We start from the raw sequence: 56,296 nt of genomic DNA on the forward strand, positions 1-56,296 counted from the left end.
CATCCTAAACGTTGTGGAAGCAGAACAAATTGATTTTGTCATTGTCCAATTTGGCGGACAGACTGCGATCAACGTCGCAGAAGGCTTAGAAAAAGCCGGTGTCACATTGTTAGGTACGTCCTTTGATACGCTGGATGCACTTGAAGACCGCGATTTATTCTATCAGCTTCTTGATGAACTGAATCTTCCTCACGCAAAAGGAGATACGGCTCATTCAAAAGAAGAAGCACTCGTACATGCGAAAAGCATCGGTTACCCTGTATTAATTCGCCCATCGTATGTCATTGGCGGAATGGGAATGATCGTTGTTCAGTCAGAAGCACATTTGGCATCACTGCTTGATCAGCCAGATCATTTGCCATACCCAATCTTAATTGATGAGTACGTCACGGGAAAAGAAATTGAAGTGGATCTTATTTCTGACGGAAAAAAGGCGTTCATTCCAACCATCGTAGAACATATTGAGAAAGCGGGCGTGCACTCAGGTGACAGCTTTGCCATTTTACCAAGTATCTCAATCAGTGAAGACATCAAACAGCAGGTGCATACCGCGTCTGAACAAATAGCGAAGAAATTATCATTCAAGGGCATTATGAATATCCAATTTGTCATCAAAGGGGATCAGGCGCTTGTATTAGAGGTGAATCCGCGGGCAAGCCGGACTGTACCAGTCGTCAGTAAGGTAATGGGCATCGATATGATCCCAATGGCCACTCAATTATTAGCTGGTGCGTCGCTTGAAGAACTAAACCCTGCAACGAAAAACAAAGGGGGGACAGCGGTCAAATTCCCAGTGTTCTCATCACATGCCATTCAAGATATCGACCTCAAGCTGACACCTGAAATGAAAGCGACAGGAGAAGGAATGTGTGTAGGCAAGAACGCCGAAAGCGCATTGAAAAAAGTATTTGCGCCGATCTGGAAGAAAAAAGGAAGCCTTTTTATACAAGGCAGCGAGCAATTGATAGATGAAGCGAAGCATGCAGGCTTTGACGTCTGGACTGGCAGCTTTGAATCTTGGCTGCAGAATGAAGATAAATCCCTTCATATTCATTTAGGAGAAGATGAAGAGGCAAAAGAGCAGCGTGTAAAAGCACTCACACACGGCGTTCAAGTCCTAACCGAATATGAAACAGTTCAAGCATTCCTGCAAGGAAAAAATGGAGATGTATCACCAGTATCGCTCCATGAATTATATAAAAAGGAAGTGACGGCATGAGTCAAGTCGACGTGCAACCGGCATTATACGGAAAAGACTTTTTATCATTAAAAGATTTCTCAATCCATGAGATTGCATATTTAATTGAAAAAGCGGAAGAAATGAAACAAAACCCATATCAAGATTTATTCAAAGGAAAAACGTTAGCGATGATCTTTGAAAAATCTTCAACTAGAACCCGTGTCTCGTTTGAAGCGGGGATGACGCAGCTAGGAGGACATGCGCTCTTCCTCAGCTCAAATGATTTGCAAATTGGCAGAGGAGAAACCATCAGTGATACAGCGCAGGTGCTGTCTGGTTATGTCGACGGTATTATGATTCGAACCTTTGAACATGAGAAGGTTGAAGAGCTTGCACAATACGCGTCTATTCCAGTCATTAATGGATTAACCGACTACTCACATCCATGTCAGGCGCTTGCTGATTTATTAACCATTAAAGAAACAAAAGGTACTTTAAAAGGAATCAAAGTGGCCTATATCGGTGACGGAAATAACGTGGCGCACTCCTTGATGGTCGGCTGTGCGCAGCTAGGCTGTGACATTGCGGTTGCATCACCAAAAGGCTATGAACCACTTCAAGAAGTCACAGACACTGCCCGTGAGTTTGCAAAACAATCAGGGGCAGAAGTGACCGTGACAACAGATCCTGTTGCAGCTGTAAAAGATGCAGATGTTATTTATTCAGATGTGTTTACAAGCATGGGGCAGGAAGCAGAAACAGAGAAACGTCTTGCTGAATTTAAAGAATATCAAGTCAATAACGAACTGATGAGTCATGCAGCAAAGGATTATATTTTCCTTCATTGTCTCCCGGCACATCGCGGGGAAGAAGTGGCGGCAGATATTATTGACGGGCCGCACTCAAAAGTATTTCAACAGGCAGAAAACCGCCTGCATGTGCAAAAAGCGTTAATGAAAGAACTTATGTATCAAACATCCAAATAAATCCAAGTGTCCCTGACTCGTATGAGCAGGGACTTTTTGCATAAAGGATTGGAGAGGCAAGGGACGGGACATAATAACATCAATCGAGAAAGGAGGATGAAAATGGGTCAGCAGCATCAGTTTAAATCAGGGAATAAAGCACCGAATAATGGTGTGTATATCGAGATCGGTGAAACTGGCAGTATGGTGAAAGATCCTTTAAAGATTAAGCTTAAAGCAGGCGATGTCTTTCCTGATAACTCGAACCATAATCGTGTTTGGACCTACCAAAGAAAGCCGTAAGCAATTGACTAAGAGTCAGCAGGAATAAGACTTTAGAGGCATGTGTCATGCCTCTTTTTTCTTTATAATAAAAAACAATTAAGTTCAAATTTTCAAATAAATAGTATGAAAAAAAGAGAACTTAAGGTAAAATATGTAATATATTGTTGAAAGGATTTGTGTGATGGAAAAGATGAATCTCAGTGAAAGTGTTTGGAATAAACGCTTCACCTCATTATTCATATCAAGACTCATTAAAAACACAGGGGAAAGTTTTGCTTTTACATCCGTCCTTTGGCTATTGATTTTAAGAGGGGATGGAGCGCTCGGTACAGGACTTCTTCTAGCAGTAACGGTTCTCCCTTCATCTTTGTTAGCCCCAATTTTAGGACCTCTTATGAAAAAGCACCATTTGTCTAAATGGATGTTCGCTTCAGATGTTGTTCGAGCAACAATTGTACTCATTATTCCACTTCTGCACTTTTCGCATCTATTGCCTCTATGGTTATTGATTTCATTAATGGTTATTCAATCGGCAACAGGTGCAGCATATAATCCAGCTTCGGTGGCGATCTTACCGCAGATTGTTCCAAAGCATCTCATTCAAAAAGCAAATGCAATCCTGCAATCTTCTTTTGAGATTGTTGCACTTGCAGCAGTCATGGTAGCTGGTCTTTTGGTTAAATTAATTGGACCTGCAGATACTCTGCTGATCACCACTGCTTTATTTGTGATTTCTGGTCTGTTTATTATCGGGGTCAAACTAAAGAAAACCGATGAAGAAAAAGCAGCGGGCATTAAACAAGCGAAGAATACATATTTGTATAACTTAAAAAGAGGGTTTCTCGTTGTCAAAAACCATCACATTTTATTTGCGCTCACGCTGTATTGTATCTTAATGAATGTCGCAGCAGCTCCGTGGCAGGCACTGTCAGCGGTATACGTAGCAGAAGCGCTGCAAAGCGACTCCATGGTGTATTCCATTTTAAGAGGTGTTGCCGCAGTTGGCGCGTTTATGATGGGCTTTGCTCTGGCAAAGGTGAAAATTAAGAGATTTGGTTTGTTCTTTATTGTCGCTGGCATGATTGAAGGGGCTGCATTCTTTATGACAGGGATGAGTACATGGCTGCCGGTTGTTCTGCTTGCTTCCTTTATTTTCGGAGCTGCTGTCAGTGCGATCAATGTGCCGGAAATGGTCATTATTCAAACATCTGTTGACCAAGAGGATCAGCCGCAAGTATATGCTGTGATCAATGCCTCATCAAATGTCTTTCTCCCGCTTGCAGCTGTCGTATCAGGCGTCCTGGCAGAAAGATTTGGAGCGGGACCTGTCATTGCTGGCGGAGGAATCCTTGAAATTTTATCAGGTATCGCGATCTTCCTGTTTACAGGGCTTGCGAAAAGCCATTTGACTCAAGACAAACAGAAGTCCGAAACCGTCGAGGTATAAACAATAAAAACCCCCTGTATGTTTAAGGCAGGGGGTTTTAGCGTGCCGCAATCACTCTGAAAAGAAAGAAAAAAGAGCTAAACATCAATTTAGCTCTTTTTCACAAGTCATATTAAGAATGTTTTGTTGAACTTTCCGTTTCTTTCATTGGACTTACTTCAGCAAAGATGAATAAAATAACCGTAAACACAACTGCAAGAATGGAAGTGAGCGTAAAATCATAAGCAGCTCCATTCATAGAGGCAACGATGTAACCAGCCATATGTGTCAGCAGAAAAGTCCAAATGAGGGTGATAATATAATGCATAATCCCACCGTCCTTTATGTAACAATCTATTGATTATCATACCATAGATGCAAGTGAAGGGAAAAGACTGTTTTCCGCCTTTATGTGACCATTTTAAGACCTTCTGCTATAAAAATAAAAAGAATTCTTCTGTCTTTAGGGGATTTCCTTATTCCTACAAGAGTTGTTGTTCATATCATAGAAAGCAGAATCACTGAAAGGAGGCTGGCCATATGGGTGTAAGCGAACGTTTTTTCCAGCTTGGTTCCCAGTGGAACATCATTCACCTTCCTCAAAAACCAAATGGCTTTGGCATTCTAATCCTCGGTGACCGAAATCACTTTGTGCAGGAAAATACATCATTCTGGCTTCAGCATTATGGAAGAAACCAGCTTTTAACTGCCTTAAAGGATGAAGGATATACATTGTTTAATAGTCATCTTCATGGGAATCACTGGGGATGCGAAGATGCTGTTTTTAGTGCCAAGCAGCTCGTGCATCACACACTAAAACAAGAAATATTAAACCGGGAAATTCATGTGCTCGCAGAGGGAATGGGTGCACTTGTTGCTATGAGCCTTGCTGAGGAGATGCCTGAAGTACTAAGGTCCATTGCGATGGTGAATCCATGTCTGAATCTGGATGCACAACGAGAAAGAGAAAAGGAACACAAATTCTTTTATAAGCAGCTGCTCAAAGAGTTAGCAGAGAGCTATGGCTGTTCTGAAAAGGAAGCTGAAACGTATCCACTGCCTTCTTGTCCTGTTCATTCTGCTCATGTACCGATTCATATATGGCAAAGGCTAAACGGCGCACCTTATGCATATGAACTTCACGCAAAGCCTTTTATTGATCAGCATATGAAAAATCCAGAACATTGTCAGGTCGATCTCACGCTGCATATGTTTGATCATCCGAGAAGAATCTTTCAATCCATTCACAAGTTTTATAAATCGCATGAAAGAGAATTGTGATGAATAGGATGATAACAGCCCTTCATAGAAAGGGCTCTTCTTTTTATTCGATATTAAAAAAGGGGACGTGAACATGGAAACAGGACTGATCATAGGTGCAGATGAGTTTTTTGGCCTGACACTTTGTGAATATATGATGAAAGAGGGCATTCAAGTGGATATCACGCGTCCTCATGATCTTAAAGAAGAACAAAAGGCACTGTTAGAAGAGCGGATGATGTGGCTGGGCAGAAATGATCTCGTTCGTGTCATTGACCTTCAGGATAGCAAAGACACGTATGACCTCATTTTTATTCAATCAGAGGAACCGCATAACAGGCAGAAAGACATCAAAGCAGAGCATGGCATGTACCAGATTCTTTATGAAAAACCTGAAAACGAATCAGCGAAACAGAATGTGCCGGCAGTTATTCTTCCTCGCATGTTCGGACCATGGACACTCAATGAAGATCAAACAAAGCGTGCAGATTCACTTTTTGTAGAAGATGTGGCAAAGGAATTGTTACAATGGGCTTCGGACACAGGTCAAAGACAGGACATGACGTATGAATTGAAGGTAGAAAGCCAAACAGATGACAAACAAGCAGAAGACATGATTGCAGAATGGAAAAGACAAAACTCAACATTTTTCGACAAAAAGCAAGAATGATCTTCCATCTTATCTTTTTTCAGTATAAAATAAACCTATATTTAACATACAGGTTCATCACTGCATGTTGTAAAAGGGAGTTGAACATGGCATGAAGTACCAGCGGCTTGTCATGATCTTTTCGTTCCTTCTTCTATTATCTGCCTGCTCGCAGGCGCCTTTAAAAGGAAAAATTGAGAAGGTGGGTTTACTCGTCCCCGATACGATCAATGATCAAGTTTGGGGAACGAAAGGTTATAAAGGCTTATTAAGTATCCAATCAACATTTGGTGTAGATGTTTATTATAAGGAAGGAATGGTCGACAAGGAGAAAATCGTTGATGCCATTGAAGAATTCCATAAAAAAGGAGTCAATTTAATTATTGGCCATGGCAATGAATACAGTGAAATTTTTAATTTGATCAGTGAAGATTATCCAAACATACAATTTATTACGGTCAATGGAAACAAGCCTCAGGCGGGCAATGTCACAAACGTGACGTTTAAAGGTGAAGCGATGGGCTTTTTCGGAGGCATGACAGCTGCACATATGTCAAAAACAAAAAAGATTGGTATTCTTGCTACATATGATTGGCAAAGTGAAGTAGACGGCTTTATCAAAGGAGCAAAATATCAAGATGAACATGTACAAGTATTAGCAGAATTTGTCGAAAACTGGGATGATGCTGACAAAGCGGTGGAGCTCTATCAAAAATTAAAAAAGCAGGGCGTTGATGTTGTGTATCCAGCAGGTGATGGTTATAATATCCCTGTCATTGAACAAATCAAAGCCGATAATTTATCAGCGATCGGGTACGTCACCGATCAATCCAACCTCGGCAGCCATACAGTTTTAACGAGCACTGTACAGCATGTTGATAAGGCGTACAGTATCATTGCAAAGAAGTTTAATGAAGGCAAGCTAAATGAACAAGATGAGTACTCCTTTGATTTTAAAGAAGGAGTGGTCGAGATGGGGAAATTTAGCTCCACCATTGACGACGCTTTTGTGAAAGACATTGAAAGTGATATTGCGTCTTACAAAAAAACAGGAAAACTGCCAAATGAAAAGTGAGGAGACGACGACATGCAGCACGAAAAATCGATGGAATTTTTACAAATTGCCATGAAGTATTTTCCGCAGGCGAAGGAAGAGTTAGATAAAGCAGGGATTCAGCTTGACCCTGAAGCACTTCAGCCGCTTCTAACATTATTTACATCTGTCATGCAGGAAGCATACGAGCTTGGAAAAGCAGATGCAGAATCAGAAAAAGCCACAGAATAGTGGCTTTTTTTATGATAATTTTTTCTTGAAGGCACTAATCATAGGACCAACATCTTTAAACACAGGCTTCAGCTCATCGATGGAGTTCATAATGTTCCCAATTTGATTCATGACATGCATGTAGTCAATTGAGTCCTCACTTGAAGATGTCTCCGCACGTTCCTCCTTTGCCTCTGTCTTGCTTTTCTCCTTCTCAATCGGCTGTCCAAACATCATTGCTGAGAAAATATCTTTTTGTGCCATATCACATGTTCCTTTCTACTATTGGTATATATCATTAATCTATGAAAAAAGTGAGAGGAAAGGTTAGACGTTTGTATTGCCAAGAAGAAAAAAATAAGGTAAAATTAGTACCAGATACTAATATAAGATCACAATATCACATGCTCGTATGAGTAAAAGGAGTCTTATTCAATGAATGCTGGAATTATTGGCCTTGGCCGCTATATACCTGAAAAAGTATTAACAAATCATGATTTAGAAAAAATGGTTGAAACTTCTGACGAGTGGATTCGTACTAGAACAGGTATAGAAGAAAGAAGAATTGCATCTGATGATGTCAATACATCTCATATGGCGCTTGCTGCTGCAAAAAAAGCATTAGCTGCCGCAGATGTGGCTGCAGAAGATATCGATATGATTCTTGTGGCGACAGTCACGCCAGATCAAGCATTTCCGACAGTTGCTTGCATGATTCAAGAGCAGCTCGGTGCACATAAAGCATGTGCAATGGATATTAGCGCTGCGTGTGCTGGCTTTATGTATGGGCTTGTAACTGGAAAACAATTTATCGAATCAGGAACTTACAAACACGTGCTTGTTGTCGGTGTAGAAAAGCTTTCTCGCATTACAGACTGGGATGACCGTAATACTGCTGTTTTGTTTGGAGATGGAGCTGGAGCTGCTGTGCTGGGAGAAGTCAGCGAAGGCAAAGGAATTCTATCATTTGAACTTGGAGCAGATGGAAGCGGCGGGAAGCACTTGTACTTAGATGAAAAAGATCATACAATCATGAATGGACGAGAAGTATTTAAATTTGCTGTAAGACAAATGGGAGAGTCAAGTGTAAATGTCATTGAAAAAGCTGGACTATCAAAAGAAGACGTTGATTTCTTGATCCCGCATCAAGCAAATATTCGCATTATGGAAGCAGCACGCGAACGCTTAGAGCTTCCAGTTGAAAAAATGTCGAAGACGGTTCATAAATACGGAAACACATCAGCAGCATCCATTCCAATTTCACTATGTGAAGAAATCGAAGCCGGAAAAATTCATGACGGCGATGTGATTGTAATGGTTGGTTTTGGTGGCGGATTAACTTGGGGCGCAATCGCTATGCGATGGGGCCGATAAAAGAGTGGGGTGCACAAATTAATGGATAAGAAACGAGTAGTTGTTACAGGATTAGGTGCTTTGACACCTCTTGGCAACGATGTAGAGTCAACATGGAAAAATGCTTTAGCGGGTGTATCAGGGGTTGGACCGATTACACGTGTCGATTCAAGTGAATATACCGCAAAAGTAGCGGCAGAACTAAAAGATTTTAACATTGAAGATTACATGGAGAAAAAAGAAGCGCGGAAAATGGCACGCTTCACACAATATGCAGTCGTTGCAGCTCAAAAAGCGCTGGAAGATTCACGTCTTGAAATCACAGATGAAATCGCACCGCGTGTTGGTGTATGGGTTGGGTCTGGTATTGGCGGGCTTGAAACATTTGAAGAGCAGTTCGAAGTGTATTCAAATAAAGGGGCAAGACGCGTCAGTCCATTCTTCGTCCCAATGATGATTCCTGATATGGCGACAGGCCAAATCTCTATTGCACTTGGCGCAAAAGGGGTTAACTCTTGTACGGTGACAGCATGTGCAACAGGAACAAACTCGATTGGTGATGCATTTAAAGTTATTCAGCGCGGAGATGCAGATGCAATGATCACAGGCGGAACAGAAGCGCCATTAACAAAAATGTCGTTTGCAGGTTTCTGTGCGAACAAAGCCCTTTCGACAAATCCTGATCCAAAGACAGCAAGCCGTCCGTTCGACAAAAACCGTGACGGATTTGTCATGGGTGAGGGTGCAGGGATTATTGTTCTTGAAGAACTTGAGCATGCCTTAAAACGTGGTGCGACCATTTATGCAGAAATCGTTGGTTATGGTTCAACTGGAGATGCCTACCATATTACAGCACCAGCTCCAAATGGAGAAGGCGGCGTCCGTGCAATGAAAGAAGCGATTCGAGATGCAGGGTTGTCTGTGGAAGATATTGATTATATCAATGCCCACGGTACAAGCACACCTTACAATGATAAATTTGAAACAATGGCGATTAAAGAAGTGTTCGGAGAGCATGCGAACCAGCTTGCGATCAGTTCGACAAAATCAATGACAGGTCACTTACTTGGCGCAGCAGGCGGAGTAGAAGCCATTTTCTCTGTTCTTGCGATTAAAGACAGCGTCCTTCCTCCAACCATTAACCTTGAAACACCGGATGAAGAATGTGATCTTGATTATGTAGCAAATGAAGCACGTTCAAAAGAAGTACAAGTGGCTTTAAGTAACTCACTTGGTTTTGGCGGGCATAATGCGACAATTATTTTCAAAAAATACGAAGCGTAATACTTTCTGAGAAAGCGGCGGTCGATAAACAGATCGCCGCTTTTTTGCATATGATGAAAATGGAGGTGTTCAGCGGTATGGGTCTGATCAATACACAATATCTCATTCATCAATCATCATCATTTCAGGAGCTTGCAGCGCGCTTTGTTCCTTATTTTAAAGGGGCCGAGGAAAAAGAATGGTCGTCTATCCTCGCTCACCTGCAGCATCACGGGATGGTTCGGTCTTGGAGCTCGTGCAAAAACATGATCGACAAGCTCAAGGAAAAAGGGTACTTCAAGCTTGTCATGAAAGAATATCAAACGCTTCAAAAGCAGTGGGAAGGTCCAGACATTCCTGTGTTTATTTTACCTGTCAACGAGAGCAGCAGAGAAATCAGAGAGCAATTTTATTATCAATCCGGCATGGCATTTGATGACAAGGTCTTTCTTTTTTTGTCTCCAAATACCCCGAAGGAGCGAATCGGTACATTGCTGACTCACGAATATCACCATGTATGCAGGCTGCATTTTCTCTCAAAAAAAGAAAAAGACTTTACATTCCTCGATACAATCATGATGGAGGGGCTCGCTGAATATGCTGTGTATCATAGATATGGAGAAAACTATACAGCGAAATGGACCACCTTCTATAGCGAAGAACAGCTTCAGCGTATGTACAAGAAATGGGTATCCAGTCATCTTGATCAAAGAGTCCAGGACGACGAAAGGCTGATACAGAATCTTCTTTATGGAAAAGGGAACTACCCTAAAATGCTTGGTTACGCTACCGGGTTTTATATGGTGAAAAAATATTTCAATGAGCACCGAATCAGCGAGGAGTCGATGATTGCAGAGCCAGCAGAAACCTTTTTAAAGGCGATAGAACCACAAAGTGAATAATTCACATAAGAAGAGACATATTACAAATTTACTAAATACTTCTTGATTTCGTCATAGCGATGTAATAATATACAAATAATTCTTTTTATTTTTAAAATACAGAATATTCAGGTTCGATTCTATTGATCTAAGGAGAAAGGGGCGAATGAATGAGCACGCTGCTTGAAGTGCAAAACTTAAAGACATATTTTTTTCGAAAAAAGGAACCGATACCTGCTGTGGATGGCGTTGATTTCAGCATCAACAGAGGAGAAACTGTCGCATTAGTCGGTGAGTCTGGGTCTGGCAAAAGCATTACGTCCTTATCCATTATGGGTCTGATTCATGGCACGGGTGGGAAAATTATGGACGGTTCCATCAAACTTGATGGAAAGGACCTTGTTACATATAGTGAAAAGGAATTATGCAGCATCCGTGGTAATGATGTATCTATGATCTTTCAGGAACCCATGACCTCACTTAATCCCGTCTTAACCATCGGAGAACAAATAACAGAAATCCTCATCTATCACAAAAAACTTTCAAAAAAAGAAGCGGTCAAAAAAGCGGTTGATCTGCTGAAGCTTGTTGGTTTTTCCCGCCCGGAGCAAATCATGAAAGATTATCCGCATCGTTTATCAGGCGGCATGCGGCAAAGAGTGATGATTGCCATAGCGTTAAGCTGTGACCCGAAGCTTCTCATTGCAGATGAACCGACAACTGCCCTGGATGTGACCATTCAAGCACAGGTACTCACATTAATGAAAGATTTATGCTCTACCTTTGGTACATCTATTCTTCTTATCACACATGATTTAGGTGTCGTGTCTGAAGTTGCAGATCGAGTGATTGTCATGTACTGCGGACAGGTTGTTGAAAATGGGACTGTTGAAGAGTTGTTTGAACAGCCGCTTCATCCTTACACAGAAGGGCTGCTTGAATCGATTCCTGTCATTGACGGAGACATACAGCCGTTAACGGCCATCAAAGGGAATGTTCCTGCGCCAGATCAGCTTCCAGCCGGCTGCCGCTTTGCTCCTAGATGTCCGCAAGTGAAGGAACGCTGCCTGGGAGAACTGCCTAAGCTGAGAACATTTGAAAATGGCAGAAGCGTCAGATGTTTCTTATATGAGGAGGCAGACCACACATGACCCTTGCTCAAAATCAAAAACAAATAACGGAATTACCAGAGAAAGAAACGATCCTTGAACTGAAACAGATTCGAAAGCATTTTCCGATTAAAGCGGGCGTCTTTCAAAAGAAAATCGGTGCAGTGAAAGCTGTTGACGGCATAGACTTGAAGATTTATAAAGGTGAAACGTTAGGTATTGTCGGGGAGTCAGGATGCGGTAAATCCACATTAGGACGGACAATGATCCGCCTATACGAACCAACAGACGGTCAAATTTTTTTTAAAGGGCAAGACATCACGCGCGTATCAGAATCAAAGCTAAGACAATCTACACGAAAAAACATCCAAATGGTTTTTCAAGATCCCTTTGCATCACTCAACCCTAGAAAAACACTTCGAAGCATCATCAAAGAACCCTACAAAACACATCACTTATATTCCTTAAAAGAAAGAAATGAAAAAGTAGAACAGCTTTTATCAAAGGTAGGTCTTCATCCAAGCTTTGCGAACCGCTATCCCCATGAATTTTCAGGCGGGCAGAGGCAGCGGATCGGCATCGCTCGTGCGCTTGCCATGAATCCCGACATGATCATCGCAGATGAGCCTGTATCAGCACTTGATGTATCTATTCAGGCGCAGGTTATTAATCTGATGGAGGAGCTTCAGGAGGAATTTGACCTTACCTATCTATTTATCTCTCACGATTTAAGTGTGGTCAGGCATATTAGCGATAGAGTCGGCGTCATGTATCTCGGCAAAATGATGGAGCTTGCCGATAAGCATAGTCTGTACGATGACCCGCTCCATCCGTATACACAGGCTCTGCTTTCTTCCGTTCCTGTCACCCGTAAAAAAGGGCAGACGAAAAGAGAACGCATTATGCTCCAAGGCGATCTGCCGAGTCCTGCAAATCCGCCAAAAGGCTGCGTATTTCACACAAGATGCCCGCACGCGAAAGAAATCTGTAAAGAAAAAGTACCAGCATTTCAGGAATTAAAAACGAATCACTTTGTTGCCTGCCACCTCTACAACGCTTGATCAAGCTTGTATGATCTCATTTTTGAGAGGGGGGATGAAACAGGATTCGGTCATTATTTTTAAAAAAGAATAGGGGGAATTGTCTATGAAAGGTAGAAATAGAAAGTTCATTTTGGTCAGTTTACTGCTGATTTTTACATTAATCCTTGCTGCTTGTTCTGGTGGAAATAAAACGTCTGGAGACAGTGGAAAGAAATCCACAGGTAAACCGGTACAAGGCGGCGATCTTGTCATCGGTTCAATTGCAGAGCCAACATTATTTAACTCGCTGTATTCTACAGATGTGGCAAGCTCTGATATTGAGGAAAGAATCTACAGCTTCTTACTTCAAACAGACGGAAAGCTCAACCCTCAGCTATCGCTGGCAGAGGATATTAAAGAATCTGATGACGGCAAGCAGTTTGATGTCACCATTAAAAAAGGTGTGAAGTTTCATGATGGTGAAGAACTGACTGCTGACGATGTTGTGTTTACATACAGCATTCCAATCAATAAGGACTACAACGGGGAGCGCGGATCAGGCTTTGAAGTTTTAGAGTCTGTTAAAAAGACAGGGGACTACTCGATCGAATTCAAGCTCAATAAAAAAGATCCGTATTTTTATAATGTCACACTAGGAAGCTACGGTATTTTACCTAAGCATATTTTAGGTGATGTGCCTATAAAAGATCTCGGTGAAAACGAATTTAACCGAAAAAAACCAATCGGTTCTGGTCCATTTAAATTTGCAGAATGGAAAGAAGGAGACTACGTCAAACTAGAAGCCTTTGACGATTATTGGGATGGACGTCCTTACCTTGATACTGTCACAATTAAAACAATTCCTGATCAGAATGCAGCGATTGCCCAGCTGTCAGCAGGAGATATTGATTTCTTTGCTGTCCCAGGCTCCGAGCTGCAAACAGCTGAAAAAGTGAGCAACATTAAAATCGAATCTGATCTAGGACTCAATTATTCATACATTGGCTGGAACCAGAAAAATGAACTCTTTAAAAGTAAAAAGGTCCGCCAAGCGCTGACACATGCTATTGATCGTCAAACGATTGTTGACCAAGTGCTAGATGGAGACGGCAAAGTAGCCAACATTCCAGAAAGTCCGCTGTCTTGGAACTATCCAAAGGATGAAAGTGTGCCAGTGTTTGAATTTGATCAAGAAAAATCGAAAAAGATGCTGAAAGAAGAGGGCTGGGAGGATACAGATGGAGACGGCTATCTTGATAAGGATGGCAAGAAATTCTCCTTTGTCATAAAGACCAACCAAGGAAATAAAGTTCGTGAAGATATCGCTGTCGTTGTCCAGCAGCAGCTCAAAGAAATCGGTGTGGAAGCGAAGCCGCAAATTGTGGAATTCAGTGCACTCATTGAGCAGACGACACCGCCTAAGTGGGATTATGATGCGCTGCTGCTCGGCTGGAGCCTTGCGACATTCCCTGATCAATTCAGCATATTCCACTCAAGCCAGTCTGAAAAAGGCTTAAATAACATCTGGTATAAAAATAAAGAGGTCGATAAGCTGTTAGTCGATGCTAAAAACTTAAGCGATCGAAAAGATTATTCAAAGGCATATGAAAAAATTTATAAACTGATCGCAGAGGATCAGCCGTATACGTTCCTTTACTATGCCAATTCACATCGCGCTATGCCATCTAATCTCCAAGGCTACTCTTACCACCCGAAAGATGAGTATTACAAAATCGAAAAATGGTGGCTTGAACAGTAGGCTGATAGTGAAGAAGGGGGATTCTCCCCTTTCACCGTGAGAACAATCCCTTGCATTCGGTGTCAGTTCTCTGCGCGGGTGCTAAAAAGATCACTTCGGCACAGGATTCAAGGGTTTTCAGATCACGCTGAAAAGCAGACAAAAGGCTAAAATAACATCATTTTGGCCTTTTTTTCACAGAATGGCGATCCGATGAAAAAGGAGTTGTGCATATGGTTACATATATCATTAGAAGGACATTGCTCTCGATTCCCATCTTATTGGGGATTACCATTTTGTCCTTTGCCATTATGAAAGCAGCACCAGGCGATCCGATGTCACTCATGATGGATCCTACTATTAGTGCGGCAGACCGGGAAGCCTTTATTGATAAGTACGGCTTGAACGATCCTGAATATGTGCAATATATGAAATGGCTTGGCAATATGCTACAAGGTGACTTTGGCACATCCATTGTCAAAAAGGGAACACCCGTGGCTGATTTGATTTTTGCCCGGCTGCCAAATACCCTCATCCTCATGATCTTTTCTACAATAGTTGCCCTGCTGATCGCCATCCCATTTGGTGTTCTTTCAGCAAAACGTCCGTATACAAAGCTTGACTATGGCATTACGGTTACATCTTTTATCGGACTGGCTATTCCAAACTTTTGGTTTGGTCTCATCCTCATTATGGTTTTATCCGTGAACTTAGGGTGGTTTCCAACTGGCGGAGTCTCTACCTTGAATGCTGATTTTAATGTGTTTGACCGGCTCCATCACATCATTTTACCAGCCTTTGTTTTAGCAACGGCTGATATGGCAGGGCTGACCCGGTACACAAGGTCGAGCATGCTTGATGTGATGAGGCAGGATTACATTCGCACAGCAAGAGCGAAAGGCTTTAGAGAAAACAAAGTCATTTTTAAGCATGGTTTAAGAAACGGTCTTATGCCTGTCATAACGATTTTCGGATTAATGATACCATCTTTTATTGGCGGCGCAGTCGTGGTGGAACAAATCTTCACCTGGCCTGGACTTGGAAAGCTGTTCATTGATTCTGCCTTTTCGAGAGATTATCCGGTCATTATGGCAATGACCGTTATTTCCGCAGTGCTTGTGGTGGTTGGAAATTTAATAGCGGATATTTTATATGCGATCGTTGATCCGCGTATTGAATATTAGAAGGGAGCTGAAGCACAATTGGCACAGCCTAATATGGGAACACCTCCTGTTGATATCAAATTAAAGGAGGGCCTTCCGCCAAAGCCAGAGACGATGCTGCGTTTGTTTTGCGAGAAATTTTTCAAAAATAAATTGGCGGTTGCCGGCTCTGTGATCTTATTGATCATTATCTTTTCAGCCATGTTCGCTCCAGTGATCGCTCCATATACACCAGAACAGCAAGATTTATTGAAGCGGCTCCAGCCGCCAAGTGCCGAGCATTTTATGGGCACTGACAAGTTTGGCCGCGATATTTTCTCAAGGGTGCTATATGGCGCGCGGGTCTCTTTATTGGTCGGTTTTGTCTCAGTGCTCGGTGCAATCACCATTGGTACTGTCGTTGGTGCGGTTGCGGGGTATTTCAAAGGGTTTGTTGATTCTTTGTTAATGAGGTTTGTAGATGTCGTGTTGTCGATTCCAGACATTTTTCTATTGATTACGCTCGTCACCATTTTCAAACCGGGCATTGATAAATTGATTTTAATCTTTGCTTTGACAGGCTGGACAACAACGGCCAGACTCATCCGCAGTGAATTCTTATCACTTCGAACAAGAGAATTCGTCCTCGCGGCGAGAACCATTGGAACGAAAAATCATGTCATCATCTTTTCGCATATTTTACCGAACTGTATCGGTCCTATTATTGTGTCAGCTACATTAAAAGTAGGCTCCGTCATTTTAGCTGAATCAACGCTCAGCTACCTTGGCTTTGGTATTCAGCCGCCAACGGCAAGCTGGGGCAACATGCTGCAAGACGCACAAAATTTCTCCATTATGGTGCAAGCTTGGTGGTACCCGCTTTTCCCAGGTTTATTCATTTTGCTGACTGTTTTATGCTTTAATTTTTTAGGAGATGGGCTGAGAGATGCGCTTGATCCTAAAAAGCTGAAGTAAAGTTTAAAGGGGCTCTGCGTTTCCTGAACGAAAGAAAGACATGAAGCTCATCATTCTCAGCTTGAAGTTTTGATAAAGTTGGAATAATTTCTCTATCCCTTGCCCATACTGTGGACAACAGTTTTTATAAAGTGAGGGATTGGTTATGTTATTTCTTCATGACGTATGGGTGAATTGGTTTGAAGGGGAAGAGAATGGCTACAATGTGTGTCATTTTCATGAGTGGCGTAAGGAGGACAGTGTTGAACTGTTAGATCAAGTGCCTTTACTTAAGGTGCAGAGCCCTTTGTTTGATTACATAGAGAATGATCTTTCAGAGCTGCCGAAGACGCTGCTAGAGTCTGTATTTGAGAAATCATATATTCGAAAAAATCATGAACGCCGTAAATTAGAGTATTGCTTTGTAGTCACCGACGGAATTCGAATCATTGCTGTAGATACGATAGGGTATTCCATACCTGTGAGAAAAAGCCGCTTGATTCCAAGGCAGGAGCAATTGGTGTATGAAATGGTGAAAGATGTGAAGGCAGAGGAATATGAATTTTCTAAGGACAGCCTTGAATCGACGAAAGAGTATCACATTCTATCACTGCCGCCGCAGCATATCAGCGGATTAACGAGAAAAGAAAGACAGCTGAAACAGCTGATGTTTATGGCGCTCGATCAATTAAAAGGGCTCAAAAACAGGGCGGAGATTGCGTATTGGTATACGGAATGGAACCCGCGCATGTACAACCAAATCAAACGAATGTCTTTCGAAGAGATTTGGAACATGCTTTACAATGAAACGATTGATGGGTGGTCAGAGAATCATTTAGCCTTCTGTGAAAAAATGATTAAAGGACAGCCTTTTTTCGAAAAGCTTTGGGAAATGGAAAACGAATCAAAAGTAAATTAGAAAAAGCTTGCAGCGGCAGTGCTGCAAGCTTTTTTTATTTGCGTTTTCTGCCAAGACCCATCGCATTCTCCATTTTTTTCAGCATTTTGTTTGCTGCGCGGTTTGCTTTTTCAGCACCTTCGTCTAGAATGCGGTCAAGCTCGTCTGATTCAATGAGTTCGTAGTATCGATCTTGAATTGGTTTTAAAGCATCAATGACAACGTTCGCAAGATCTCCTTTAAACTCACCATATCCTTTGCCTTCGTACTTTTGCTCCAGCTCTGCAATGGATATGTTGCCTAATACAGAATAAATCGTCAGCAAGTTGGCAATTCCAGGCTTGTTCTCTTTGTCATACCTCACGATGCCTTCTGAATCCGTCACAGCACTTTTAATTTTCTTTTCAAGCTGCTTTGGTTCATCTAATAAGGTAATGAAAGATTTTTGGTTCGGATCGGATTTGCTCATTTTTTTCGTTGGATCTGTTAAAGACATAATCCGTGCGCCTTCTTTTGGAATTTTCACTTCAGGCACAGTGAAGATGTCATTGTACTTTCGGTTAAAGCGTTCAGCGAGCGTTCTAGTCAATTCAAGATGCTGCTTTTGGTCTTCTCCAACAGGGACTAAATCAGTACCATATAATAAGATATCGCCAGCCATTAATGGGGGATACGTTAATAGGCCTGAAACAACTGCTTCTTTACCAGCGGATTTGTCCTTAAATTGGGTCATTCTTTCTAATTCCCCAATATAAGCAACACATTGAAGCATCCATCCTGCCTGGGCGTGAGCAGGTACCTCTGATTGGATAAACAATGTCGCTTTCTCTGGATCAAGACCAACAGCTAAATAAAGAGCTGCTAAGCTTCTAATATTTTGGCGGAGAGCTAATCGGTCCTGACTCACTGTAATCGCATGTTGATCCACGACACAAAAATAGCCATTATAGTCATGCTGCAAATCAACAAATTGCTTCATTGCTCCAATATAGTTCCCTAACGTGACAGAACCGCTCGGCTGAATGCCTGAAAAAATTGTCTTCTTTGTCATACTAAAACCTCTTTTCTTCAATATAAAAAGGCCCACCCATCACTTTTCAACAGAAAAGGGACGAATGAACCGTGGTACCACCCTTGTTATTTCACATAGAAATCACTCAAGACGTTGATAACGGAGACTGCTCCGTCTAAGCCTACTCACTTTTTTAGAAGTGTTCGGTTAGCTGCTCCAAAGCCCATTCCATACATGCCATTATCTGCTCACACCGGCCGCAGATTCTCTGTAAATGGTGAATATATGTACTCTTCTTTTTCATCGCAACAATATGTCTATCTATTATAAAGGATGACCATGAAAAAGTCACGAAGCCCTTATGTGACCTTCTCATCATGCCTATTGACACTTAAAATTTTAGATAAAATAACAAATATCTGTCAGAATTTTTTAAAAAAGGATGATTAATTATATGTATAAAACATTATTCCTGCTGAATTTGTTAAATTATTTTAATCAATTTACGCTTTAATTTGTTGAAGTGATTGAGACTTTAGTTTATAAAAATCCCTCTTTATCCCCATTTACGTTTTTAAAAAATATATGAAATTGATATTGCAATAAATTATTCTATTCATTATAATGAATTTGTTCACACGTTTGTGCTAGGCTCTTTACATAGTGAAAATTCAGAAAAAACAAAAGAAATAGAAAGTAAGCTATTCAGGGACTTTTTTACGCTATTTCTTAAATCTGAATCTCATCTTCTATCGAGACCTTTGAACTAAAAACATATTATAAGGGGGAATACAGTTGAAAAAGCGTTGGTCTGTTGTTACTTTAATGCTTATTTTCACACTTGTATTAAGCGCTTGTGGTTTCAGCGGAAACAAATCAGGCGACAGCACGAGCAGTTCTGGAGAGGCTAAAACAACATTAAATGTGAATATCTCCACTGAGCCTTTTTCTCTACATCCGGGATTGGCAAATGATTCAACTTCAGGTAGTGTCATCCGTCAGACTTTTGAAGGGTTAACAAGAATTAACGCTGAAGGAAAGCCAGAAAATGCAATGGCTTCTGATATCAAAACAAGTGCTGATGGTAAAACTTATACATTCACACTTCGTGATGCAAAATGGTCTAATGGCGACCCTGTAAAAGCAGAAGATTTCGAATATGCTTGGAAATGGGCATTAGATCCTAAAAATGAATCTCAATATGCTTACCAGCTTTACTATATTAAAGGTGCTGAAGCAGCGAACAAAGGGAAAGCGAAAGTTGCTGATGTTGGCATTAAAGCTAAAGACGACAAAACGCTTGTAGTTGAGCTAGAAAACCCAACACCGTTTTTTACTGAACTAACTGCATTCTATACTTATATGCCAGTCAACAAAAAAGTGGCTGAAAAGAATAAAAACTGGTACACAAATGCTGGTGAAAACTACGTATCTAACGGACCATTCGTTCTTTCTAAATGGAAACATGGCGGTTCTATCACGCTTGAAAAGAACAATGAATACTGGGATAAAGATACTGTGAAATTGAAAAAAATCAACATGTCTATGATCAAAGATACAAACACTGAGCTTAGCATGTTCAAAAAAGGCGAGCTTGACTGGGCTGGTTCTCCAACTGGAAGCCTTCCAACTGAGTCTTTAAAAACATTGAAAAAAGAAGGCGGTCTGAAAATCCAGACGATCGCTGGTATCTATAACTACAAATTCAACACAGAAGTAAAACCTTTAAACAATGCAAACATCCGTAAGGCCCTTGCATACTCAATCAACCGTCAAGCGATCGTTGACAAAATTACGCAAGGTGAACAAGTTCCAGCAATGGCAATCGTTCCACCAACAATGGAAGGATTCACAGATAACAAAACTGGCTACTTCAAAGATCACGATGTAGATACAGCTAAAAAGCTTCTTGAAAAAGGTGCGAAAGAATTAGGTTATAAGTCTGTTTCTGATCTTCCAACATTGAAACTTTCTTACAACACAGATGAAGGCCACCAAAAGATTGCACAAGCAATTCAAGAAATGTGGAAAAAAGATTTAGGTGTGAAAGTTGAACTTGATAACTCTGAGTGGAACGTATACATCGACAAAATCCACAGCGGAGATTACCAAATCGGACGTATGGGCTGGTTAGGTGACTTCAACGATCCAGTGAACTTCCTTGAGCTTTACAAAGATAAAGACGGCGGAAACAACGACACTGGATGGGAAAGCAAAGAGTACAAACAATTGTTGAATGATTCTGCAAAAGAAACAGATAAAACGAAGCGTGAAGAAATGCTGAAAAAAGCAGAAGAAATCATCATCAACGATATGCCTATAGCACCAATTTACTTCTACACTCAGCTTTGGGTACAAGATCCAAAACTTAAAGGTGTAGTTGTATCTGGACTAGGTGATGTTCAATACAAATGGGCACATTTCGAAAAGTAAGAGTAATAGTGTAAGAGATCTACGGCAAGGATCTTAAGGTATATGGAGGATGTCTCTCCATATACCTTTCTTGCTGATTAGAGAAATTGTTGTAAAATCATGGAGGTGCAATTCCGTTGCTTAAATATATCGGTAAGCGATTAATATATATTTTAATCACACTGTTTGTTATTGTAACTGCAACTTTCTTTCTCATGCAGGCAGCACCTGGTGGTCCATTCTCTGGTGAGAAGAAACTTCCTGCTGAAATTGAAGCAAACCTAAACGAGCACTACGGATTGGACAAGCCCTTATTTGTTCAATATGTAAACTACCTAGGTTCAGTTGCAACATTAGATTTTGGTCCCTCATTTAAATATAAAGGACAAACCGTAAATGACTTAATCAGTTCTGGATTCCCCGTTTCCTTTACCCTCGGAATTGAGGCAATTCTCCTCGCATTAGCATTTGGTGTATTGTTTGGGGTCCTTGCAGCGCTCTATCATAACAAATGGCAAGACTATACGATTGCCATTTTAACGATCTTTGGAATTTCAGTTCCAAGTTTCATTTTAGCGGCGCTACTACAATATGTATTTGCATCTGAGGCAAGTATTATAGCGATCTTCCCAGTTGCAGGATGGGAGTCTTGGGCAAGCACCGTACTACCTTCTATTGCACTTTCCTTCATGCCAATGGCATTTATCGCTAGACTTGCACGGTCAAGTATGCTTGAAGTACTAAATAGTGACTACATTAGAACGGCTAGAGCGAAAGGATTAACAAAATCTGCTGTGACGATCAAACACGCCATCCGAAACGCATTGTTACCTGTTATCACATACATGGGACCAATGGCTGCTTCAGTTTTAACAGGTAGTTTTGTCGTTGAGAAGATTTTTGGTATTCCTGGCTTAGGCTCTCACTTTGTCACAAGCATTACAAACCGTGATTACACCGTCATCATGGGTGTCACAGTCTTCTACAGTATTATTCTATTAATCAGTATTCTAGTCGTTGACGTCCTCTACGGTATTATCGATCCTAGAATTAAACTGACGAAGGCGAAGAAAGGGGTCTAACACATGGAAGAGATGAGAAAAGATTTATTTGTGCCTGCGACAGCTGACGCAGCAGAATCTGAAAAAATTTCTAAACCTAGTCTATCTTTATGGAAGGATGCCATGCTTCGCTTCTGTGCCAATAAACTTGCAATGGTTGGACTTACAATCATTTTTATTATCGTGATGCTGGCCATCTTTGTTCCGATGTTTTCTAAATACGATTACTCTACGACTGATTTGCTGAATGCTGACCAGCCGCCTTCAAAAGAACACTGGTTTGGTACAGATGATTTAGGACGTGACATGTTTGTCCGTACATGGGTCGGGGCAAGAATTTCGATCTTTATCGGGCTTGCTGCAGCGGTGCTTGACGTGATTATCGGTATTATCTGGGGAAGTATTGCTGCATTCAAAGGCGGCCGTACAGATGAAGTGATGATGCGTATCGCAGACGTTTTATGGGCAATTCCAACACTATTAATGGTTATCTTAATGATGGTTGTTCTGCCAAAAGGATTATTAACGATTATCCTCGCCATGACAGTCGTAGGCTGGATTAACATGGCACGTATTGTTCGGGGACAGGTTTTACAATTAAAGAGTCAAGAATACGTTCTTGCAGCACAAACATTAGGTGCGAAAACATCTAGACTTTTATTTAAACACTTAATTCCAAACTCAATGGGACCAATCCTTGTGACGATGACATTAACGATTCCTTCTGCTATCTTCACAGAGGCATTCCTAAGCTACCTAGGGCTTGGTGTACCGGCTCCGTTAGCGAGCTGGGGAACAATGGCGTCTGACGGAATTCCAGCCATGACGTATTACCCTTGGAGATTATGGTTCCCAGCCGCATTTATCTGTATTACAATGTTTGGTTTTAACGTGGTTGGAGACGGACTAAGAGACGCTTTAGATCCGAAGTTGCGTAAATAAGGAGTGATTAGGATGGAACGTGAACGTATTCTAGAGGTGAAAGACCTTGCAATCTCATTTAAAACATATGGTGGAGAGGTTCAAGCCATTCGTGGTGTGAACTTCCACTTAAATAAAGGCGAGACACTTGCTATTGTAGGTGAATCTGGCTCTGGTAAAAGTGTGACATCACAAGCGATCATGAGATTAATTCCGATGCCGCCAGGTTATTTCAAGCGCGGACAGATCCTGTTTGATGGCCAAGATATTGTCAAGAAAACTGAAAAACAAATGCAAACCATTCGAGGAAAAGACATCTCAATGATCTTCCAAGATCCGATGACGTCTTTGAATCCAACGATGAAAGTGGGGAAACAAATTACAGAAGTGCTGTTCAAGCATGAACAAATTTCAAAAGAAGCGGCTGAAAAAAGAGCCATTGAACTATTGGAGCTCGTTGGAATTCCAATGCCCGAAAAAAGAATTAAACAATATCCGCACGAATTTAGTGGCGGGATGAGACAAAGGGTTGTCATCGCCATGGCGCTTGCTGCAGATCCAAAGCTGCTGATTGCCGATGAGCCGACGACTGCACTTGATGTAACAATTCAGGCACAAATTTTAGAATTAATGAAAGAAATTCAGCAAAAGGTTGACACTTCGATTATCTTTATTACGCATGATCTAGGTGTTGTTGCCAACGTCGCTGATCGTGTAGCTGTTATGTATGCAGGACAGATTGTGGAGACAGGGACTGTCGATGAAATTTTCTACAATCCAAAGCATCCGTATACATGGGGACTTTTAGCATCCATGCCGAGTCTTGACACAGATGGCGGAGATGAAGGAAAGCTGACTGCCATTCCAGGAACACCGCCAGATCTGACAAACCCGCCGAAAGGAGATGCATTTGCACTCCGCAGCGATTATGCAATGAAAATTGACTTTGAACAAGAACCGCCAATGTTCAAAGTATCAGATACGCATTATGTGAAATCATGGCTACTTCATCCGAATGCACCTAAAGTTGAACCGCCTGCTTCTGTAAAGGCGAGAATGCGTGAACTAGAAGGTAGCTACGAAAAACCTGTATTAGTAAAAGAGGGTGAATAGCATGGCAGAAAAACTGTTAGAAATCAAAAATTTGAAGCAGCATTTCCATACAGCAAGAGGAACTGTGAAAGCAGTTGATGGGGTTTCATTTGATATTTACAAAGGTGAAACGCTTGGTCTTGTAGGTGAGTCTGGTTGTGGTAAATCCACTACGGGCCGTTCGATCATTAGACTTTATGATGCGACAGATGGTGAAGTTCTTTATAAGGGAGAAAATGTACACGGGAAGAAATCAAGACAAAAAATGCTTGAGTTCAACCGTCAAATGCAGATGATCTTCCAAGATCCATATGCTTCACTCAACCCTAGAATGACAGTGCTTGATATCATTGCAGAGGGCATCGACATTCATGGCCTTGCAAAAACAAAACAGGCGCGTAAAGAGCGTGTGTACCAATTACTTGAAACTGTTGGCTTGAACAAAGAGCACGCGAACAGATACCCGCATGAATTCTCAGGCGGTCAAAGACAGCGTATCGGAATTGCACGTGCATTAGCAGTAGAGCCGGATTTCATCATCGCCGATGAACCAATCTCTGCATTAGACGTGTCGATCCAAGCGCAGGTCGTCAATTTATTGAAAGAGCTTCAAGAGGAAAAAGGTTTAACGTACTTATTCATTGCTCATGACTTGTCCATGGTAAAATACATCAGCGATCGTATCGGTGTGATGTATTTTGGAAAATTGGTTGAGCTGGCACCAGCGAATGAATTATACGAAAACCCGCTTCATCCATATACAAAATCATTGCTGTCTGCGATTCCGCTTCCAGATCCTGATTATGAGCGTAACCGCAAACGAATCAAGTATGATCCATCTGTTCACAAAGGAACAAACACCGAGTTCCGTGAAGTGAAGCCAGGTCACTTTGTGAGCTGCACAGAGGAAGAATTCAAAGAGCTACAGGCGAAACAATCATAAGAAGGAAGAAGCACTGCTAAGTCAGTGCTTCTTTTTTTATTTTACAAAAAAAGAAGATGATGGTAATTTTTAGTTAAGTACAAGCAGATACCGGAGGAAATCAAATGTTAAATTGGAAAACCTTTCGTTATTCATTGCTTCATGTTCTCATTGTATTCATGCTTTTTTCAACGTCTTTTTTCAGGAAACCAAACGGAGGAAAGTGGATGCTCGCGTTTATGGTACTCATTGGGATTGTGTCTTTTTCAATGGAATATATGCTTAACCGAAAGACAAGCGGTCAGAAGCATGAAGCATGGCGCGTAAAATATCTTTATTTCATTATGCTTCAAATTGCGATGACAATTATCCTGTTTGTCTGTATTCAACTCGTCATGAATCGTTCGTTATAAAACTTTTTTTGCGTTAATTGAAAAAAAGTGAAACTACTTAAGACTTTGCTGCGTCTTACTAGTACAGGCGTTTAAATAGCAGGAAATCGGGAATATCTAAGGAAGTGGTTCTTAACTATAGCATAAGGAGCAGATCCATGAATTGGTATGAAAAGCTCAGTGAATACTTCCCGATAGAAGAAATGAAGTCAAAAGAGCATATGGAAGCTTTATTAAAGGAAAGAAGTGATATTTATCATAAGGAGGAAGGACCTCATCATGTGATGATGTACGCCGAATTTGATTCTTTCATCTTTATTGATTATTTATTTGTTTCCAAAGATGCAAGAGGTGAAGGCCTCGGGTCAAAGCTTATTCATAAGCTGAAGGAAAAAAAGAAACCGATCTTGCTTGAGGTCGAGCCTGTAGATGAAGATGATGCAGATACTGCAAAACGCCTAAAGTTTTACCAAAGAGAGCACTTCAAGCATGCAGAATCAATCGGTTATAAACGCAGGTCACTTGCAACAAATGAAGTGAACCGCATGGAAATTCTTTATTGGTCGCCTCTTACAAATCATGAGGAAGAGATCATGGAAGCCATGAGGAAGACCTATGAACGAATCCATACGTATAAAGATGAAGAATGGTATGGACAATCGTATGAGGATGTTGATGATGTATTGAAGATCATTGAAAATAGAAAGCAAAAAAATATTTTCGATCATCTCGAGTAAATGAGAATGTTCTGACATCCAGCAGCACGACAAAATGAATGAAATTGTCTAGTTTTTGTCACAAAAATTGCAAGAAAATCTGTTCACACTTACTTTTTTATAGTATAATCACTATAAAGATTACTTATTTAGAACAATTTTAATTTAAGAATACAGATCAATATTCATTCTACAAATTGAGGAGTGAAGATTTATGGTAACATTATACACATCACCAAGCTGTACATCATGTAGAAAAGCAAGAGCGTGGTTAGAAGAGCACAATATCCCATATCAAGAGAGAAACATTTTTTCTGAGCCTCTTTCAATCGATGAAATCAAAGAAATTCTTCGAATGACAGAAGACGGTACAGACGAAATTATCTCAACACGTTCAAAAGTATTCCAAAAACTAAATGTCAATGTTGAGACAATGCCGCTTCAACAATTGTATAAACTAATCAATGAGCATCCAGGTCTTTTGCGTCGTCCAATTATCTTGGATGAAAAAAGATTACAAGTTGGGTACAATGAAGATGAAATTAGACGTTTCTTACCAAGAACGGTTCGTACATTCCAACTAAGAGAAGCTCAGCGACTTGCTAACTAATAAAAACATAAAAAGCTGCCGATCATTTGGCAGCTTTTTTTATTTATTTTCAGCCGTTTGTTCGTAAAAGAGGCTCGCTAATATGACCACTATGACGGTTAAAAACGGAAGCATCAATTCAAGCGTGGCATGCTGTGCCATAAATTCAGCCAATTTCACATCACGCACAATCATTTCACCCCCTGTAAAGGCCAAGAGAGCACTTCCTCCGTATAAAAGAAACGGAAATTTTGTTAAAGCTGCATGAATCAGCTTGCTTCCCCAAATAATAATCGGTACAGAAATCATGAGGCCAAAAGCGGTCAGAAGCATGTTGCCTTTTGCTGCACCTGCAACTGCGATGACATTATCAAGTGACATAAAGAGGTCAGCAATCACAATGGTTTGAACCGCACGCCAAAGGGAGCCGCTGCTCTTTATCCGAATCGATTCCTTCTTTTGTTCAATTAACAGATTGTATCCTATATAAAGGAGAAAAAGACCGCCAATAAACTGCAAATAAGGGATAGTCAATAAATAAACGGCGGCACCAGTCATTGTAATTCTCATCAACACGGCTAAAAGAGTGCCGATCCAAATGGCTTTATTGCGTTTGTCATGTGATAAACTGCGACTCGCCATCGCAATAATGAGCGCATTATCTCCGCCTAAAATTAGGTCTATGCCAATAATCATCAATAAGGATACGATCCACTCTGTTTCCATCTATTTCACCTCATGTCCCAAATAGAGCTCGTACAACCAATATATGAGGACAATTCAAATATATGTTTCTGCAAGTTTTCTCTGCAAAAAATGCGTTTTTATTTCTTTTATTCATGTTTTATCATAAAATAGACAGTACGAAGCAATACCTCAATTCTTTAAACGGTTAACATGTAGACGGAACGGGTAAAGTGTAGTAAAGTACTATTAATTGGGAGCTTGTATGTCCCTTCAACATCTTATATAGAAGGGAAGGTTGGCAAAATGGAAATCGAAAGAATAAATGAACATACAGTCAAATTTTATATTTCCTACGGTGATATTGAAGATCGCGGATTTGACCGTGAAGAGATCTGGTACAATCGTGAGCGCAGTGAAGAGCTGTTTTGGGAAGTAATGGACGAAGTGCACGAAGAAGAAGAATTTGCAGTAGAGGGACCGCTTTGGATTCAAGTACAGGCACTTGACAAAGGTCTTGAAATTGTCGTGACAAAAGCCCAACTTTCTAAAGATGGACAAAAGCTCGAATTGCCGATTCCAGAAGATAAAAAAGATCAAACAGATGAAGAAAGCTTAGACGCACTGCTTGATGATTTTCATAAAGAAGAGCAAGATCAAGAAGACCATAATGAGAAGGACAAAAAACTTCAACTTCAATTCGTATTGAAAATGGATGACTTTGAAGATTTGATTGCACTTTCTCAATTAAATATGCAGGATTTTACCACAAGTTTATATTCGTTTGAAAACCGTTATTATCTATATGTTGACTTCCACGAGGATTTGTCAGATGAGCAAGTGGAGAATAAGCTCAGCATTTTGCTTGAATATGCTCATGAATCAGTGGTCAGCATCTACAGACTGAAAGAATACGGTCAGCTGATTATCGAAGGGAATGCCCTTGAAACGATTCAACAGCACTTCTCGTAACTAACAAAAAGTCGATTTCTATAGAGGAATCGGCTTTTTTATCTGAATGAATAGGTAAATAAAGAGATCGGCAAGGAGAAAAATGAAATGAGAAATGTAGTCAAAGTTCTATTTTTTCTAATCATTACGGTAGGTGCTTATTTAATCATCCAATTGATTGTCGGTGATTTAGCGGTAAGTGTATTAAGTTCTGTGAGTGTTCTATTTACTTTATCGATTATTTTCATCGGATTTGTTATTTTCTTGGAGAACCGGAATCCGTCTCAAACGATTACATGGCTTGTCCTGCTTGGCAGCTTTCCGTTATTCGGCTTTTTGTTCTACATTTTCTTTGGACGCAATATCAAAAAGCGCCGGCTGTTTGAAAAGAAGGCGGTATTGGACGAGAAGTTAATTCAGGAAGATGAACGTATCCATAGAGAAGCGATTGAAAAAATGACGCATATGGGTGATCATCAGCAGCTCTTATTTAAGCTGGCCCACAGACTCGGACATACTCCTATTACATATCGCACGTCCTCTAAAGTCTTAACCAATGGTGAAGAAACATTCTCTCATATTTTTGAAGAGATTAAAAAAGCAACTCATCACATTCATTTAGAATATTACATTCTCCGCCACGACGACCTTGGCCAAGAATTAAAGGACATTCTCATTGAAAAAGCGAAAAATGGCGTGATTGTCCGCTTTTTATATGACGATGTAGGAAGCTTAAAGCTCTCCCGTCAATATATTGCTGACCTAGAAAAGGCTGGCGTTCAGATCGTTCCGTTTTTACCAGTAAGGCTCCCCCTTTTAAATAATAAAATCAACTTCCGAAATCATAGAAAAATTGTCGTAATTGATGGGGAAGTGGGATTTGTCGGCGGGCTTAACATTGGAGACGAGTACATGGGCAGAAGCAGACAATATGGATTCTGGCGTGATACTCATTTGATGATTAAGGGCGAAGCTGTTCGTGACCTCCAGCAGATTTTCATGCAGGATTGGTACTATATGACGAATGAAAGATGCTCTGGTGTGGACTATTTCAAAGATTTCAGCCACCTTGAGAGTACAACAGAAGGCGTACAAATGATTGCTGGCGGGCCTGACAAGCAGTGGGAGGTCATTAAAAATCTCTTTTTCTCCATGATCATCTCCGCCAAAAAGTCCATCTGGATCGCTTCACCGTATTTTGTGCCGGATGATGATATTTTGTCCGCATTGAAAATTGCCGCATTGAGCGGAGTAGATGTACGGATTATTGCTCCAAAGAATCCAGATAAACGGATTGTTTTCCATGCATCTCGTTCATACTTCCCGGAGCTTCTTGACGCAGGAGCAAAGGTATACGAGTATGATCAAGGCTTTATGCATAGTAAATTTATTATTGTGGATAGCGAGCTGGCTTCGATAGGAACGGCAAACATGGATATGAGAAGCTTTCATTTGAACTTTGAAGTGAATGCCTTCCTCTATAAAACAAAAAGCACCGAGAAGCTCGTCAATGATTTCTTAGGTGATTTAGAGCAGTCACATGAAATTGTTCCAGAAGAGTTTGCAAAGAGACCCTTGGGGGTCAGACTGTTTGAATCAACAGCAAGATTATTATCACCACTTTTATAAAGATTGTATTTTCCCCCTTTTCTATAAGGGGGATTTTTGATTTTACTAAGGAAATGATCAGTAAAATCATCTTTTGACACGATAAAAATTCATTTTGTCTATTCGCTTCCTTAAAGACGAACAAGCTATAATACGCTCATCAAAGAGCGAGGGGCGAACTGAATGAATGCAGCAATTATGGATAACGGTAAGCTTATCCGAATGACACATCATCTATCGAAAAGCCGTCTGGAGCATGTAAGAACGACGTGCAAATTTTATTGTCCTGAGTGCAGGGAGGAGGTGCAATTAAAGCTAGGGGAGCATCGTGTCTATCATTTTGCGCATAAACAGCTGACAGCATGTCCGCTAGCTTCAGGCGAAACGGCTTATCATCAGGCGGGAAAGGAAGCCATTATGAATTGGCTGAAGGGGCTTGGACATAAACCGGCGCTGGAAAAGTATATGTCAAATATTCATCAGCGTCCTGATGTGACCGTCTCTATAGGAAATGAAAACTATGCAATTGAATTTCAATGTGCAAATATTTCCCGGCAAGAGCTTCGCAGAAGAACAGCAGGTCTCCGCGAGGCAGGGCTCTTTCCCATATGGATGATAGGGGCAAATCGTTTAAACCGAAAATCTGCCCAGCTTTTTTCTTTCTCCTCCATTCATTGGGGAATTTTAAGGGAATCAGAGGAAAGGCGCTTGATTTTTTTCTGCCCGATCCAGAAAAGGTTCATCCATCTTGATCAATTCCTCGTGTTTCAACCAACGAAAATATGTGCGGCCATGACTGTCAGACCACCTTCAGCATACCGTGATATTCCGGCACTTCTATCTCTGCCTTCCAGCAAGCGTCAAGTAAACCAACAATGGATTAAATGTATACAGCAATTTAGGCAGCGTCCTCCTCGCAGTTTATCAAATGAAAGCAAACGTTTGAGAAATATTTTTTATGAGCATCATCATACGGCATTCCCTTTTTTGCCAACTGAATTATTTATTCCGGTGCAAGAAGCGTATATCTTTACAAGTCCCGTGTATGTTTGGCAAGGGTGTCTCTATGATTGGATGATGCGGAAAAAAGGAAGCGGAAGAGTGACGATTCAACAGCTGATGATGGAAATCAATCGCTGTGTGCAAATGAAAGAAGTGAAACTCCGATATGGCGATGTTTCAAGAGAAGAAATAAAAGAGGTGGTCACTGCATATGTAAATGCGCTTGTAAGACAAGGGTTTTTACATATGACGAAAGAGGGTAATTATGAAGTATCGTCGAATCAAATGCCTATACGAACACTAGATGAAGTGTTAAAACGAGATGCTTTCTTATTTCATTAGCATGTTTCATGACCACTTTGATCATGATAAGAAAAAGGTGGTGTTGCTATTGAATCAAAAGAAACGCTTTTTCCTCATTTTTTTAGTCTGTTTGGTATTTATTTCTGCATATGATTTGACAAATATAGTTCAAAACAAAGAAGATAAATACAACACCAATTTCTTTCACTTTCCGAAAGGTTGGTTTAACACAACTCATGCAAGGGGGATTCATATGACTTCACAAAACAAAAACAATCATTTACCAGACAGAAGCGAAGTAAAAGAAGAAAACAAATGGCGTCTTGAAGATATTTTTGAAAGCGTCGATGCATGGAACAAGGAATTCGAAGCGGTCAAAAAAGAAATTCCGAAGCTGGCCCAGTTTAAAGGAAAGCTGGCCCATTCTGCTGATGTTCTGTATGAAGCCCTCACCTTTCAGGATCAACTTTCTGAAAAGCTTGGCAAGCTTTATACATATGCGCACATGAAATATGATGAAGATACAACGAACTCATCATTTCAGGCGTTAAATGATAAGGCATCGAATCTATTTACACAGCTTTCTAGTACATCTGCTTATATTGTTCCAGAGATTTTATCGATTCAAGAAGATAAATTGCAGCAATTCATACTAGAAAAAGAAGAATTAAAACTGTATTCACATGCTCTCGAAGAAATTAATAAAGAGCGTCCACATATTTTAAGTGAAGAGCAAGAAGCTTTATTAGCTGAGGCATCTGAACCACTTTCATCTTCATCTACTACCTTTAGTATGTTTAACAACGCCGATATTTCGTTCCCTTCTGTAAAGGATGAGAATGGAGAGGAAAAGAAAATTACCCACGGCAACTTCATCACATTTTTAAATAGTGATGATCGTGAAGTGAGAAAGAATGCCTTTAAAGCTGTGTATAAAACGTATGATCAGTATAAGAATACACTTGCTTCTACACTGAGCGGTTCGATTAAAAAGGATAATTTTTATGCAAAAGTGCGAAATTACAAATCCGCAAGAGAAGCAGCATTATCACGAAACAGCATCCCGGAAGAAGTGTATGACAATCTAATTGATACAGTTCATCAATATTTACCGTTATTACACCGCTATATTGAATTGCGTAAAAAGGTATTAAAGCTTGATGAAGTGCACAATTACGACTTGTATACACCACTTGTGAAAGATGCTGGCATGAAGCTCACCTATGATGAAGCAAAGGATTATATGCTGAAAGGGTTAGCGCCATTAGGAGAAGAATATGTGTCCGTGTTAAAAGAAGGACTCGACAATCGCTGGGTAGACGTTTATGAGAATAAAGGGAAACGAAGCGGTGCTTATTCATCTGGGAGCTATGGTACAAATCCATATATCCTCATGAACTGGCAAAATAATATTGATAATTTGTTTACTCTGGCTCATGAATTTGGGCATTCTGTACACAGCTACTATACAAGAAAGCACCAGCCATATCCGTATGGAAACTATAGTATCTTTGTAGCTGAAGTGGCTTCCACTACAAATGAAGCGTTACTAGGCGAATACCTGCTCAATCATTTAGACGATAAAAAGCAGCGTTTGTATGTGTTAAACCACTTGTTAGAAGGATTTAGAGGAACGGTATTCAGACAAACGATGTTTGCTGAGTTTGAGCATCTTATTCATGTGAAAGCACAAGAAGGAGAGGCTTTAACGCCAGAATTTATGACAAACCTTTATTACGACCTGAACAAGAAGTACTTTGGTGACGGCATGGTGGTTGATAAGGAAATTGGATTAGAGTGGACGAGAATCCCTCATTTTTATTACAACTATTATGTGTATCAATACGCGACAGGCTATAGTGCGGCGCAGGCATTAAGCAAGCAAATCTTACAAGAAGGAAAACCAGCGGTAGAGCGCTATACCGATTTCCTTAAAGCAGGAAGCTCTGATTATCCAATCAATGTGCTGAAAAAAGCAGGGGTTGATATGGCTTCTAAAGAACCAATCGAAGCAGCATGTCAATTGTTCGAAGAAAAACTAAAAGAAATGGAAGAGCTCATCTCCAAAACAGGTGAGTAATGAAAAGACTTCTGTCAGACGTGTGAGTGCTATCTCATCTTTTGACAGGAGTTTTTTTCTCATAAAAAAAGACCTCTTCAGATGTCGAGGCCGTTCCATGTCAATCATCAACCTTTAAAACCTCTAAAGGTCTTACGGTGATTCATTCGATAAAGCGTAAAAAGAATCGAAGCAAATAAGAGTGGAGACGTTAAATAAAGAGGAAGCATCTTCATTAAGCCTAATATATTTAAAAAGAAACATAAGCCAATGGCAACAAGTCCAATAGTTGTGCTGCGCATGCAGATCCCCCCATTTTTTTGTTACTTTTACTATATGAAAGTGACAACCCTCTTATGTTTTGTGACAAAAATATGAACATATAGTATATCTGTTGTCATAAGTCGACAAAATTTGATATACTACAGATGTGAAATTAATCACATACAAACATTACCCCTTTGTTTGACCGTGAAAAATTTCTCCCATCCCCTTTGTTGTCGTTAAGACATAGTGAAACCGCGCTTATCCCGGCGCGGTTTCTTCGTGTTTATAAATGGAACGAATGTTCCTTTTTGGAGTAAAGAAAAACATGGGTCAGCACCCATGTTCATTTTCACAGCGATAGACATCAAGATCTGTATGGTGGTCATTCTCTTTATAGCGCCAAAACATTTCTTGCTGCACTTGTACACGTTCTACCTTTTGAGCGAAAGCCAGCTTCTTCATTTCTCGTTCAACTTCTTCAAGCGTCAGGTCATAGACAACGGCTATCTCTTTTGCGGAAGCAAATTGAAAGTAAGCAATAAACCATTCAATTGGAGGACGTTCTGATGGTGTTGGTTTTTCACCAATCATTTCAAAAAGGATTTCCTCGTATATATCATAAGAGTAGGCACCTGAAATTTTTAATCCTTCATCTCCATTTACGGTATTAAAAAAGGCGAAGGTCGGAAGCTCAGATACGTCCATTTCAGCTGCAATTTTCATATCACATTGCAGTGCTTTCACAGCACTTTGAGAATGAATGTCGCGCTGGAATTCCTCGATGTCCAGACCAGCACTTTTTGCATTTTCTATCAGTACCTGCTCACTTGTGACATCTTGCTGATGGCAAAAAAGTGATTCTTGAATAAGACGCAAAAATTTCATTCCGCATTTTCTGCCTTGAAGCTCCGCTGCTTTTAGTGCGAGTGAGGCGAGGTAGGGTGATGTCACAATTTGTTCAGACAGCATTTGTTCTTTTTTAGTCTGCGTTTTAGTGGCAAATTTCCCCCATGCTTCAGTCAGTAAATGTTTCTTTCTTTTCCGATTCAAAGCATTAATACTAGAACTTGTTACCGTTCGTAAAGTGAAAAAACGGCCATATTTCATTTTCAACTTTTTAATGGATGGCTCTAATAACCAGCAGTCTGGGCTTAGAGGATCAATGAATACATAGATTTCAATCGGCTTTTGAGGATGTCCGTGACAGTGTGAGAAATATTGATCGTGCGTATTGCAGCTCAAGATCGTCCATCCTTTTCAGGTGTTTGGTTGACCATATGACGAGCCGTCAGAGAAAGCCGTTCAAATAAAAAGTCACGAATATCGCCGGTTAATCCTACTTGATCCATTGCATCCTCCATGCATTCAAGCCATGCGTCAGCCCGCTCCTCAGTAATCGGAAAAGGGAGATGTCTCGCTCGCAGCATTGGGTGGCCATGCTCTTCTGTATAAAGCGGTGGTCCGCCTAAATATTGCGTTAAAAACTGTTTTTGTTTTCTTGCTGTTTCTTTTAAGTCATCCGGGAAAATAGGATGAAGCAAAGGATGACACTTTACATTTTCATAAAAAGTATCAACAAGTTGCGATAGAAGTTCCTCTCCAACCGCTTCGTAAGGTGCGTTAAACGATTGTACCATGTTGACTACTCCTTTTACTCGTAGTTAATAGGATGACTCACCCTATTGCGCATTTCATTTATTTCAAAAGTGATATTCAGTTTGTTCTATTTTATTGTTTCTATTCTTGTACTTATTTTAACAACCTCATCTCAATTCCACAAACAAACCGCTTTGGTCTGCTCAAAATAAAGAGAGAATCGGATTCTGTGATCAATTGACCATATCATAACACATTCAGTCAAAAAAGGGGGAAAAGCGACATACAAAAAACCGAAGAGGTTATTCTCTTCGGTTTAAGCGAAATATTGAGCTGTGATTTTCTTGACATAATTTTGTGTTTCTTTAAATGGAGGAATGCCCCCGTATTTATCTACATTTCCTGAGCCTGCATTATAGGCAGCTAAGGCGAGTGAGATATTTCCGTTATATTTATTGAGCATTTGTTTTAAATACTTCGTTCCGCCTTCAATGTTTTGGGACGCATCAAAGGCATTGTTGACGCCAAGTGATTTAGCAGTAGATGGCATGAGCTGCATGAGTCCAAGCGCACCTGCATGGCTGACAGCATTTGTGCGGTAGCCGGATTCCTGCTTGATGACCGCGTGAATCAGCTTTTCGGGAACGCCATGCTTTTGAGCCATTTGTGACACGATTTGATTAATCTCTTTTGATGATGAGCTGCTTGAGACAGCCTTTTGAAGCGGCGGCGTGTAGCTGTTGTTTAAGACATTTCCAATGCCATTCGCTGTATTTAATTGATTGTCATTTGCATATAAAGATTGGGCCTCAAGCTGATCACTGCCGGAAGTGGCAGATAAATATGGGTTTGTACGCGCATATTGCGTGTTTGGAGCCGTTGATGGATCCGTGCCCAAAAAAGCTGAGATGGAAAGCGGGAGACGTGATAATTCTGATCCGCCTAAAAAATCTTGCAGCAGCGACTGAAATGAAGCTTGGGCATTCGATTCTTGACCCCCAGACATTTGCGTTTGTGCTGGATCTGTCTGTAACGTTTTAAGCGCTTGAAGCTGCATAAAGGATTGAAGTTGATTAACGTTCATCATGTTCCTCCTTCAAGGAATTCATCTATTCTGTGTTTTCATTTTTTCTTCATAAAAACGAACGACTTTGTTTTTTGTGTTTCGTACTGGAATATGAAATTTGCGGAGCAATGCGGAGAAAGCGGCTTGTCCGATTTCCAGGTCGCTCACTTCAAATTCAAGTTCATAGTCCTCTACTGTTAAATATCGGCTGTGATCCAAAACAATTAAGCCTTCTTGGATCATTTTTTCTGCTCTTGACGTTTCAAGTGAACCAAAGAACACAATTTGATCCTTTAGAATGTTCAGGTGGTCTAATCTGTCTGCAACTTCACCTTCTGGCAGCTTAAAATCGTCAAGTTGAGAAGGGGGAGCAATCGTTTGGTGGGTTTCGAGCAAGCCTATTTCGTGTGGTTCCTTTAATGTGAGCACCCATTGACCGTTTTTTTCTCTCATTCTTAATGCAGCCAATTGAGATTTTATATCAAATTGAGGTGTATCAAAATAATAGTTGGTTTGCGTATGGAAATCCGCATCCTTCAATTGAAAATGCTGTTTCAGCTGTTCAAATTCTTCTTTCATTAATAATTGCTTTAGTTCGATTTCAATTTCCTGTGCCATTTGACATCAACCTTTCATTAGAGGAAATATGATTATTGTACATGAAGTGTGTTCAACATGTAAAAGACTGTTTTTTTCTCTCTATTTTCTTTAGGAATGGACCAAAATGAATGAAGAATCTTGGGAAAGGATCATTTAAAAGAGAAAAACAGGATTTTCTCAAAAAGTTCGGTTTATCAATATTGAACTTGATATGATAAAATAAAGCTGTACTTTGTTGTAAAGGAGATCATGATGCAAAACAGAATTGAAATCACAGAAGCAACTTTAAAAGAAGACAGGCTGATTTTGACAATCCAGTCAGAAGAGCAAATCCAAAAAGCAAAAGCATCAGGACAAATGCTTGTTGATTCTGATCACTTTGCGTTCGTTTACATACTTGAAACCGAGGAGTCCTTTTCGTATCTTATTTTAGGGGAACATACATGGGCTCCATTAAAAGAAGCAATGAATCGTGACATCCCTGTCTATTTGGCATCAGATGAACATTCACTGGAACTCATTCAGCTTCAACAGGAATTACATTATTTAATCGACAATATTAAAGACAATGCCAATTACGGAGATATGGAAGAGAAAGTGAAAAGCACATTCCTCTGAAATAATTAGGTATATGGAATTGGGGGAAGTTTCATGGACAAAAAACAATGGGATCAATTCCTCGCACCGTATAAACAAGCAGTCGAAGAACTAAAAGTGAAACTAAAAGGCATTCGAAAGCTGTATGAATTCGAGGATGACCATTCACCAGTAGAATTTGTCACAGGCCGAGTGAAACCCGTTGCCAGCATATTAGAAAAGGCAAAGCGTAAAAACATCCCGATGCATGAGATTGAAACGATGCAGGATATTGCTGGGCTTCGCATTATGTGCCAGTTTGTAGAAGATATACAAGTCGTGAAAAAAATGCTCCAGTCACGTAAAGATTTTGTGGTTGTAGATAAACGCGACTATATTGCAGAACATAAAGAAAGCGGATACCGCTCTTACCACCTTGTTGTGTTATATCCGCTGCAAACCGTAAGCGGAGAGAAACAGCTCCTCGTCGAAATCCAAATTCGTACGCTTGCGATGAACTTTTGGGCGACCATTGAGCATTCTCTGAATTATAAATATAGCGGGAACATCCCGGAGAAGGTCAAGCTGCGCCTTCAAAGAGCATCTGAGGCAGCATCTCGTCTCGATGAAGAAATGTCCGAAATTAGAGGGGAAATTCAAGAAGCACAAGTGGCATTTTCCCGGAAAAAGAAAAACGACAGCTGAGCCAGTTTGATCAAATATGATGCTGCCCTCTCATAGCAGCAAGGTGAAAAAGGAGAAGAATTCATGAAATTTGCAGTTTCTTCAAAAGGGAATTCTGTATCTGACACGCTCAAAAGTAAAATTCAGACTTACTTATTGGATTTTGGTATGGAACTAAATGAAGAGGAACCGGATCTTGTCATTACGGTTGGTGGAGACGGCACCCTTCTTTATGCGTTTCACCGTTATAGCGACCGTCTAAATGAAACGGCTTTTGTCGGTGTTCATACAGGTCATCTTGGCTTTTATGCTGACTGGGTGCCGAGTGAAATTGAAAAACTCGTCTTAGCCATTGCGAAAACGCCTTATCATATTGTGGAATATCCGATCTTAGAAGTCATTGTCAGATACAATGACGGCGGCAGAGAAGAGAAATATTTAGCAATGAATGAATGTACAATTAAAAGCATGGAAGGGACACTTGTGGCAGATGTTGAAATCAGAGGCCAGCTGTTTGAAACATTTAGAGGTGACGGTCTTTGTCTGTCTACACCATCTGGCAGTACGGCCTATAATAAGGCACTAGGTGGCGCCATTATTCACCCTTCCATTAGAGCCATTCAGCTGGCAGAAATGGCTTCAATCAACAACCGAGTGTTTCGGACGGTCGGTTCACCGCTTATTTTGCCTGACCACCATACTTGTGTGATTAAGCCGAGGAATGATGTGGATTTTCAGGTGACCATTGATCATTTAACACTGCTTCATAAAGACGTCAAATCCATTCAATGCCGGGTGGCAGACGAGAATGTCCGTTTTGCCAGATTTAGACCGTTTCCGTTTTGGAAAAGGGTGCAAGATTCCTTTATCGGAAAAGGAGAATAAGAAAGAGGTTGTTCCCGCTGGAATACTTTACGTTAAACAAAACCATAACAGCCAAAGAAGAAGGGCTGCTTTTAAAGGAATATTTAATTGATCTTGGCATTTCAAAAAGAATGCTGACAGATATTAAGTTTGCTGGCGGTGACCTCCTTATTAATGGAGAGCATGTTACCGTGAAGTGCGAGCTGCATGAAGGGGACAGGCTCACCATTTTATTTCCCGAGGAAAAAGTGAGTGAAGGACTAAAGCCTGCACCGATTCCACTTGATATTATATTTGAGGACGAGCATGTCCTTGTGCTGAATAAAAGGCCGTATATTCCTTCAATCCCTTCTCGGGAGCACCCTGAGCACAGTATTGCGAATGGATTGCTGCATCATTATGCCAAGCAGTCTGTTCGGCATACGGTTCATTTGGTGAACCGTCTTGATCGTGACACATCTGGCGTCATGCTTGTGGCGAAGCATCGCTTTGCCCATAGCCTTTTATCAAAGGCGCAAAAAAGTGGAGCGGTTAAGCGAACATACAGAGCGTTTACACATGGCATAATCACAGAAAAACATGGAACGATCGCTGCAAAAATTGCCCGAAAAGGGGATAGTATCATCGAGCGGATGGTTGATGATACTGGGCAGAACGCAGTGACGCATTATTCCGTGCGAGCGGTAATCGCTGAGTTGAACATGTCGGATGTGTCTCTCTCGCTTGAAACCGGGAGAACACATCAAATTCGTGTTCATATGCAATTTCTTGGGCATCCGCTCATCGGAGATACGCTGTATGGCGGAACGACCGAGCGGATAGACCGGCAGGCACTGCATAGTGAAACCCTTGTATTTCCTCATCCGATGACAGGTGAGCAAATGACATTTTCAGCCCCGCTTCCTGATGATATGAAATCATTGCTTTTTTAAATAGAGAAACCCGGTCACCTGCAGCGCAGGGCCGGTTTTTTTATGATGTGAAATGCTGAAATCTTGACTCATCATAAGGCATGGATGAAGGAACGGAGACTGTTTTAAGCTCAGGGTATGTGAGGGCAGACAGCTGGTTGCCAAATACGCAGCCTGTGTCAATATTGACGGTTCTGCCAACGAACCGAGGTTCTTTTACTGGTGTATGGCCATACACAATCCACGGTTTTCCGTGATACTCCTTTGCCCAGTCCTTCCGAACAGGCCGTCCATCTGGCCATGTTTCTCCAGTGACGGCACCAAATAATAGATAGGACCGCATCTGTTTATTCGGCTTTTTTCCAATATCCTTTTCCTTCATCGCTGCGTGTGCAATAATCAGCTCATCAGGAATGAGTACATCATAAAGCGGAGCCTTCTCGAATAACTGCTTAAATTCATGTGACAATTTGTTTTGTTCGTGAATTGGCAGTTTTTTTATTTCGTTCACTGTGGTTTCGATGCCATGAAGCAATTTGACGGGATTTCCTTTTAAGTAACGATAAAGCTTAAAGCAATGGTTGCCAGGTACATAGCGGATTGCGCCGTGTGAATAGGCATGAATGACAAATCGCATGACGTCTACTGACTGAGGTCCACGATCTGTTAGATCACCAACAAGGGCCAGCGTTCTCTTATCAGGATGGACGGGTAATCCATGTTTGAGTTCGTATCCTAGTTTGTGTATGAGGGTAAGCAGCTCTTCGTAGCAGCCGTGGATATCGCCAATAATATCGAATTTCATAAGGTTTCCTCCTGATTTTTTTCATCCATTCGTCGGATATAAAGAAGTTTGAATTTTAGAAAATATAACGAATGGCTTTCATTTCATTTGGGCAATTGTTAGAATCAATGCTTTAACGTAAGACTTAAAAAATTAAACATGAATGTTAGGAGGCTTTAGCCAATGGAGCATACATCTGTTTCATCACTCGTTGTCGTTATCATTGTCGCCTTTTTCACCCCTATTTTATTGCACCGATTTAAGCTGACCATTCCGGTCGTTGTAGCTGAAATCATCATGGGGCTCATCATTGGGAAAAGCGGTCTTCAACTGGTTGTCGAACATGATGCGTGGTTAGATACATTATCCATGCTCGGTTTTATTTTTCTGATGTTTTTAAGTGGTCTTGAAATAGATTTTTCTTCTTTTGAGTCAAAGAAGAAAGCACGAGAACTTCCAAATGGTTTAAAAGAACCAAATACATTTAAAGCTGCCACCATTATTTTTCTTGGGGTATTTTGTATTTCTTTTATTCTGTCCTATGCGTTTGTACTCGCAGGGTTTATCCAAAATGCCTTTTTAATGACGCTCATTATCTCTACCATCTCATTAGGCGTAGTGGTTCCAACTTTAAAAGAGGAAAAGTTGATGCAGACAAATATCGGTCAAATCATTCTGCTTGTAGCTGTCATTGCTGATTTGGTCACGATGATTTTACTTGCTGTGTTTTCCTCCATTTATGGAGATGGAACAGGGAACATGTGGCTTCTGCTCTTATTATTTGCTGCAGGCATTCTTCTTTATTTATTTGGCCGCGTATTTAAGACAAAGTCAATTTTTCAGTCGATGTCTAAAGGGACCGTGCAAATTGGGACAAGGGCAATCTTTACTCTCATTATAGTCTTAGTTGCCTTATCTGAATCACTCGGGGCTGAAAATATTCTAGGGGCGTTTTTAGCTGGCGTGCTTGTGTCCCTTCTTTCGCCAAATAAAGAGCTCGTTCAACAGCTGGACTCATTTGGCTATGGATTTTTAATCCCGATCTTTTTTGTGATGGTCGGAGTAGATCTGAATATATGGGCACTGTTTAAGGACCCGACGATTATGATCATGATTCCGCTGCTGTTTATTGCGCTGCTTATAAGTAAGCTCATCCCGATTCTTTATTTGAAAAAATGGTATGACATGAAAAAGGTCATTGGCTCCGGCTTTTTATTAACTTCAACTTTATCTCTCGTCATTGCAGCTGCGACGATTGGTGAGCGGCTCGGGGTCATTGATCATAAAATGTCAGGAGCGCTGATTTTAGTTGCTGTATTAACGAGTATTTTAACACCTGTTTGGTTTAAAGCGCTGTTTAAAAAAGAACAAGCGGCAGCCCATAAGAAGCGTGTGACCTTTATTGGAGCAAATCAGCTGACCTTACCTGTCACGCTTGATTTGCATCAGGATGAATATGACATTCGGATTTTGCATGTTTTTCAAGAAAATAAGGAAGCACTGCTGGCAGACTCTATCTTTGAAGTCGAATCAATTGAACAATACGATGATGAGACGCTGAGAAAGGCAGGCGTCGGCCAAGAGGATGTCCTAGTCGTCGCAACAGGCAGTGAGACGAAAAATAAGGAAATTGCTTTATTTGCAAAAGAAGAAGGAGCGAAACAAGTCATTGCAAGTGTCAACAAAGCTGAGGCGGAGCTGACATTGAAGGAAGCGGGAATTGATACGTTTTCTACTTTCCTGTCATCTAAAACGGTGCTAAGAGCTTTGATTGAAGCACCTGATGCGATTCGATTGCTAACAAATGAGGATTCTTCTTTGTATCAAATTCAAATGAACAATCATCGTTATCATAATGTCATGCTGAGAGAATTTCCTTTCACCGGTGATTTGGTATTTGTCCGCATTTTTAGAGGGGTAGACAGCTTAGTACCACATGGAGATACGACACTTAGAAGCGGCGACCGTGTGCTTGTATCGGGCTCCCGGGAGTATGTGGCAGGACTAAGAGCCCAATTAGAATGACAATGAACCCTTGACCAATGAACAATTCCTGATTAAGATAGAGGTACAACATCATATATTTGATCCACTAGGGGAGTCCTTTAAAAGGGCTGAGATAAAAGTGTTCACTTTTAGACCCTCATTACCTGAACAGGTTCATACCTGCGTAGGGAAGTGGTGCGGTTTTTGACTATGCTTTTTACAAATTCCAAGCCACTTTCCACGCGGAAAGTGGCTTTTTTATATGGAAAAACAGGAGGAGAGGAACATGACGTTTTCAACAGAATGTAAAGAGGCTGCAGCAACATGGTGGAATGGAAGCTTTACACATCCTTTTGTCAAAGGGATTGGAGATGGCACACTTTCACTCGATCGTTTCACCTATTACGTGATGCAGGATTCTTATTATTTAACTCATTTTGCAAAGGTGCAGGCATATGGAGCGGCGATTAGTGAGGACTTACATACGACGGGCAGAATGGCGTATCATGCCCAGGGCACGTATGAAGCAGAGCTGTCGCTGCATAGGAAATTTACAGAGCTTCTGCAGATTTCTGATGAAGCTATTGAGAACTTTAAGCCTTCTCCCACTGCTTATGCGTATACCTCTCATATGTACCGATCTGTAAAAAGCGGTCGGTTTGAAGAGATTTTAGCCGCGTTATTACCATGTTACTGGCTCTATTATGAGGTAGGTGAAAAGCTGAAACAAACAACACCTGACCATCCAATTTACCAAGAATGGATTTTGACATACGGAGGCGATTGGTTTAAGGAACTCGTCTTCGAACAAGTGAACCGCTTTGATGAACTAGCAGAAAAAGCACCAGACCATGTACGGGCCAATATGAAAGAAAATTTCGTGATTTCAAGCTATTACGAATATCACTTCTGGGAGATGGCGTATCAAAAAGAAATGTGGCAAACAGCATGCTTAGATGGGGTTGGTGCAAATGGAACTCCACGCAGTGACAAATGATTCGTTTCCTGCGGATGAACTGATCAAACAAATAAAAGCCATAGCGTCTGAAGTGGATTTTATTCATATTCGGGAAAGGTCTAAAACAGCAAGTGAGCTTGTTGATCTCGTGAAGAATCTCCTTTTAGAAGGTGTGCCGAAAGAAAAGCTCGTCATCAATGACCGAGTAGACGTTGCGCTGCTTACCAATATTCACAGGGTGCATCTGCCGGGCCACAGCTTTTCGCCAAAAGAACTGCGAAAAAAATTTCCTCACCTTCATGCGGGAGTATCTGTCCATTCGATAGAAGAAGCGAAAGCAGCAGAGAAAAATGGAGCAGAGTATGTCATGTTTGGGCACGTATATGCCACCTCTTGTAAACCAGGACTTCAGGCAAGAGGTGTACAGCTTGTGAAGAAACTGACTTCTGCACTAACGATTCCAGTGGTGGCCATCGGCGGGGTGACCCCAGAACGAGTTCCAGAATTGAAACAAGCAAATGTGAAAGGAATTGCTGTCATGTCTGGGATTTTTGCTCATCATCAGCCGCGTATGATGGCACAAGCATTTTCTGAAAAGGTAAAGGAGAATCCTTATGAAAAAGCATTATGACGTTGCAATCATTGGTGGTGGAATCATAGGGGTCTCCATCGCCTATCACCTTGCAAAAGCAGGAAAACAGGTGGTCTTATTTGAAGCGAATGAGATAGGGAAGCAAACGACAAGTGCGGCTGCCGGGATGCTCGGTGCACATGCTGAAGGAGAGGGTCATGAGGATGTTTTCTTTCAGGCAGGCAGAGCAAGCCAGGCATTGTACGAAAAATTAAAAGTCGATCTTCTTCATGAATCAGGCATTGATATTCGAACTTCAGCGGGCGGTATCATGAAGGTCGCCTTTACAGAAGAAGAGAAACAAGCCCTTTGCCGGATGCAGCATTTGTCTACATTTAAATGGCTTGACGCAAGCAGCGTAAAAAAATGCATGCCTCAAGTTACAGATCACATGCTGGGAGCAGGTTTGATTGAAGAGGATGTGCATGTGGAACCTTACGCTGTATGCAGGGCTTTATGGCAGGCGGCTGTCCGGTACGGGGCAGATGTGAAAGAGTGTACACCTGTGATCGAAGTGAAGCGGGACAAAGAAGCGTTAACTGTCAGAACAACGAAGGGCACATTCACATGTGATGACCTGACAGTCGCAAGTGGTGTATGGTCTGGCCGTTTTTTTGAAGAACTCGGATTATCTCATTCTCTTTATCCAGTAAAAGGGGAATGTGTGTCTGTATGGAATAATGGTCCGGCGCTCGCACACACCATTTATCATGATCATTGTTATATCGTTCAGCGAGATAGCGGAAAGCTTGTTATCGGCGCAACAATGAAGCCAAACGAGTGGCAGGCTGTTCCAACGCTTGGCGGCATGGAAGCTGTGATTCAAAAGGCGTCTCAGCTTATGCCTTCTATTAAGGAGATGCCGATTGAAGAGTGCTGGGCAGGCCTTCGTCCGGCGACAAACGATCGGCATCCTTATATCGGAAGACATCCAGAAGACAAGCGTATTCTTTTTGCTGCAGGGCATTACAGGAACGGTATTTTACTAGCGCCGATTACTGGAGAAATCATTCGTGACCTGATATTAGACGAACCGGTCAAAGAGGAATGGCTTCATGCGTTTCGTATTGGACGAAAGGAGGCACTATTCGTATGAAGATTCAATTGAATGGCAGAATCGTTGATTTCGATCAAGAGAATGGAACGATCTATGATCTGCTATCAGCCTATCAGCTTGAAAACCGTGTGGTGATCGTTGAAAAGAACCATGAAATCATTGATAAAGAAGCGTTTCAACAAGTAGAAATTCAACCAAATGACACGATTGAAATCGTTCATTTCGTAGGAGGAGGATGATCCAATGCTGCACATTGGCGGAAAAACATTCACATCAAGACTATTACTAGGAACAGGAAAGTACCCATCATTTGAGGTTCAAAAAGAAGCGGTGAACGTATCGGAAGCCGAAATTTTAACCTTTGCCGTCAGAAGAATGAACATATTCGAAGCATCTCAGCCTAATTTTTTGGAGCAGCTTGATTTATCAAGATATACGCTGCTTCCCAATACAGCTGGTGCAAGTACAGCAGAAGAGGCAGTGCGTATTGCCCGTTTAGCAAAGGCTTCTGGGCTTTGTGACATGATCAAGGTAGAAGTCATTGGCTGTTCAAGGTCTCTTCTGCCAGATCCAGTTGAAACATTAAAAGCATCTGAAATGCTGCTCGAAGAAGGATTTATCGTGCTGCCATATACATCTGATGATGTGGTGCTGGCAAGAAAATTAGAAGAACTCGGTGTCCATGCCATCATGCCTGGTGCTTCACCGATTGGTTCAGGCCAAGGTCTGTTAAACCCTCTGAACCTCTCATTTATAATCGAGCAGGCGAAGGTGCCGGTCATTATTGATGCTGGCGTAGGTTCTCCGAAGGATGCAGCTTATGCGATGGAGCTTGGAGCTGACGCTGTATTACTAAATACCGCTGTCTCTGGTGCAAAGGATCCTGTGAAAATGGCAAAAGCAATGAAACTCGCGATTGAATCAGGAAGACTAGGCTATGAGGCAGGACGTATTCCGCTAAAAAACTATGGGACAGCGAGCAGTCCACAGGAAGGAATGCCGTCATTTTGAGCACTCGTTATTCACGCCAGGAGCTTTTTCAGCCAATCGGAACAGAGGGTCAAAAGAGGCTAAATGACTCAAAGGCGGTCATTATTGGAGCGGGGGCACTTGGAACCGCAAGTGCTGAAATGCTCGTTCGTGCCGGCGTTGGATCTGTTACCATTTTGGACCGAGATTATATTGAATGGAGCAACCTTCAGCGCCAGCAGCTTTACACGGAGCAAGACGTGAAGGATCGACTGCCAAAAGCTGTGGCGGCTGAAAAAAGACTCAAGCAAGTAAACAGTGATGTGCACATCAAAGGAATCGTAATCGATGTGACTGCTCACAATATTGACGAACTTGTCAGCGGGGCTTCAATCATTGTCGATGCAGCGGATAATTTTGAGGTGAGAATGATCGCAAATGATGCCGCTGTCAAACATCAAATTCCGTTTCTTTATGGGGCCTGTGTAGCAAGTTACGGCATTCAATTCACTGTGATTCCTGGTGAGACGCCGTGTTTACACTGTCTGCTTGAACATTTACCCGCACAAGGCATGACATGTGATACAGCAGGTATCATCAGTCCAGTTGTGCAGCAGGTGGCCGCATATCAAGTGGCAGATGCACTTAAATATTTAACAGGACATCAAGTGACGCCAATTTTAAAATCCTTCGATTTATGGAAAAATGAACGGTCTGATATTCGATCGACCGCGTCTTTAAAGAAGAAGCAATGTCCAAGCTGTGGACTGAAGACCTATCCATTTCTTTCATATGACAAGAGAGCGAAGGCGGATGTACTATGCGGCCGCAATACGGTACAAATCCGCAGTGCAGCAGAAACACCGCCGCCTTTACATGAAGTAGCTCTTCGGTTAAAGAGGGCAGGAATGGATGTGCTTGAGAATCCATATTTGCTTTCGTGTCAAAAGGATGAGTTTAAGCTTGTCTTATTTAAAGATGGCAGAGCGCTTGTTCATGGTACGAATGATATTGCCAAAGCAAGAACCATTTATCATCAATGGATTGGCTAATGAGAGGTGTGAAGAAATGACGATCAAAAAAGCATTCACAATCGCGGGTTCTGATTCTGGCGGCGGAGCAGGTATTCAGGCAGATTTGAAAACTTTTCAGGAGCTCGGTGTGTACGGAATGTCTGCGATCACAGCAATTACTGCGCAAAACACACTAGGTGTTCACGGGATATACCCGCTTTCAATTGAGGCGTTAGAGCGTCAAATAGATGCAGTGGCAGAAGACTTACCGCCAGATGCCGTCAAAACAGGGATGCTGTGGAGTGCAGACATGATTAAAATCGTAGCTGAAAAAACGGTTCAATATGAAATGAAGCTGATTGTAGATCCAGTCATGATCGCAAAAGGAGGGGCCTCTTTATTAAATGAAGATGCGGTCTCTGCGATGAAAACACACTTGCTGCCTGTCAGCTATGCTGTAACACCGAATCTTCCTGAGGCAGAAGTACTAACAGGCATACGTATTCAGACGAAAGAGGACCGCTATGTGGCAGCGGAGCGTCTTTATGAGCTTGGCACGAAACATGTCGTGATCAAAGGCGGCCATGGTCCATCTGATGGGATGATTTCAGACCTGCTGTATGATGGAAAAGGCTTTATTGAAGTCACAAATGAACATATTGATACACCGCATACACATGGTACAGGCTGCACGTTTGCAGCAGCATTAACAGCTGAAATTGCGAAAGGATTTTCGATGAAGGAAGCCTTTGAAACAGCAGAAACCTTTGTCCATGAAGCCATTAAATTCCCTTTACGTATTGGATCTGGACATGGACCTACGAACCACTTTGCTTATCAGCAAAACAGAATCAAACGATAACGGAATCGAACCGTCTTCACTTGTGAGGGCGGTTTTTTCGCGAAAATGAAACTTTCTTTCAGCGAAAATTGTCATTCTCTTATGATCTGTGATAATATTATGATCAGGTACTAATACTATGTCTTGAAAAAATAGGAGGCTTTATTACATATGAACTTTTCTTTAGAAGGCCGTAATATCGTGGTGATGGGTGTTGCCAATAAACGAAGCATCGCTTGGGGAATTGCCCGCTCACTTCATGAAGCTGGAGCTCGTTTGATTTTTACTTATGTTGGAGATCGTCTTGCTGAATCGGTAAAAGAGCTTGCAAGCACACTTGAGCGTGATGATTCAATTATTCTTCCATGTGACGTGACAAGTGACGAAGAAATCGAAAAATGTTTCGCTGCAATTAAAGAAAAAGTACAAGTCATTCATGGCGTTGCACATGCCATTGCATTTGCAAACAAGGAAGAGCTTGTTGGCGAATACTTGAACACGAACCGTGAAGGTTTCCTTTTGGCGCACAACATTAGTGCATACTCATTAACTGCTGTAGCAAAAGCAGCACGTCCATTAATGACAGAGGGTGGAAGCATTGTGACGCTTACATACCTAGGCGGAGAGCGTGTTGTATCAAACTACAACGTAATGGGTGTAGCGAAAGCATCACTTGAAGCAAGTGTGAAATATTTAGCAGCTGATTTAGGCGCAGAAGGTATCCGCGTGAACAGTATTTCTGCTGGTCCAATTCGTACGTTATCTGCAAAGGGCATCAGCGGCTTTAATACCATTCTGAAGGATATTGAAGAGCGTGCACCGCTCCGCCGTACAACAACTCCTGAAGAAGTTGGCGATACAGCTCTATTCTTATTCAGTGATCTATCTCGCGGCATGACAGGTGAGAATCTGCATGTTGATTCCGGCTTCCATATCATTGCCCGCTAAACGAATACAAGACTTACAGCATACCGATGAAGGGTATGCTGTTTTTTTATTTTTCTTCTGATTTGAGGCCTCCGTTCATATATATAAGGAATGAATCATTCGGGAGGGATTAGTATGTCAAATAAAGGTGATGAGAATCAAAAGCCGCTGATGTATATTGTTCAGCCGAGCTATCAAGAATCAAAGCCGGCCATGCAAAATATTGTGAGAAAGCGAAAGAAATCAGAAAAACAGCCAGAAAGTGAGACCAATGCAAAAGACGTGATCAAAGAAAGCAAGCAGGAGGAACCTGCAGCTCAAGAAATAGAGCATAAAAAAGAAGCCGAGCCGCCTAAACTTCAACATGAACGAGATATAACACAAGAAGCTGAGTTTACAGAAGAACAAGAGATCCCACAAGAAGCAGGGCCTGCACAGGAACAAGAGGCTACACAAGAAGCCGAGCCTGCGCAGGAACAAGAAATCACACAAGAACCAGAGCTCATACAAAAGCGAGAGCCTCAAGAAGAAGAGGGAAACCAGCCAGAAGGTGTCTTTCATGAAACAAAAGAAGAACCAAGAAGAAAACGAGTGAAAAAGCCTTTAAGTCAGATGAGTATTGATGAAAAAGTCGATTTTCTCACAAGACTGCCTCATAATATGCCAAGGGCTCTTTGTCTCATTGAAGCTGATGGTAAAACATATCGAGGGATCATCATGGATCGAAAAGATGATACTGTGATCATTCGTACAGCAGGCGGGGGAAATCCAGTCGAATTAGCGATTGCTGAGATTTCTTCCATCCACCCGCTAGGTTTTTAATTAATAAAAAAAGTCCCATTTAGGGACTTTTTTTGTTAGCAGTTACGATTGATGAGTCGTGGGTTTAGGCACTCGATTGCGCAGAAGCAGTCAAGGTCTACTTCAACACAATACTTCGATTTTTCTAATCGGAACACATCACATAGGGAATCTTTATCTGTAAAATCTAAAATATGACGGTCTTTGTCAAATGCGATAAGCAAGCTGAGTGTTGCACAGTGATCACAGATATGTTCGACTCTGAAAAATGCAGTACTGAAGCAAGGGCCTGGATCTACTTCTCCGACGTTTCCGAATGCGACGAATGGTTTTGATTTGGATGTAAAGAGAACAAACGGGACAGTGTCACCTAATGAATGTGATGGAGAAAGGAGATTGCTGTAACAGCTGGTCGGGCAATCTTCTTTGACAGCATTTTGCAAGTCGCTAATGTTTTCAACAGCCTCTGTTACACAGCTCCATGAATGATTGCGGCTCATATTCAACCCTCCTATACTAGGAAATTTGTTTGAGTGTTTGAGCACTGTCATCATCTTCAAGCTATCTTTGCCGGCTCGTGCATCTACTTTTAACCAATGCGGAAGCAGCCGCTTCTTATGCTGACTGCTCCGCATGATTGGCTGTCATTCGTGAGGAAGGGGATGCTTTGACTCATGACAAGTTAGATGAGCGGCCTGTTGATTTAGCCGTGGTGATGATGCTTTTTATCTTTTGATGGCATGACTCTGTCGACAAGCTCTGGGTTTAAGCATTGGATTGCGCAGAAGCAGTTTAGATCAACCTCAATACAAAAGTCCGTTTTTTCTAGACCAAAGAAGTCAGGGTCACAAGGGTGACACACGCTTAGCGTATGTCCGTGTACATCAACAGGTCTTAATACAGATAACGTAGCACAGCAGTCGTGTAATTTTTCAACCCGGAAGAAAATAGATTCGAAGCATTGGCAATCGTCAACGAATCCTCCGATGTTTCCGAAAGTAGAGAACAACCCGCCCTTTTTATCAAAAAGTAAAAACGGAATCGTATCTTTTCCAGAAACTGTTGGGCTTAATAAATTACTGTAGCAGCTCGTAGGACATTTATCTTCTACAGCTTCCTGCTCTGCTAAAATCTTATCAACCGCATCGCATACACAGTTTTCATCATGTCGGCCATGGTGTTTTCCGCAGCTCATGGATTTCAGCTCCTTTAACAAGGTATTTGACTTTAGTCCTTAACAACATATGTATGCGCCCTCTAGTTGGTGTGGGTAAATGACCATTTATATTTGATGTATTTTGATAAAAGGAAAAGCAGAGCTTTTCGCTCTGCTTTTGTACATTAGAGGATACCGATTGCAACGATTGTCGCAACAAGTGTTTGAGTAAGTGTTTGGATTGCGATAGAGATGTCCGCATCGATTGTAGATACTGTAACGTTTCTTGAATTTTCGATGACAAGTTTTTGGCGGTTTGTTTGTTTGTGAGTAGCGGCTTGTAAAAGATCCTGCGTAACGCGGTCTGCCAAATCACCGTCAGCGATTGAGATATTTGTAATAGTGATGATCGCTGTTTGAATCGCTACTTGGATAGATGCTGCAACCTGTGCATCAACAGAAGAGACGTTAATGTCACAAGAGTCTCTGACGATAATGACTTCTTCAGATGTCTGCTTTGTGAAACTTACTTGATCCAAGTCTTGTAAGACATCTTCATCATCATAATAGTCGTCACAAAGTGCTTTTCTTTCATAGTTGCAATCGTCGTGGTGTCTGTGGTGTCCGTGATGTCCGTGGTGTGTACAGTTACGATCTAGAGCGACCCAAGAATATGGTTTAGAATCCATTTCTATTCCTCCTTCCGTTTACTTTATTAAATGCTGGAATGCGTGGTTTTGTCTCGGGCATTTACCCTAGCAGGCAACCCATTTTTATTTAATCGTTATTACGCTGCGCATCACGGCGTTGCTGAATACGATTTCGAAGTGAATTTCGTTTTGGACGTACTTTTGGTTCAGGCTCTACTTGTTCCGGCTGTTTTGCTGCCTCAGCCTGCCTTTTTTTCTCCTGCTGCTGTTCTACGAAATCATTTGCTTTCTTTTGCAAGTCCTCCACTAATTTCAAAATCATTCTTCTTTGATCATCTGAGATATTTGCTTTCTGATCATCAGTAATATTGTTTTTGTTTAACACATCACTGACAAGAAGACTTGTTAATGGATCAATATCAGTATTGATTTGAAACTCCTTTTTTTCGTTCTCTTCAGCCACGATGATTTCACCTCTTTCATACGTCATGTTAGAAAAAGAAAGGGTCAAAGAATGCCGGCTTCAACTAAGAGTACATTCAATGTTTGAGTGAGAATTTGGACGGAGTTCATAATGGATGCATCTGATAATGTAATCGTAATGTTATGGCAGTTGATGATTTGAATCACAGTTTTCTTTTGGACTGTCACTTGTTGTGTGGATAAAAGCTGATCTGTGATGTCGGCAGCCACTTCATCGTCTGGTACAAGAATTTGGATTAAAAGAGTAATGATTGTCGTTACGGTCGCTTGAAGGGAGAGTGCAGCTGTTACATCTGTTTTATGAATTGTGACATTTTCGGAATCTTTGATCTCAATGAAATCATCATAATTGCTGATTAATTCGTTTAACAGTTGTGTATATAATATTTCAGCACTTTCTTCAATAGACAATACTTTCACTCCTTTCTTATCTATACATTATTTAATGCAGCAAGGACGCAAGGTGGAATCGGAAAGTGTGAAAAAGTACAACCCAATTTTATTTCCGCTCGATTCATCATGACGATCTTTTTTCTTGCATATATAAAGAAAGGACGGAAAAAGAAGAAAGAAGGAGGTGGAGGCTTCTGAGCGGTGCTTTGTCATTTGTCGTGTTTGCCCTCGCATCCTTTAGACTGACGAGACTGATTGTGTTTGATACCATTACGGCCCCTTTCCGCCGTCTATTTCATGAAGAACAGGAAGAGGTAAACGAACAAGGTGAGGTCGAAACATATATCATCATTAAAGGGGAAGGACTGCGGTCTTGGGTTGGAGAACTGTTAAGCTGTTATTGGTGTACTGGCATATGGTGCACTGCTGCCTTACTTCTGATATACATACTTTTTCCTGTCATCAGCATGTGGCTTAATTTACTATTAGCGATTGCCGCAGCAGCAGGCATCATTGAAGCGGTCGTCTCAAAGCTTGTGAAATAAACAGGCATTCTGATCAGACACGCTTTCAACAAATGCATATACTATCATGGAATAGGAAAGGAAGGGTTGCGATGAAACCAAACGAAACGCCGTCACATACGCTTCAAGGTTATCCAGCGCAGTCAAATCAACAATCTGTATATACGAAGAAAATCAAGAAAACAGGCTGCGGCTGTGGAAACAAAAAGAAACCTCAATAGAAGAGAAAAACAAAAACCGGATTTATCCGGTTTTTTTGTTGCCCTTTTTTTGAGTGGTGCATATGTAAGAGAGAAGGGGTGACCAGAATGGATGCATTCGAACAATTAATTGGTTCCTTGTTCACTAAACCCCATGATGGGAAAGAACAAGCGCACGAGAAGGCTGAAATGGATCTAACGGATAAAGCGAATGATCTTGAGGAGCACTTAAAAGAATTTGGCGTGAAGATGGAGGCTTTTGCGAAAGAAACAGAAGCATTCATGATGCGTCATAGAGAGGCAGATTACGTATTTAAACAGCAGAAATAAAAATTCCGCACTTTTTTATGTGATCGTCCAAACCATTTCTTTCATTTTTCATACTTTGTAAGGGAGAAGAGGAGGTGCTTATATATGAGTTGTTACGGTGGCGGTTCTTGCGGCGGCTACGGAGGTGGCTACGGCGGCGGATATGGATCAACATTTGTTCTTGTCGTTGTGCTTTTCATCCTTCTAATTATCGTTGGTGCTTCTTTCTTTAACTACTAAAAAGTAAGAAGGTGAGGGAAGCAAGGGGGAAGCCTTTTGCTTTCCTTTCTCTTTGATCAAACAAGGCTTTAGGATAGGCACATATCTCGCCTATTTTCATATAGTAAGGTGATTACTCCACAAAGAGGAGGCAAATGAATGGATAATAAATTCTTTAAAAGCGTAGAAAACAAAACCGGTGTGAATATGAATGATGTGTTTAAACTTGCAGGTTCTTTGCAAAATGCCAACTTTAAAGATGAGAATACCGTTCGAGGTGTCATTAAAAAAGTAGCGCAGCTTGCGAACAAACGTGTACCTAAAGAAATGGAAGACAAAATCGTTCAATCGATTACAAGTGGAAAAGAAAAGCTTGATTTCAATACAATCTCTAAAATGATGAACAACAAAAAATAAACAACAGGCTCTCCGTTTAAAGGGGGGCCTGTTGTTTTTGCGTAAATAATTCACGGTTTTTCTTTAGAAGAGGATATAAAAAGCGAGAACGATGGGCCGTTTTTCCTCGTCTAAATGATGGAACAGACAGATAAAGAGATTGTTCAGCTCTTGTCATGGCCACGTATAATAAACGGCGCTCTTCTTCCAGCGCTTCTTCATCACCGTTTCTGAGTTCATCCAGTGAGAAATCATGGGGCAGTGCCCCGTCGACCACACAAGTGATGTATACTGTCTGGAACTCAAGTCCCTTTGCGCGATGGATCGTCATGAGCTGAACACCGGGTTCATCTGTTTTTTCCTTTTCGGCAGACTTCATATGTTCGGCATGTGCGAGAAAGGCTTCAATCGTTTCAAAGCGTTTGGCGGCTGTTTTCACATCACGTACATCATCCGCTCCTTTTTCAAGTACATTCGTATCGTTCACCCGTTTTTTTAAGTAATCCCCGAGTCCCATCTTTTGTTCAATAAATGTCACTGCGTCCGATGGCTTAAACGTCCGTAACGTTCGGAACAAAGGAACAATTGATTGCAGCTTTTTCCGCTGAAACGGCTGTATATCTGTCAGTTTTCCGAGCGCTTCTACCATTGAGCAATCTTCTGTGATGGTCAGTGCCTTTAGTGTATTCAGGGTTTGCTGCTTTAAAAAGAAAACCGGCAGTAGCTGTTTTATGGCGGCCACATCATCTGCATTCTGACTTAAAGAAAGAAAGGCGAGGAGAACCCGAACCATTCGTCTGCTGTAGAAGGCTTTGACGCCGGCATCCGTTTCATACGGAATGGCCGATTGATGCAGCCGTTCATAAATCGCACGGCCGCCTGTGTTCGTTCGAAACAGCACGCAGAAGTCATTCGGCTTTGCACCGTTTTTAATTTTCTCCTGAATATCTGCGACAATCATCGTCGCTTCCTCTTCTTCGTCATATGGATAGAAGAGCGTCGGGGGAATTTTCTCCGCGCGCACGGCTTTTAACGTCTTCTCATAACGATGCTGATTTTTCTTAATAATCGCATCAGCACTTGCGACAATCGTATGGTGAGACCGGTAATTCGCATGTAAATGGACGATCTGAGCAGAAGGATAGTCTTGTTTGAATTCAAGAATGAAAGCAGGATTGCTCCCTCTAAAGGCGTAAATGGCTTGATCATCATCACCTACACAAAATAACTGCTCTGATTCTCCGGCTAAAAGCTGAATCAATTGATATTGTACTGGATTAATATCCTGAAATTCATCCACTAAAATATACTGGAATCGTTCTTGATACCGTTTTAGCAGTTCGGGCTGTTCTGTCAGCATATGTAAGCAGGCAATCGCCATATCATCAAAGTCAAATTGCTGATTGTCTCGTTTTTGCTGTTCATATGATTGATAGATCGTCCACATGTGTTTTTCCTTTTCATCCTTCAAATCAGGAAGTTCACCTGGTAAAAAGGCATTTTTCCAATAGCCGATCGATTGCAGTACTTGATCAGTAGGGTAGTCTTTTTCATCAAGCCCTTCATTCATTATGGCTTTTCGAATGTATTGCTCCTTTTGCCAGTCAAACTTGATCAGATGCTGGCCGTTCCATTTGCTTGCGTCATCGTGAAGCAGCATTTTATAAAAAAGACTGTGGAAGGTGCCTGTCACTACTTGGCTGGCTTGTGAAGGATGAAGCTGGTATTGCTTGCGCAGTCTTTCTTTCATCTCATTGCTCGCTTTTGTGGTGAAAGTTACGAGTAAAATATGGTGAGCAGGAATATGATGATGGGACATGAGATAAGCCGCTCTAGCCGTCAGGACTCTTGTTTTCCCGCTGCCGGCACCAGCCAGCACAAGCATCGGACCATCTAAATGTGTGACAGCTTGAAGCTGCGGTGTGCTAAAGGTGATATGCGGGAAGAGGTCGATCGTATGAACTTCTTCATTCTCTTCTAAATGTAAGGCGTCGCTAAATTGAATCGACCTTGGTTCCTGCCAGTCATATGATTCGCTCGTTTGCGAGATGATCTGTTTGCCGGTTGGAAAACGGAAGCCGCCAAGTTCTTTATAAGAATCCCTTTCCTCTTGTTCTGCCGTTTTATTGTGATCTGCTTGTTCTTCAGCTTTTTCACAAATCTCTTGCTGAGACATGTGCTTATGAATAAAGGCAGGTTCATCATGTATATTTAATCTAAAAAAGACCGGTTGTCCGCAATATGGGCAGAATAATTGTCCTTTTTTTCCCTCGTCATGGAGGAATTGATAGTGTTCTCTCGAATACGTATGTAATGAGATCG

General features: G+C 41.3%; 64 protein-coding genes, 1 riboswitch and 1 other annotated feature (2 of these 66 running past the window's edge). Of the genes, 48 read left to right on the plus strand and 16 right to left on the minus strand.

Annotated elements, in window-relative coordinates:
* The 4 genes from NSU13_RS05475 to NSU13_RS05490 all read left to right on the plus strand — a co-directional run.
* Positions 1-1,219: the end of a carbamoyl phosphate synthase large subunit gene (locus NSU13_RS05475; RefSeq protein ID WP_342489919.1), read on the plus strand. The gene continues 1,862 nt to the left of window position 1, outside the view; the window shows 1,219 of its 3,081 coding nt (coding positions 1,863-3,081); its start codon lies beyond the left edge, outside the window; its stop codon occupies positions 1,217-1,219.
* Entirely contained in the window at positions 1,216-2,166 is a 951-nt protein-coding gene (gene argF, locus NSU13_RS05480) for an ornithine carbamoyltransferase (protein WP_342489920.1), read from the plus strand. The genes NSU13_RS05475 and argF overlap by 4 nt, the downstream gene beginning before the upstream one ends.
* 102 nt (positions 2,167-2,268) lie before the next feature.
* A complete protein-coding gene (locus NSU13_RS05485; protein ID WP_008348517.1) occupies positions 2,269-2,448 on the plus strand; it encodes a YjzC family protein in 180 nt (59 codons plus the stop codon).
* Between the two features lie 163 nt (positions 2,449-2,611).
* On the plus strand, positions 2,612-3,877 hold the full coding sequence (locus NSU13_RS05490; RefSeq protein ID WP_041117120.1) for an MFS transporter: 1,266 nt from the start codon (positions 2,612-2,614) through the stop codon (positions 3,875-3,877).
* A gap of 112 nt (positions 3,878-3,989) precedes the next feature.
* Here the strand turns inward: NSU13_RS05490 and NSU13_RS05495 are convergent, their stop codons facing one another.
* A complete protein-coding gene (locus tag NSU13_RS05495) occupies positions 3,990-4,184 on the minus strand; it encodes a YjzD family protein (RefSeq protein ID WP_003211779.1) in 195 nt (64 codons plus the stop codon).
* A gap of 212 nt (positions 4,185-4,396) precedes the next feature.
* Between NSU13_RS05495 and NSU13_RS05500 the strand changes: the two genes are divergently transcribed.
* From NSU13_RS05500 to NSU13_RS05515, 4 genes are all read left to right on the plus strand, one after another.
* Positions 4,397-5,137, plus strand: coding sequence for a hypothetical protein (locus tag NSU13_RS05500; protein WP_024425057.1), 741 nt, complete (start codon positions 4,397-4,399; stop codon positions 5,135-5,137).
* Positions 5,138-5,210: 73 nt separating this feature from the next.
* Positions 5,211-5,786 (plus strand): hypothetical protein, encoded by a 576-nt coding sequence (locus NSU13_RS05505; protein WP_024426490.1) that lies wholly within the window; start codon positions 5,211-5,213, stop codon positions 5,784-5,786.
* 91 nt (positions 5,787-5,877) lie between these two features.
* Entirely contained in the window at positions 5,878-6,840 is a 963-nt protein-coding gene (locus NSU13_RS05510; RefSeq protein ID WP_024425055.1) for a BMP family ABC transporter substrate-binding protein, read from the plus strand.
* 12 nt (positions 6,841-6,852) lie between these two features.
* Entirely contained in the window at positions 6,853-7,050 is a 198-nt protein-coding gene (locus NSU13_RS05515) for a ComZ family protein (RefSeq protein WP_034282083.1), read from the plus strand.
* A gap of 9 nt (positions 7,051-7,059) precedes the next feature.
* On the opposite strand, the gene NSU13_RS05520 is transcribed toward NSU13_RS05515, so the two are convergent.
* Complete coding sequence (locus tag NSU13_RS05520) at positions 7,060-7,293, minus strand: hypothetical protein (RefSeq protein ID WP_034282082.1); 234 nt, start codon at positions 7,291-7,293, stop codon at positions 7,060-7,062.
* Positions 7,294-7,464: 171 nt separating this feature from the next.
* Here NSU13_RS05520 and NSU13_RS05525 point away from each other — a divergent pair, with 171 nt between their 5' ends.
* The 9 genes from NSU13_RS05525 to NSU13_RS05565 all read left to right on the plus strand — a co-directional run bounded on the left by NSU13_RS05525 (position 7,465) and on the right by NSU13_RS05565 (position 17,410).
* Positions 7,465-8,403 carry a beta-ketoacyl-ACP synthase III gene (locus NSU13_RS05525; protein WP_034282079.1) on the plus strand — a complete coding sequence of 313 codons (939 nt, stop codon included), beginning with the start codon at positions 7,465-7,467 and terminating at the stop codon, positions 8,401-8,403.
* 21 nt (positions 8,404-8,424) lie between these two features.
* Positions 8,425-9,666 (plus strand): beta-ketoacyl-ACP synthase II, encoded by a 1,242-nt coding sequence (gene fabF, locus NSU13_RS05530; protein WP_034282078.1) that lies wholly within the window; start codon positions 8,425-8,427, stop codon positions 9,664-9,666.
* A 77-nt stretch (positions 9,667-9,743) separates the two neighbouring features.
* A complete protein-coding gene (locus NSU13_RS05535) occupies positions 9,744-10,547 on the plus strand; it encodes a DUF2268 domain-containing protein (protein ID WP_342489921.1) in 804 nt (267 codons plus the stop codon).
* Positions 10,548-10,696: 149 nt separating this feature from the next.
* Positions 10,697-11,677 carry an ABC transporter ATP-binding protein gene (locus tag NSU13_RS05540; protein WP_034282076.1) on the plus strand — a complete coding sequence of 327 codons (981 nt, stop codon included), beginning with the start codon at positions 10,697-10,699 and terminating at the stop codon, positions 11,675-11,677.
* Positions 11,674-12,696 carry a dipeptide ABC transporter ATP-binding protein gene (locus tag NSU13_RS05545; protein ID WP_342489922.1) on the plus strand — a complete coding sequence of 341 codons (1,023 nt, stop codon included), beginning with the start codon at positions 11,674-11,676 and terminating at the stop codon, positions 12,694-12,696. Before NSU13_RS05540 ends, NSU13_RS05545 begins: the two co-directional genes overlap by 4 nt.
* Positions 12,697-12,781: 85 nt before the next feature.
* Positions 12,782-14,416 (plus strand): peptide-binding protein, encoded by a 1,635-nt coding sequence (locus NSU13_RS05550; RefSeq protein WP_342489923.1) that lies wholly within the window; start codon positions 12,782-12,784, stop codon positions 14,414-14,416.
* A gap of 212 nt (positions 14,417-14,628) precedes the next feature.
* Entirely contained in the window at positions 14,629-15,579 is a 951-nt protein-coding gene (locus tag NSU13_RS05555) for an ABC transporter permease (RefSeq protein WP_111927225.1), read from the plus strand.
* A gap of 33 nt (positions 15,580-15,612) precedes the next feature.
* Positions 15,613-16,512, plus strand: a complete 900-nt coding sequence (gene opp4C / locus NSU13_RS05560) for an oligopeptide ABC transporter permease (protein WP_252050500.1) — start codon at positions 15,613-15,615, stop codon at positions 16,510-16,512.
* A gap of 145 nt (positions 16,513-16,657) precedes the next feature.
* Entirely contained in the window at positions 16,658-17,410 is a 753-nt protein-coding gene (locus tag NSU13_RS05565) for a YjbA family protein (RefSeq protein ID WP_024426484.1), read from the plus strand.
* 34 nt (positions 17,411-17,444) lie between these two features.
* Here NSU13_RS05565 and trpS read toward each other — a convergent pair whose 3' ends face one another.
* Positions 17,445-18,440, minus strand: coding sequence for a tryptophan--tRNA ligase (gene trpS, locus NSU13_RS05570; RefSeq protein ID WP_061109672.1), 996 nt, complete (start codon positions 18,438-18,440; stop codon positions 17,445-17,447).
* Positions 18,441-18,493: 53 nt separating this feature from the next.
* Positions 18,494-18,714, minus strand: a binding site (T-box leader).
* 482 nt (positions 18,715-19,196) lie between these two features.
* On the opposite strand from trpS, the gene NSU13_RS05575 reads away from it, so the two are divergent.
* From NSU13_RS05575 to spxA, 8 genes are all read left to right on the plus strand, one after another.
* Complete coding sequence (locus NSU13_RS05575) at positions 19,197-20,834, plus strand: peptide ABC transporter substrate-binding protein (RefSeq protein ID WP_034282068.1); 1,638 nt, start codon at positions 19,197-19,199, stop codon at positions 20,832-20,834.
* Positions 20,835-20,950: 116 nt separating this feature from the next.
* Entirely contained in the window at positions 20,951-21,895 is a 945-nt protein-coding gene (locus NSU13_RS05580) for an ABC transporter permease (protein ID WP_024425044.1), read from the plus strand.
* A 3-nt stretch (positions 21,896-21,898) separates the two neighbouring features.
* Positions 21,899-22,816, plus strand: a complete 918-nt coding sequence (locus NSU13_RS05585; RefSeq protein ID WP_342489924.1) for an ABC transporter permease — start codon at positions 21,899-21,901, stop codon at positions 22,814-22,816.
* A gap of 3 nt (positions 22,817-22,819) precedes the next feature.
* The gene (locus NSU13_RS05590) at positions 22,820-23,908 is read left to right on the plus strand and encodes an ABC transporter ATP-binding protein (protein ID WP_087975602.1); all 1,089 of its coding nucleotides are present in this window, start codon (positions 22,820-22,822) and stop codon (positions 23,906-23,908) included.
* 1 nt (position 23,909) lies between these two features.
* Complete coding sequence (locus NSU13_RS05595) at positions 23,910-24,830, plus strand: ATP-binding cassette domain-containing protein (RefSeq protein ID WP_024425041.1); 921 nt, start codon at positions 23,910-23,912, stop codon at positions 24,828-24,830.
* Between the two features lie 104 nt (positions 24,831-24,934).
* On the plus strand, positions 24,935-25,222 hold the full coding sequence (locus NSU13_RS05600) for a hypothetical protein (protein ID WP_061109673.1): 288 nt from the start codon (positions 24,935-24,937) through the stop codon (positions 25,220-25,222).
* Positions 25,223-25,359: 137 nt separating this feature from the next.
* The gene (locus tag NSU13_RS05605; RefSeq protein WP_034282062.1) at positions 25,360-25,938 is read left to right on the plus strand and encodes a GNAT family N-acetyltransferase; all 579 of its coding nucleotides are present in this window, start codon (positions 25,360-25,362) and stop codon (positions 25,936-25,938) included.
* A 193-nt stretch (positions 25,939-26,131) separates the two neighbouring features.
* Entirely contained in the window at positions 26,132-26,527 is a 396-nt protein-coding gene (gene spxA, locus NSU13_RS05610; RefSeq protein WP_003211421.1) for a transcriptional regulator SpxA, read from the plus strand.
* Positions 26,528-26,566: 39 nt separating this feature from the next.
* Here spxA and NSU13_RS05615 read toward each other — a convergent pair whose 3' ends face one another.
* The gene (locus tag NSU13_RS05615; protein WP_034282060.1) at positions 26,567-27,232 is read right to left on the minus strand and encodes a TerC family protein; all 666 of its coding nucleotides are present in this window, start codon (positions 27,230-27,232) and stop codon (positions 26,567-26,569) included.
* A gap of 264 nt (positions 27,233-27,496) precedes the next feature.
* On the opposite strand from NSU13_RS05615, the gene mecA reads away from it, so the two are divergent.
* The 4 genes from mecA to pepF all read left to right on the plus strand — a co-directional run bounded on the left by mecA (position 27,497) and on the right by pepF (position 33,134).
* A complete protein-coding gene (mecA, locus tag NSU13_RS05620; protein WP_024425038.1) occupies positions 27,497-28,162 on the plus strand; it encodes an adaptor protein MecA in 666 nt (221 codons plus the stop codon).
* 87 nt (positions 28,163-28,249) lie between these two features.
* Positions 28,250-29,770 (plus strand): cardiolipin synthase, encoded by a 1,521-nt coding sequence (gene cls, locus NSU13_RS05625; RefSeq protein ID WP_034282056.1) that lies wholly within the window; start codon positions 28,250-28,252, stop codon positions 29,768-29,770.
* 162 nt (positions 29,771-29,932) lie between these two features.
* Positions 29,933-31,093, plus strand: a complete 1,161-nt coding sequence (locus NSU13_RS05630; RefSeq protein WP_046310560.1) for a competence protein CoiA family protein — start codon at positions 29,933-29,935, stop codon at positions 31,091-31,093.
* 214 nt (positions 31,094-31,307) lie between these two features.
* Positions 31,308-33,134 carry an oligoendopeptidase F gene (gene pepF, locus NSU13_RS05635; RefSeq protein WP_282707040.1) on the plus strand — a complete coding sequence of 609 codons (1,827 nt, stop codon included), beginning with the start codon at positions 31,308-31,310 and terminating at the stop codon, positions 33,132-33,134.
* A 107-nt stretch (positions 33,135-33,241) separates the two neighbouring features.
* Here the strand turns inward: pepF and NSU13_RS05640 are convergent, their stop codons facing one another.
* From NSU13_RS05640 to NSU13_RS05660, 5 genes are all read right to left on the minus strand, one after another.
* The gene (locus NSU13_RS05640; RefSeq protein ID WP_024425034.1) at positions 33,242-33,415 is read right to left on the minus strand and encodes a hypothetical protein; all 174 of its coding nucleotides are present in this window, start codon (positions 33,413-33,415) and stop codon (positions 33,242-33,244) included.
* Between the two features lie 295 nt (positions 33,416-33,710).
* Positions 33,711-34,622: a ClpXP adapter SpxH family protein gene (locus NSU13_RS05645; protein ID WP_024425033.1), complete on the minus strand. Its 912-nt coding sequence runs from the start codon at positions 34,620-34,622 to the stop codon at positions 33,711-33,713.
* Positions 34,619-35,017, minus strand: a complete 399-nt coding sequence (locus tag NSU13_RS05650) for a thiol management oxidoreductase (RefSeq protein WP_008355333.1) — start codon at positions 35,015-35,017, stop codon at positions 34,619-34,621. The genes NSU13_RS05645 and NSU13_RS05650 overlap by 4 nt, the downstream gene beginning before the upstream one ends.
* A 275-nt stretch (positions 35,018-35,292) precedes the next feature.
* Positions 35,293-36,060 (minus strand): lytic transglycosylase domain-containing protein, encoded by a 768-nt coding sequence (locus NSU13_RS05655; protein WP_034282051.1) that lies wholly within the window; start codon positions 36,058-36,060, stop codon positions 35,293-35,295.
* Between the two features lie 21 nt (positions 36,061-36,081).
* Positions 36,082-36,660 carry a CYTH domain-containing protein gene (locus tag NSU13_RS05660; protein WP_144496572.1) on the minus strand — a complete coding sequence of 193 codons (579 nt, stop codon included), beginning with the start codon at positions 36,658-36,660 and terminating at the stop codon, positions 36,082-36,084.
* Between the two features lie 234 nt (positions 36,661-36,894).
* Between NSU13_RS05660 and NSU13_RS05665 the strand changes: the two genes are divergently transcribed.
* The 4 genes from NSU13_RS05665 (at position 36,895) to NSU13_RS05680 (ending at position 39,698) form a co-directional block, all read left to right on the plus strand.
* Entirely contained in the window at positions 36,895-37,260 is a 366-nt protein-coding gene (locus NSU13_RS05665) for a hypothetical protein (protein WP_034282045.1), read from the plus strand.
* A gap of 33 nt (positions 37,261-37,293) precedes the next feature.
* Positions 37,294-37,923 (plus strand): GTP pyrophosphokinase family protein, encoded by a 630-nt coding sequence (locus NSU13_RS05670; RefSeq protein ID WP_024425028.1) that lies wholly within the window; start codon positions 37,294-37,296, stop codon positions 37,921-37,923.
* Positions 37,924-37,986: 63 nt separating this feature from the next.
* A complete protein-coding gene (locus tag NSU13_RS05675) occupies positions 37,987-38,787 on the plus strand; it encodes an NAD kinase (protein WP_003211364.1) in 801 nt (266 codons plus the stop codon).
* An 8-nt stretch (positions 38,788-38,795) separates the two neighbouring features.
* Positions 38,796-39,698, plus strand: a complete 903-nt coding sequence (locus NSU13_RS05680; RefSeq protein ID WP_252050345.1) for an RluA family pseudouridine synthase — start codon at positions 38,796-38,798, stop codon at positions 39,696-39,698.
* A gap of 40 nt (positions 39,699-39,738) precedes the next feature.
* Here the strand turns inward: NSU13_RS05680 and prpE are convergent, their stop codons facing one another.
* Positions 39,739-40,482 carry a bis(5'-nucleosyl)-tetraphosphatase PrpE gene (gene prpE / locus NSU13_RS05685; protein ID WP_120207294.1) on the minus strand — a complete coding sequence of 248 codons (744 nt, stop codon included), beginning with the start codon at positions 40,480-40,482 and terminating at the stop codon, positions 39,739-39,741.
* A gap of 162 nt (positions 40,483-40,644) precedes the next feature.
* On the opposite strand from prpE, the gene NSU13_RS05690 reads away from it, so the two are divergent.
* The 10 genes from NSU13_RS05690 to NSU13_RS05735 all read left to right on the plus strand — a co-directional run bounded on the left by NSU13_RS05690 (position 40,645) and on the right by NSU13_RS05735 (position 49,665).
* Positions 40,645-42,486: a monovalent cation:proton antiporter family protein gene (locus NSU13_RS05690; protein ID WP_111927239.1), complete on the plus strand. Its 1,842-nt coding sequence runs from the start codon at positions 40,645-40,647 to the stop codon at positions 42,484-42,486.
* Positions 42,487-42,545: 59 nt separating this feature from the next.
* Positions 42,546-42,655, plus strand: a riboswitch (TPP riboswitch).
* Positions 42,656-42,733: 78 nt separating this feature from the next.
* Positions 42,734-43,444: a thiaminase II gene (gene tenA / locus NSU13_RS05695; RefSeq protein WP_024425024.1), complete on the plus strand. Its 711-nt coding sequence runs from the start codon at positions 42,734-42,736 to the stop codon at positions 43,442-43,444.
* Complete coding sequence (gene tenI / locus NSU13_RS05700) at positions 43,419-44,036, plus strand: thiazole tautomerase TenI (protein WP_046310578.1); 618 nt, start codon at positions 43,419-43,421, stop codon at positions 44,034-44,036. Before tenA ends, tenI begins: the two co-directional genes overlap by 26 nt.
* On the plus strand, positions 44,020-45,132 hold the full coding sequence (gene thiO / locus NSU13_RS05705) for a glycine oxidase ThiO (RefSeq protein WP_041117143.1): 1,113 nt from the start codon (positions 44,020-44,022) through the stop codon (positions 45,130-45,132). The genes tenI and thiO overlap by 17 nt, the downstream gene beginning before the upstream one ends.
* On the plus strand, positions 45,129-45,332 hold the full coding sequence (gene thiS, locus NSU13_RS05710; RefSeq protein WP_024426466.1) for a sulfur carrier protein ThiS: 204 nt from the start codon (positions 45,129-45,131) through the stop codon (positions 45,330-45,332). Before thiO ends, thiS begins: the two co-directional genes overlap by 4 nt.
* 4 nt (positions 45,333-45,336) lie before the next feature.
* Entirely contained in the window at positions 45,337-46,104 is a 768-nt protein-coding gene (locus tag NSU13_RS05715; protein WP_034282033.1) for a thiazole synthase, read from the plus strand.
* Positions 46,101-47,114, plus strand: a complete 1,014-nt coding sequence (locus tag NSU13_RS05720; protein ID WP_101677372.1) for a thiazole biosynthesis adenylyltransferase ThiF — start codon at positions 46,101-46,103, stop codon at positions 47,112-47,114. The genes NSU13_RS05715 and NSU13_RS05720 overlap by 4 nt, the downstream gene beginning before the upstream one ends.
* A 16-nt stretch (positions 47,115-47,130) precedes the next feature.
* Positions 47,131-47,937, plus strand: coding sequence for a bifunctional hydroxymethylpyrimidine kinase/phosphomethylpyrimidine kinase (thiD, locus tag NSU13_RS05725; protein ID WP_101677371.1), 807 nt, complete (start codon positions 47,131-47,133; stop codon positions 47,935-47,937).
* A 150-nt stretch (positions 47,938-48,087) separates the two neighbouring features.
* Complete coding sequence (fabI, locus tag NSU13_RS05730; protein WP_024425017.1) at positions 48,088-48,864, plus strand: enoyl-ACP reductase FabI; 777 nt, start codon at positions 48,088-48,090, stop codon at positions 48,862-48,864.
* A gap of 114 nt (positions 48,865-48,978) precedes the next feature.
* On the plus strand, positions 48,979-49,665 hold the full coding sequence (locus tag NSU13_RS05735; RefSeq protein ID WP_101677370.1) for a CotO family spore coat protein: 687 nt from the start codon (positions 48,979-48,981) through the stop codon (positions 49,663-49,665).
* A 35-nt stretch (positions 49,666-49,700) separates the two neighbouring features.
* Here NSU13_RS05735 and NSU13_RS05740 read toward each other — a convergent pair whose 3' ends face one another.
* The 5 genes from NSU13_RS05740 to NSU13_RS05760 all read right to left on the minus strand — a co-directional run bounded on the left by NSU13_RS05740 (position 49,701) and on the right by NSU13_RS05760 (position 52,353).
* Positions 49,701-50,144 (minus strand): CotY/CotZ family spore coat protein, encoded by a 444-nt coding sequence (locus NSU13_RS05740; protein WP_070325709.1) that lies wholly within the window; start codon positions 50,142-50,144, stop codon positions 49,701-49,703.
* Positions 50,145-50,347: 203 nt separating this feature from the next.
* Entirely contained in the window at positions 50,348-50,839 is a 492-nt protein-coding gene (locus NSU13_RS05745; protein WP_003211658.1) for a CotY/CotZ family spore coat protein, read from the minus strand.
* A 146-nt stretch (positions 50,840-50,985) separates the two neighbouring features.
* The gene (locus NSU13_RS05750; RefSeq protein WP_034282028.1) at positions 50,986-51,489 is read right to left on the minus strand and encodes a spore coat protein; all 504 of its coding nucleotides are present in this window, start codon (positions 51,487-51,489) and stop codon (positions 50,986-50,988) included.
* A gap of 88 nt (positions 51,490-51,577) precedes the next feature.
* Positions 51,578-51,913, minus strand: coding sequence for a hypothetical protein (locus NSU13_RS05755; protein WP_034282321.1), 336 nt, complete (start codon positions 51,911-51,913; stop codon positions 51,578-51,580).
* A gap of 44 nt (positions 51,914-51,957) precedes the next feature.
* Positions 51,958-52,353, minus strand: coding sequence for a spore coat protein (locus tag NSU13_RS05760; protein ID WP_223250954.1), 396 nt, complete (start codon positions 52,351-52,353; stop codon positions 51,958-51,960).
* A 167-nt stretch (positions 52,354-52,520) separates the two neighbouring features.
* Here NSU13_RS05760 and NSU13_RS05765 point away from each other — a divergent pair, with 167 nt between their 5' ends.
* The 5 genes from NSU13_RS05765 to NSU13_RS05785 all read left to right on the plus strand — a co-directional run bounded on the left by NSU13_RS05765 (position 52,521) and on the right by NSU13_RS05785 (position 53,995).
* Positions 52,521-52,871: a DUF1360 domain-containing protein gene (locus NSU13_RS05765; RefSeq protein ID WP_024426459.1), complete on the plus strand. Its 351-nt coding sequence runs from the start codon at positions 52,521-52,523 to the stop codon at positions 52,869-52,871.
* Positions 52,872-52,942: 71 nt separating this feature from the next.
* Entirely contained in the window at positions 52,943-53,071 is a 129-nt protein-coding gene (locus tag NSU13_RS05770; protein WP_255290946.1) for a hypothetical protein, read from the plus strand.
* Between the two features lie 87 nt (positions 53,072-53,158).
* A complete protein-coding gene (locus NSU13_RS05775; RefSeq protein ID WP_034282024.1) occupies positions 53,159-53,380 on the plus strand; it encodes a hypothetical protein in 222 nt (73 codons plus the stop codon).
* A gap of 84 nt (positions 53,381-53,464) precedes the next feature.
* Positions 53,465-53,599 carry a YjcZ family sporulation protein gene (locus tag NSU13_RS05780; RefSeq protein WP_034282023.1) on the plus strand — a complete coding sequence of 45 codons (135 nt, stop codon included), beginning with the start codon at positions 53,465-53,467 and terminating at the stop codon, positions 53,597-53,599.
* Between the two features lie 138 nt (positions 53,600-53,737).
* Complete coding sequence (locus NSU13_RS05785) at positions 53,738-53,995, plus strand: stage VI sporulation protein F (RefSeq protein WP_034282022.1); 258 nt, start codon at positions 53,738-53,740, stop codon at positions 53,993-53,995.
* Between the two features lie 16 nt (positions 53,996-54,011).
* On the opposite strand, the gene NSU13_RS05790 is transcribed toward NSU13_RS05785, so the two are convergent.
* Positions 54,012-56,296: the 3' portion of an ATP-dependent helicase gene (locus tag NSU13_RS05790; RefSeq protein WP_342489925.1), read on the minus strand. It continues 28 nt past the right edge of the window; the window shows 2,285 of its 2,313 coding nt (coding positions 29-2,313); its start codon lies beyond the right edge, outside the window; the stop codon is at positions 54,012-54,014.

Origin of the sequence: Bacillus sp. FSL M8-0049, assembly GCF_038593355.1 — a bacterium.
GTDB lineage: Bacteria > Bacillota > Bacilli > Bacillales > Bacillaceae > Bacillus > Bacillus safensis.

What these genes read in the sequence shown, in the direction of transcription:
- argF (WP_342489920.1), top strand. Translation starts at nt 1,216, where the DNA reads ATGAGTCAAGTCGACGTGCAACCGGCATTATACGGAAAAGACTTTTTA.
- NSU13_RS05485 (WP_008348517.1), top strand. Translation starts at nt 2,269, where the DNA reads ATGGGTCAGCAGCATCAGTTTAAATCAGGGAATAAAGCACCGAATAAT.
- NSU13_RS05490 (WP_041117120.1), top strand. Translation starts at nt 2,612, where the DNA reads ATGGAAAAGATGAATCTCAGTGAAAGTGTTTGGAATAAACGCTTCACC.
- NSU13_RS05495 (WP_003211779.1), bottom strand. Translation starts at nt 4,184, where the DNA reads ATGCATTATATTATCACCCTCATTTGGACTTTTCTGCTGACACATATG.
- NSU13_RS05500 (WP_024425057.1), top strand. Translation starts at nt 4,397, where the DNA reads ATGGGTGTAAGCGAACGTTTTTTCCAGCTTGGTTCCCAGTGGAACATC.
- NSU13_RS05505 (WP_024426490.1), top strand. Translation starts at nt 5,211, where the DNA reads ATGGAAACAGGACTGATCATAGGTGCAGATGAGTTTTTTGGCCTGACA.
- NSU13_RS05510 (WP_024425055.1), top strand. Translation starts at nt 5,878, where the DNA reads ATGAAGTACCAGCGGCTTGTCATGATCTTTTCGTTCCTTCTTCTATTA.
- NSU13_RS05515 (WP_034282083.1), top strand. Translation starts at nt 6,853, where the DNA reads ATGCAGCACGAAAAATCGATGGAATTTTTACAAATTGCCATGAAGTAT.
- NSU13_RS05520 (WP_034282082.1), bottom strand. Translation starts at nt 7,293, where the DNA reads ATGGCACAAAAAGATATTTTCTCAGCAATGATGTTTGGACAGCCGATT.
- NSU13_RS05525 (WP_034282079.1), top strand. Translation starts at nt 7,465, where the DNA reads ATGAATGCTGGAATTATTGGCCTTGGCCGCTATATACCTGAAAAAGTA.
- fabF (WP_034282078.1), top strand. Translation starts at nt 8,425, where the DNA reads ATGGATAAGAAACGAGTAGTTGTTACAGGATTAGGTGCTTTGACACCT.
- NSU13_RS05535 (WP_342489921.1), top strand. Translation starts at nt 9,744, where the DNA reads ATGGGTCTGATCAATACACAATATCTCATTCATCAATCATCATCATTT.
- NSU13_RS05540 (WP_034282076.1), top strand. Translation starts at nt 10,697, where the DNA reads ATGAGCACGCTGCTTGAAGTGCAAAACTTAAAGACATATTTTTTTCGA.
- NSU13_RS05545 (WP_342489922.1), top strand. Translation starts at nt 11,674, where the DNA reads ATGACCCTTGCTCAAAATCAAAAACAAATAACGGAATTACCAGAGAAA.
- NSU13_RS05550 (WP_342489923.1), top strand. Translation starts at nt 12,782, where the DNA reads ATGAAAGGTAGAAATAGAAAGTTCATTTTGGTCAGTTTACTGCTGATT.
- NSU13_RS05555 (WP_111927225.1), top strand. Translation starts at nt 14,629, where the DNA reads ATGGTTACATATATCATTAGAAGGACATTGCTCTCGATTCCCATCTTA.
- opp4C (WP_252050500.1), top strand. Translation starts at nt 15,613, where the DNA reads ATGGGAACACCTCCTGTTGATATCAAATTAAAGGAGGGCCTTCCGCCA.
- NSU13_RS05565 (WP_024426484.1), top strand. Translation starts at nt 16,658, where the DNA reads ATGTTATTTCTTCATGACGTATGGGTGAATTGGTTTGAAGGGGAAGAG.
- trpS (WP_061109672.1), bottom strand. Translation starts at nt 18,440, where the DNA reads ATGACAAAGAAGACAATTTTTTCAGGCATTCAGCCGAGCGGTTCTGTC.
- NSU13_RS05585 (WP_342489924.1), top strand. Translation starts at nt 21,899, where the DNA reads ATGGAAGAGATGAGAAAAGATTTATTTGTGCCTGCGACAGCTGACGCA.
- NSU13_RS05595 (WP_024425041.1), top strand. Translation starts at nt 23,910, where the DNA reads ATGGCAGAAAAACTGTTAGAAATCAAAAATTTGAAGCAGCATTTCCAT.
- NSU13_RS05600 (WP_061109673.1), top strand. Translation starts at nt 24,935, where the DNA reads ATGTTAAATTGGAAAACCTTTCGTTATTCATTGCTTCATGTTCTCATT.
- NSU13_RS05605 (WP_034282062.1), top strand. Translation starts at nt 25,360, where the DNA reads ATGAATTGGTATGAAAAGCTCAGTGAATACTTCCCGATAGAAGAAATG.
- spxA (WP_003211421.1), top strand. Translation starts at nt 26,132, where the DNA reads ATGGTAACATTATACACATCACCAAGCTGTACATCATGTAGAAAAGCA.
- NSU13_RS05615 (WP_034282060.1), bottom strand. Translation starts at nt 27,232, where the DNA reads ATGGAAACAGAGTGGATCGTATCCTTATTGATGATTATTGGCATAGAC.
- mecA (WP_024425038.1), top strand. Translation starts at nt 27,497, where the DNA reads ATGGAAATCGAAAGAATAAATGAACATACAGTCAAATTTTATATTTCC.
- cls (WP_034282056.1), top strand. Translation starts at nt 28,250, where the DNA reads ATGAGAAATGTAGTCAAAGTTCTATTTTTTCTAATCATTACGGTAGGT.
- NSU13_RS05630 (WP_046310560.1), top strand. Translation starts at nt 29,933, where the DNA reads ATGAATGCAGCAATTATGGATAACGGTAAGCTTATCCGAATGACACAT.
- pepF (WP_282707040.1), top strand. Translation starts at nt 31,308, where the DNA reads ATGACTTCACAAAACAAAAACAATCATTTACCAGACAGAAGCGAAGTA.
- NSU13_RS05640 (WP_024425034.1), bottom strand. Translation starts at nt 33,415, where the DNA reads ATGCGCAGCACAACTATTGGACTTGTTGCCATTGGCTTATGTTTCTTT.
- NSU13_RS05650 (WP_008355333.1), bottom strand. Translation starts at nt 35,017, where the DNA reads ATGGTACAATCGTTTAACGCACCTTACGAAGCGGTTGGAGAGGAACTT.
- NSU13_RS05655 (WP_034282051.1), bottom strand. Translation starts at nt 36,060, where the DNA reads ATGAACGTTAATCAACTTCAATCCTTTATGCAGCTTCAAGCGCTTAAA.
- NSU13_RS05660 (WP_144496572.1), bottom strand. Translation starts at nt 36,660, where the DNA reads ATGGCACAGGAAATTGAAATCGAACTAAAGCAATTATTAATGAAAGAA.
- NSU13_RS05665 (WP_034282045.1), top strand. Translation starts at nt 36,895, where the DNA reads ATGCAAAACAGAATTGAAATCACAGAAGCAACTTTAAAAGAAGACAGG.
- NSU13_RS05670 (WP_024425028.1), top strand. Translation starts at nt 37,294, where the DNA reads ATGGACAAAAAACAATGGGATCAATTCCTCGCACCGTATAAACAAGCA.
- NSU13_RS05675 (WP_003211364.1), top strand. Translation starts at nt 37,987, where the DNA reads ATGAAATTTGCAGTTTCTTCAAAAGGGAATTCTGTATCTGACACGCTC.
- prpE (WP_120207294.1), bottom strand. Translation starts at nt 40,482, where the DNA reads ATGAAATTCGATATTATTGGCGATATCCACGGCTGCTACGAAGAGCTG.
- NSU13_RS05690 (WP_111927239.1), top strand. Translation starts at nt 40,645, where the DNA reads ATGGAGCATACATCTGTTTCATCACTCGTTGTCGTTATCATTGTCGCC.
- tenA (WP_024425024.1), top strand. Translation starts at nt 42,734, where the DNA reads ATGACGTTTTCAACAGAATGTAAAGAGGCTGCAGCAACATGGTGGAAT.
- tenI (WP_046310578.1), top strand. Translation starts at nt 43,419, where the DNA reads ATGGAACTCCACGCAGTGACAAATGATTCGTTTCCTGCGGATGAACTG.
- thiO (WP_041117143.1), top strand. Translation starts at nt 44,020, where the DNA reads ATGAAAAAGCATTATGACGTTGCAATCATTGGTGGTGGAATCATAGGG.
- thiS (WP_024426466.1), top strand. Translation starts at nt 45,129, where the DNA reads ATGAAGATTCAATTGAATGGCAGAATCGTTGATTTCGATCAAGAGAAT.
- NSU13_RS05715 (WP_034282033.1), top strand. Translation starts at nt 45,337, where the DNA reads ATGCTGCACATTGGCGGAAAAACATTCACATCAAGACTATTACTAGGA.
- thiD (WP_101677371.1), top strand. Translation starts at nt 47,131, where the DNA reads ATGACGATCAAAAAAGCATTCACAATCGCGGGTTCTGATTCTGGCGGC.
- fabI (WP_024425017.1), top strand. Translation starts at nt 48,088, where the DNA reads ATGAACTTTTCTTTAGAAGGCCGTAATATCGTGGTGATGGGTGTTGCC.
- NSU13_RS05735 (WP_101677370.1), top strand. Translation starts at nt 48,979, where the DNA reads ATGTCAAATAAAGGTGATGAGAATCAAAAGCCGCTGATGTATATTGTT.
- NSU13_RS05740 (WP_070325709.1), bottom strand. Translation starts at nt 50,144, where the DNA reads ATGAGCCGCAATCATTCATGGAGCTGTGTAACAGAGGCTGTTGAAAAC.
- NSU13_RS05745 (WP_003211658.1), bottom strand. Translation starts at nt 50,839, where the DNA reads ATGAGCTGCGGAAAACACCATGGCCGACATGATGAAAACTGTGTATGC.
- NSU13_RS05750 (WP_034282028.1), bottom strand. Translation starts at nt 51,489, where the DNA reads ATGGATTCTAAACCATATTCTTGGGTCGCTCTAGATCGTAACTGTACA.
- NSU13_RS05770 (WP_255290946.1), top strand. Translation starts at nt 52,943, where the DNA reads ATGAAACCAAACGAAACGCCGTCACATACGCTTCAAGGTTATCCAGCG.
- NSU13_RS05775 (WP_034282024.1), top strand. Translation starts at nt 53,159, where the DNA reads ATGGATGCATTCGAACAATTAATTGGTTCCTTGTTCACTAAACCCCAT.
- NSU13_RS05780 (WP_034282023.1), top strand. Translation starts at nt 53,465, where the DNA reads ATGAGTTGTTACGGTGGCGGTTCTTGCGGCGGCTACGGAGGTGGCTAC.
- NSU13_RS05785 (WP_034282022.1), top strand. Translation starts at nt 53,738, where the DNA reads ATGGATAATAAATTCTTTAAAAGCGTAGAAAACAAAACCGGTGTGAAT.